Source organism: Amycolatopsis methanolica 239 (assembly GCF_000739085.1).
Taxonomy (GTDB): domain Bacteria; phylum Actinomycetota; class Actinomycetes; order Mycobacteriales; family Pseudonocardiaceae; genus Amycolatopsis_E; species Amycolatopsis_E methanolica.
The window spans coordinates 4,328,669-4,384,179 of sequence record NZ_CP009110.1 but is presented as its reverse complement, the minus strand read 5'-3'; the positions used below and the strand labels follow the sequence as shown (position 1 = coordinate 4,384,179).

General features: G+C 72.9%; 52 protein-coding genes and 4 pseudogenes (2 of these 56 running past the window's edge). 28 read left to right on the top strand and 28 right to left on the bottom strand.

The window, feature by feature from the left end; genetic code table 11:
• A protein-coding gene (locus AMETH_RS21240) for an ATP-binding protein (RefSeq protein WP_026153226.1) crosses the window boundary here: on the top strand, positions 1-5,213 show its 3' portion. It extends 274 nt beyond the left edge of the window; 5,213 of the gene's 5,487 nt are visible here — the last part of the coding sequence; its start codon lies beyond the left edge, outside the window; the stop codon is at positions 5,211-5,213.
• Positions 5,214-5,358: 145 nt separating this feature from the next.
• Here the strand turns inward: AMETH_RS21240 and AMETH_RS21235 are convergent, their stop codons facing one another.
• On the bottom strand, positions 5,359-6,702 hold the full coding sequence (locus AMETH_RS21235) for an alpha/beta fold hydrolase (RefSeq protein ID WP_223842894.1): 1,344 nt from the start codon (positions 6,700-6,702) through the stop codon (positions 5,359-5,361).
• A 347-nt stretch (positions 6,703-7,049) separates the two neighbouring features.
• On the opposite strand from AMETH_RS21235, the gene AMETH_RS21230 reads away from it, so the two are divergent.
• Positions 7,050-7,466: a hypothetical protein gene (locus tag AMETH_RS21230; protein ID WP_017983169.1), complete on the top strand. Its 417-nt coding sequence runs from the start codon at positions 7,050-7,052 to the stop codon at positions 7,464-7,466.
• 52 nt (positions 7,467-7,518) lie between these two features.
• Here AMETH_RS21230 and AMETH_RS21225 read toward each other — a convergent pair whose 3' ends face one another.
• Genes AMETH_RS21225 through AMETH_RS21220 form a run of 3 tightly spaced genes read right to left on the bottom strand, consistent with a single transcriptional unit; the run spans position 7,519 to position 9,274 of the window.
• Positions 7,519-8,166, bottom strand: coding sequence for a response regulator transcription factor (locus tag AMETH_RS21225; RefSeq protein WP_017983168.1), 648 nt, complete (start codon positions 8,164-8,166; stop codon positions 7,519-7,521).
• Positions 8,163-8,453: an ATP-binding protein gene (locus AMETH_RS35975; protein ID WP_017983167.1), complete on the bottom strand. Its 291-nt coding sequence runs from the start codon at positions 8,451-8,453 to the stop codon at positions 8,163-8,165. The genes AMETH_RS21225 and AMETH_RS35975 overlap by 4 nt, the downstream gene beginning before the upstream one ends.
• Positions 8,426-9,274, bottom strand: a complete 849-nt coding sequence (locus tag AMETH_RS21220; RefSeq protein WP_051079425.1) for a histidine kinase dimerization/phosphoacceptor domain-containing protein — start codon at positions 9,272-9,274, stop codon at positions 8,426-8,428. The genes AMETH_RS35975 and AMETH_RS21220 overlap by 28 nt, the downstream gene beginning before the upstream one ends.
• A 381-nt stretch (positions 9,275-9,655) precedes the next feature.
• On the opposite strand from AMETH_RS21220, the gene AMETH_RS21215 reads away from it, so the two are divergent.
• A complete protein-coding gene (locus tag AMETH_RS21215) occupies positions 9,656-10,657 on the top strand; it encodes an NAD-dependent epimerase/dehydratase family protein (protein ID WP_038533295.1) in 1,002 nt (333 codons plus the stop codon).
• Here AMETH_RS21215 and AMETH_RS21210 read toward each other — a convergent pair.
• The 4 genes from AMETH_RS21210 to AMETH_RS21195 form a co-directional block, all read right to left on the bottom strand.
• Positions 10,647-12,734, bottom strand: coding sequence for a bifunctional polysaccharide deacetylase/glycosyltransferase family 2 protein (locus AMETH_RS21210; protein ID WP_017983165.1), 2,088 nt, complete (start codon positions 12,732-12,734; stop codon positions 10,647-10,649). The two genes, AMETH_RS21215 and AMETH_RS21210, sit on opposite strands and share 11 nt — an antisense overlap.
• Positions 12,731-13,108, bottom strand: a complete 378-nt coding sequence (locus AMETH_RS21205) for a hypothetical protein (protein ID WP_017983164.1) — start codon at positions 13,106-13,108, stop codon at positions 12,731-12,733. Before AMETH_RS21205 ends, AMETH_RS21210 begins: the two co-directional genes overlap by 4 nt.
• A 211-nt stretch (positions 13,109-13,319) precedes the next feature.
• The gene (locus AMETH_RS21200) at positions 13,320-13,616 is read right to left on the bottom strand and encodes a MoaD/ThiS family protein (protein WP_017983163.1); all 297 of its coding nucleotides are present in this window, start codon (positions 13,614-13,616) and stop codon (positions 13,320-13,322) included.
• Positions 13,613-14,728 carry a WD40/YVTN/BNR-like repeat-containing protein gene (locus tag AMETH_RS21195; RefSeq protein WP_017983162.1) on the bottom strand — a complete coding sequence of 372 codons (1,116 nt, stop codon included), beginning with the start codon at positions 14,726-14,728 and terminating at the stop codon, positions 13,613-13,615. The genes AMETH_RS21200 and AMETH_RS21195 overlap by 4 nt, the downstream gene beginning before the upstream one ends.
• Between AMETH_RS21195 and AMETH_RS40565 the strand changes: the two genes are divergently transcribed.
• A complete protein-coding gene (locus AMETH_RS40565) occupies positions 14,700-15,137 on the top strand; it encodes a 4a-hydroxytetrahydrobiopterin dehydratase (protein WP_223842893.1) in 438 nt (145 codons plus the stop codon). The genes AMETH_RS21195 and AMETH_RS40565 overlap by 29 nt on opposite strands.
• Before the next feature lie 315 nt (positions 15,138-15,452).
• Here AMETH_RS40565 and AMETH_RS21185 read toward each other — a convergent pair whose 3' ends face one another.
• Positions 15,453-16,280: an SDR family oxidoreductase gene (locus tag AMETH_RS21185; RefSeq protein ID WP_017983160.1), complete on the bottom strand. Its 828-nt coding sequence runs from the start codon at positions 16,278-16,280 to the stop codon at positions 15,453-15,455.
• A gap of 29 nt (positions 16,281-16,309) precedes the next feature.
• Positions 16,310-17,473: a S1C family serine protease gene (locus AMETH_RS21180; RefSeq protein ID WP_026153225.1), complete on the bottom strand. Its 1,164-nt coding sequence runs from the start codon at positions 17,471-17,473 to the stop codon at positions 16,310-16,312.
• Between the two features lie 167 nt (positions 17,474-17,640).
• Here AMETH_RS21180 and AMETH_RS21175 point away from each other — a divergent pair, with 167 nt between their 5' ends.
• From AMETH_RS21175 to AMETH_RS21150, 7 genes and pseudogenes are all read left to right on the top strand, one after another.
• Positions 17,641-18,534: an IS982 family transposase gene (locus tag AMETH_RS21175; protein WP_017983093.1), complete on the top strand. Its 894-nt coding sequence runs from the start codon at positions 17,641-17,643 to the stop codon at positions 18,532-18,534.
• Between the two features lie 40 nt (positions 18,535-18,574).
• Positions 18,575-19,012, top strand: coding sequence for a hypothetical protein (locus AMETH_RS21170; protein WP_017983158.1), 438 nt, complete (start codon positions 18,575-18,577; stop codon positions 19,010-19,012).
• A 101-nt stretch (positions 19,013-19,113) separates the two neighbouring features.
• Positions 19,114-19,563, top strand: a pseudogene (locus AMETH_RS41630) (divalent metal cation transporter); the annotation flags it as partial.
• Positions 19,491-20,240 (top strand): divalent metal cation transporter, encoded by a 750-nt coding sequence (locus tag AMETH_RS41625; RefSeq protein ID WP_267283489.1) that lies wholly within the window; start codon positions 19,491-19,493, stop codon positions 20,238-20,240. The pseudogene AMETH_RS41630 and the gene AMETH_RS41625, both read left to right, overlap by 73 nt.
• Positions 20,237-20,632 (top strand): hypothetical protein, encoded by a 396-nt coding sequence (locus AMETH_RS21160; RefSeq protein WP_017983157.1) that lies wholly within the window; start codon positions 20,237-20,239, stop codon positions 20,630-20,632. Before AMETH_RS41625 ends, AMETH_RS21160 begins: the two co-directional genes overlap by 4 nt.
• Positions 20,619-20,897: a PRC-barrel domain-containing protein gene (locus tag AMETH_RS21155; RefSeq protein WP_017983156.1), complete on the top strand. Its 279-nt coding sequence runs from the start codon at positions 20,619-20,621 to the stop codon at positions 20,895-20,897. Before AMETH_RS21160 ends, AMETH_RS21155 begins: the two co-directional genes overlap by 14 nt.
• Positions 20,898-21,619: 722 nt before the next feature.
• Positions 21,620-22,108 carry an AMIN-like domain-containing (lipo)protein gene (locus tag AMETH_RS21150; protein WP_017983155.1) on the top strand — a complete coding sequence of 163 codons (489 nt, stop codon included), beginning with the start codon at positions 21,620-21,622 and terminating at the stop codon, positions 22,106-22,108.
• Between the two features lie 34 nt (positions 22,109-22,142).
• Here AMETH_RS21150 and AMETH_RS21145 read toward each other — a convergent pair whose 3' ends face one another.
• From AMETH_RS21145 to AMETH_RS21130, 5 genes and pseudogenes are all read right to left on the bottom strand, one after another.
• Positions 22,143-23,354 carry a styrene monooxygenase/indole monooxygenase family protein gene (locus tag AMETH_RS21145; RefSeq protein ID WP_026153955.1) on the bottom strand — a complete coding sequence of 404 codons (1,212 nt, stop codon included), beginning with the start codon at positions 23,352-23,354 and terminating at the stop codon, positions 22,143-22,145.
• A pseudogene (locus AMETH_RS42690) lies at positions 23,264-23,812 on the bottom strand (hypothetical protein); the annotation flags it as partial. The pseudogene AMETH_RS42690 and the gene AMETH_RS21145, both read right to left, overlap by 91 nt.
• 64 nt (positions 23,813-23,876) lie before the next feature.
• Positions 23,877-24,119, bottom strand: a pseudogene (locus AMETH_RS40555) (ATP-binding protein); the annotation flags it as partial.
• 441 nt (positions 24,120-24,560) lie between these two features.
• A complete protein-coding gene (locus AMETH_RS21135; protein WP_017983152.1) occupies positions 24,561-25,307 on the bottom strand; it encodes an MSCRAMM family protein in 747 nt (248 codons plus the stop codon).
• A complete protein-coding gene (locus tag AMETH_RS21130; protein ID WP_017983151.1) occupies positions 25,304-27,838 on the bottom strand; it encodes an MFS transporter in 2,535 nt (844 codons plus the stop codon). The genes AMETH_RS21135 and AMETH_RS21130 overlap by 4 nt, the downstream gene beginning before the upstream one ends.
• A gap of 197 nt (positions 27,839-28,035) precedes the next feature.
• Between AMETH_RS21130 and AMETH_RS21125 the strand changes: the two genes are divergently transcribed.
• Complete coding sequence (locus AMETH_RS21125; protein WP_017983150.1) at positions 28,036-28,911, top strand: 4-hydroxyphenyl-beta-ketoacyl-CoA hydrolase; 876 nt, start codon at positions 28,036-28,038, stop codon at positions 28,909-28,911.
• Positions 28,908-30,434 (top strand): AMP-binding protein, encoded by a 1,527-nt coding sequence (locus AMETH_RS21120; RefSeq protein WP_017983149.1) that lies wholly within the window; start codon positions 28,908-28,910, stop codon positions 30,432-30,434. The genes AMETH_RS21125 and AMETH_RS21120 overlap by 4 nt, the downstream gene beginning before the upstream one ends.
• Here AMETH_RS21120 and AMETH_RS21115 read toward each other — a convergent pair.
• Both AMETH_RS21115 and AMETH_RS21110 read right to left on the bottom strand, forming a co-directional pair.
• Positions 30,424-30,885 (bottom strand): mycothiol transferase, encoded by a 462-nt coding sequence (locus tag AMETH_RS21115; RefSeq protein ID WP_017983148.1) that lies wholly within the window; start codon positions 30,883-30,885, stop codon positions 30,424-30,426. The two genes, AMETH_RS21120 and AMETH_RS21115, sit on opposite strands and share 11 nt — an antisense overlap.
• Positions 30,875-31,393: a carboxymuconolactone decarboxylase family protein gene (locus tag AMETH_RS21110; protein ID WP_223842892.1), complete on the bottom strand. Its 519-nt coding sequence runs from the start codon at positions 31,391-31,393 to the stop codon at positions 30,875-30,877. Before AMETH_RS21110 ends, AMETH_RS21115 begins: the two co-directional genes overlap by 11 nt.
• 79 nt (positions 31,394-31,472) lie before the next feature.
• Here AMETH_RS21110 and AMETH_RS21105 point away from each other — a divergent pair, with 79 nt between their 5' ends.
• From AMETH_RS21105 to AMETH_RS21090, 4 genes are read left to right on the top strand one after another with little or no spacing between them, the layout of a single operon-like run.
• Positions 31,473-32,519, top strand: a complete 1,047-nt coding sequence (locus AMETH_RS21105) for an aromatic ring-hydroxylating dioxygenase subunit alpha (protein WP_017983146.1) — start codon at positions 31,473-31,475, stop codon at positions 32,517-32,519.
• Complete coding sequence (locus tag AMETH_RS21100; RefSeq protein WP_017983145.1) at positions 32,516-32,734, top strand: hypothetical protein; 219 nt, start codon at positions 32,516-32,518, stop codon at positions 32,732-32,734. Before AMETH_RS21105 ends, AMETH_RS21100 begins: the two co-directional genes overlap by 4 nt.
• On the top strand, positions 32,731-33,693 hold the full coding sequence (locus AMETH_RS21095; RefSeq protein ID WP_017983144.1) for a PDR/VanB family oxidoreductase: 963 nt from the start codon (positions 32,731-32,733) through the stop codon (positions 33,691-33,693). The genes AMETH_RS21100 and AMETH_RS21095 overlap by 4 nt, the downstream gene beginning before the upstream one ends.
• Before the next feature lie 24 nt (positions 33,694-33,717).
• Positions 33,718-34,503 (top strand): IclR family transcriptional regulator, encoded by a 786-nt coding sequence (locus tag AMETH_RS21090; protein WP_017983143.1) that lies wholly within the window; start codon positions 33,718-33,720, stop codon positions 34,501-34,503.
• 315 nt (positions 34,504-34,818) lie between these two features.
• Here the strand turns inward: AMETH_RS21090 and AMETH_RS21085 are convergent, their stop codons facing one another.
• A complete protein-coding gene (locus AMETH_RS21085; RefSeq protein WP_051079539.1) occupies positions 34,819-35,451 on the bottom strand; it encodes an alpha/beta hydrolase in 633 nt (210 codons plus the stop codon).
• Positions 35,452-35,494: 43 nt separating this feature from the next.
• Between AMETH_RS21085 and AMETH_RS21080 the strand changes: the two genes are divergently transcribed.
• Together AMETH_RS21080 and AMETH_RS21075 are read left to right on the top strand one after the other, a co-directional pair.
• Entirely contained in the window at positions 35,495-36,292 is a 798-nt protein-coding gene (locus AMETH_RS21080) for an isocitrate lyase/PEP mutase family protein (RefSeq protein WP_017983141.1), read from the top strand.
• 298 nt (positions 36,293-36,590) lie between these two features.
• Positions 36,591-37,484 (top strand): LysR family transcriptional regulator, encoded by an 894-nt coding sequence (locus AMETH_RS21075; RefSeq protein WP_017983140.1) that lies wholly within the window; start codon positions 36,591-36,593, stop codon positions 37,482-37,484.
• Here AMETH_RS21075 and AMETH_RS21070 read toward each other — a convergent pair.
• From AMETH_RS21070 to AMETH_RS21060, 3 genes are all read right to left on the bottom strand, one after another.
• A complete protein-coding gene (locus AMETH_RS21070) occupies positions 37,481-37,855 on the bottom strand; it encodes a hypothetical protein (protein ID WP_017983139.1) in 375 nt (124 codons plus the stop codon). The two genes, AMETH_RS21075 and AMETH_RS21070, sit on opposite strands and share 4 nt — an antisense overlap.
• Before the next feature lie 133 nt (positions 37,856-37,988).
• Positions 37,989-38,264, bottom strand: a complete 276-nt coding sequence (locus tag AMETH_RS21065; RefSeq protein ID WP_017983137.1) for a hypothetical protein — start codon at positions 38,262-38,264, stop codon at positions 37,989-37,991.
• A gap of 57 nt (positions 38,265-38,321) precedes the next feature.
• Positions 38,322-39,590 (bottom strand): amidohydrolase, encoded by a 1,269-nt coding sequence (locus AMETH_RS21060; RefSeq protein ID WP_017983136.1) that lies wholly within the window; start codon positions 39,588-39,590, stop codon positions 38,322-38,324.
• Between the two features lie 160 nt (positions 39,591-39,750).
• On the opposite strand from AMETH_RS21060, the gene AMETH_RS21055 reads away from it, so the two are divergent.
• Entirely contained in the window at positions 39,751-40,422 is a 672-nt protein-coding gene (locus AMETH_RS21055; protein WP_017983135.1) for an NIPSNAP family protein, read from the top strand.
• A gap of 490 nt (positions 40,423-40,912) precedes the next feature.
• Here AMETH_RS21055 and AMETH_RS21050 read toward each other — a convergent pair.
• From AMETH_RS21050 to AMETH_RS21035, 4 genes and pseudogenes are all read right to left on the bottom strand, one after another.
• Positions 40,913-42,748: pseudogene (locus AMETH_RS21050) on the bottom strand (aconitate hydratase); the annotation flags it as partial.
• 2 nt (positions 42,749-42,750) lie between these two features.
• A complete protein-coding gene (locus AMETH_RS21045; protein ID WP_017983133.1) occupies positions 42,751-44,055 on the bottom strand; it encodes an NAD(P)/FAD-dependent oxidoreductase in 1,305 nt (434 codons plus the stop codon).
• The gene (locus AMETH_RS21040; protein ID WP_017983132.1) at positions 44,048-44,278 is read right to left on the bottom strand and encodes a hypothetical protein; all 231 of its coding nucleotides are present in this window, start codon (positions 44,276-44,278) and stop codon (positions 44,048-44,050) included. Before AMETH_RS21040 ends, AMETH_RS21045 begins: the two co-directional genes overlap by 8 nt.
• 18 nt (positions 44,279-44,296) lie before the next feature.
• Entirely contained in the window at positions 44,297-44,857 is a 561-nt protein-coding gene (locus tag AMETH_RS21035) for a hypothetical protein (RefSeq protein ID WP_017983131.1), read from the bottom strand.
• A 73-nt stretch (positions 44,858-44,930) separates the two neighbouring features.
• Between AMETH_RS21035 and AMETH_RS21030 the strand changes: the two genes are divergently transcribed.
• Both AMETH_RS21030 and AMETH_RS21025 read left to right on the top strand, forming a co-directional pair.
• The gene (locus AMETH_RS21030) at positions 44,931-45,146 is read left to right on the top strand and encodes a hypothetical protein (protein ID WP_017983130.1); all 216 of its coding nucleotides are present in this window, start codon (positions 44,931-44,933) and stop codon (positions 45,144-45,146) included.
• 100 nt (positions 45,147-45,246) lie between these two features.
• Positions 45,247-45,738 carry a glutathione peroxidase gene (locus AMETH_RS21025; RefSeq protein WP_017983129.1) on the top strand — a complete coding sequence of 164 codons (492 nt, stop codon included), beginning with the start codon at positions 45,247-45,249 and terminating at the stop codon, positions 45,736-45,738.
• Between the two features lie 72 nt (positions 45,739-45,810).
• Here AMETH_RS21025 and AMETH_RS21020 read toward each other — a convergent pair whose 3' ends face one another.
• A complete protein-coding gene (locus AMETH_RS21020) occupies positions 45,811-46,350 on the bottom strand; it encodes a MarR family winged helix-turn-helix transcriptional regulator (RefSeq protein WP_017983128.1) in 540 nt (179 codons plus the stop codon).
• A 135-nt stretch (positions 46,351-46,485) separates the two neighbouring features.
• On the opposite strand from AMETH_RS21020, the gene AMETH_RS21015 reads away from it, so the two are divergent.
• The 5 genes from AMETH_RS21015 to AMETH_RS20995 all read left to right on the top strand — a co-directional run bounded on the left by AMETH_RS21015 (position 46,486) and on the right by AMETH_RS20995 (position 52,170).
• A complete protein-coding gene (locus AMETH_RS21015; protein ID WP_017983127.1) occupies positions 46,486-47,448 on the top strand; it encodes an MBL fold metallo-hydrolase in 963 nt (320 codons plus the stop codon).
• Positions 47,449-47,451: 3 nt separating this feature from the next.
• The gene (locus AMETH_RS21010) at positions 47,452-49,074 is read left to right on the top strand and encodes an FAD-dependent monooxygenase (RefSeq protein WP_051079424.1); all 1,623 of its coding nucleotides are present in this window, start codon (positions 47,452-47,454) and stop codon (positions 49,072-49,074) included.
• 11 nt (positions 49,075-49,085) lie between these two features.
• Positions 49,086-49,937 carry an SDR family oxidoreductase gene (locus AMETH_RS21005; protein ID WP_017983125.1) on the top strand — a complete coding sequence of 284 codons (852 nt, stop codon included), beginning with the start codon at positions 49,086-49,088 and terminating at the stop codon, positions 49,935-49,937.
• A gap of 110 nt (positions 49,938-50,047) precedes the next feature.
• Positions 50,048-50,323: a helix-turn-helix domain-containing protein gene (locus tag AMETH_RS21000; RefSeq protein ID WP_017983124.1), complete on the top strand. Its 276-nt coding sequence runs from the start codon at positions 50,048-50,050 to the stop codon at positions 50,321-50,323.
• Positions 50,320-52,170 (top strand): Na+/H+ antiporter, encoded by a 1,851-nt coding sequence (locus tag AMETH_RS20995; protein WP_017983123.1) that lies wholly within the window; start codon positions 50,320-50,322, stop codon positions 52,168-52,170. The genes AMETH_RS21000 and AMETH_RS20995 overlap by 4 nt, the downstream gene beginning before the upstream one ends.
• Before the next feature lie 31 nt (positions 52,171-52,201).
• Here the strand turns inward: AMETH_RS20995 and AMETH_RS20990 are convergent, their stop codons facing one another.
• Positions 52,202-53,662, bottom strand: a complete 1,461-nt coding sequence (locus tag AMETH_RS20990; RefSeq protein ID WP_017983122.1) for a benzaldehyde dehydrogenase — start codon at positions 53,660-53,662, stop codon at positions 52,202-52,204.
• 108 nt (positions 53,663-53,770) lie between these two features.
• Between AMETH_RS20990 and AMETH_RS20985 the strand changes: the two genes are divergently transcribed.
• The gene (locus AMETH_RS20985; protein WP_038532260.1) at positions 53,771-54,841 is read left to right on the top strand and encodes a threonine aldolase family protein; all 1,071 of its coding nucleotides are present in this window, start codon (positions 53,771-53,773) and stop codon (positions 54,839-54,841) included.
• 330 nt (positions 54,842-55,171) lie between these two features.
• Here AMETH_RS20985 and AMETH_RS20980 read toward each other — a convergent pair whose 3' ends face one another.
• Positions 55,172-55,511: the 3' portion of a winged helix-turn-helix transcriptional regulator gene (locus tag AMETH_RS20980; protein ID WP_017983119.1), read on the bottom strand. 254 nt of this gene lie beyond the right edge of the window; only the last 340 of its 594 coding nucleotides appear in the window; its start codon lies beyond the right edge, outside the window; the stop codon is at positions 55,172-55,174.

Below are 55,511 nucleotides of genomic sequence, written 5' to 3'. Positions count from 1 at the left end.
AGGACCCGGCCTTCGCCGAGCTGTGCGAAAAGCTCGGGGTCACCTTCATCGGCCCGAACCCGGAGGCGATGCGCAAACTGGGGGACAAGATCGGCGCCAAGCTGATCGCCGAAGAGGTGGGCGTGCCCGTCGCGCCGTGGAGCCGCGGGCCGGTCGAGGACCTCGACGCCGCGTTGCGCTCCGCCGAGCAGATCGGCTACCCCCTCATGCTCAAGGCCACCGCGGGCGGCGGCGGCCGCGGCATCCGGGTCGTCAACGACGCCGACGAGCTGCGGGACGCCTACGAGCGCACCAGCCAGGAGGCCGCGCGCGCCTTCGGCAGCGGTGTCGTGTTCCTGGAGCGCCTGGTCACCGGCGCCCGGCACGTCGAGGTCCAGGTCATCGCCGACGGCCAGGGCACCGCGTGGGCGCTGGGCGTGCGGGACTGCTCCGTGCAGCGCCGCAACCAGAAGATCATCGAGGAGTCCGCCTCGCCGGTGCTCGCGCCGGAGCAGGTGGCCGAGCTGAAAGCCTCCGCCGAGCGGCTCGCCGTCGCGGTCGGCTACCGCGGCGCCGCCACCGTGGAGTTCCTCTACCACCCCGGCGAGAAGCTGTTCGCCTTCCTCGAGGTGAACACCCGGCTGCAGGTCGAGCACCCGATCACCGAGGCCACCACCGGCATGGACCTGGTCAAAGCCCAGCTGCACGTCGCGTCCGGCGGCAAGCTGGAGGGCGCCCCGCCCGCCGAGCTGGGCCACGCCATCGAGGCCCGGCTCAACGCCGAGGACCCGGACCGCGACTTCGCGCCCGCCCCCGGTCGCATCGCGCTGCTCGACCTCCCGGCAGGCCCGGGCATCCGCGTCGACACCGGCGTCAGCGAGGGCGACACGATCCCCGCCGACTTCGACTCGATGATCGCCAAGATCATCGCCTACGGCCGCGACCGCGACGAGGCGCTCTCCCGCCTGCGCCGCGCCATGCGCGAGACCACCGTGCTCATCGAGGGCGGCACCACCAACAAGAGCTTCGTCCTGGACCTGCTCGGTCAGCCCGAGGTGATCGACGCGAGCGCCGACACCGGCTGGATCGACCGGGTCCGCGCGCAGGGCCGCCTGGTGTCGCACGCGCACTCCGGCATCGCGCTGGCCACCGCCGCGATCGAGGCCTACCAGGACGAGAAGCAGGTCGAGCTGCAGCGCCTGCTGTCCACCGCGCACGGCGGGCGCCCCCAGGTCCAGCACGAGGTCGGCCGCCCGATCGACCTGAAGCTGCGCGGCGCGAGCTACCGCCTCACCGTCGCCCAGACCGGGCCGGGCCGCTACCGGATCGGCTTCGTGACGGGCGACGACGTGCAGACCGTCGACGCCGAGCTGGAGCGCTACGACTCGCACACCGGCCAGATCCACGTCAACGGCCACCGCTTCCGGCTGGTGACCGGCACGCACGGGCCGATCCACCTGGTCGAGGTCGACGGCGTGACCCACCGGATCAGCCGCGACGAGGGCGGCGTCGTCCGCTCGCCCGCCCCGGCGCTGGTGGTCGCCACGCCGCTCGCCGCCGGCGACGAGGTCGAGGCCGGCGCCCCCGTGCTGGTGCTCGAGTCGATGAAGATGGAGACCGTCCTGCGCGCGCCGTTCCGGGCGCTGCTCAAGGAGTCCCTGGTCTCCGTCGGCAGCCAGGTGGAGACCGGCGCCGCGCTGCTGCGGCTGGAACCTCTCGCCGACGACGACGCCGACGCCGCCCCGGAGACCGCCGGGGTTGACCTGGACCTGCCGTCCGAGCCGGACGGGCTGTCCGCCGCGCACCGCGTCGAGCGCGGCCTGGCCGACCTGCGCAGCATGCTGCTCGGGTTCGACGTCGACCCGCGCGACGGCGGCCGCACGCTGGCCGGGTACCTGGCCGCGCGCGCCGAGCTGCCGCAGCGGCCGCTGGACGCCGAGACCGCGCTGCTGGAGGTCTTCGCCGACCTGTCCGAGCTGTCCCGCAACAAGCCGGAAGGCGAGGAGACCAAGGCCGAGACGCGGGTGCACAGCCCGCGCGAGCACTTCCACACCTACCTGCAGAGCCTCGACGCCGAGCGAGCCGGGCTGTCCGAGACCTTCCAGGGCCGCCTGACCCGCGTGCTGGGCCACTACGGCGTCGAGGGGCTGGACCGCACGCCGGAGCTGGAGGAGGCGGTCTTCCGCATCTTCCTCGCCCAGCAGCGCGCGGCCTCCGACGTCGCCGTGATCACCGCGCTGCTGCAGCAGTGGCTCACCGAGGCCCCGCCGCACAACGGGCTCCGGCAGACCGTCGGCCAGGCGCTGGAGCACCTGATCCGCGCCACCCAGCTGCGCTTCCCGGTGGTGGGCGACCTCGCCCGCAGCCTGGTGTTCCGCTGGTTCGCGCAGCCGCTGTTGCGCCGCACCCGCGCCGAGGTCTACACCAAGGTGCGCCGCCACCTCAGCTACCTCGACGCGAACCCGGAGGCGCCGGACCGCGAGCGGCGCATCGCCGAGATGGTCGCCAGCCCCGAACCGCTGGTGCGGCTGCTCGGCCAGCGCATCGGACGGCCCGGCCTCGACCCCGGCCCGCTGCTGGAGGTGCTCAGCCGCCGCTACTACCGAGAGCACGGCCTGGAGGGCGTGGAGACCGGCACCGCGGGCGGGCACGCGTTCGTCACCGCCGGGTACGACCTGGACGGCCAGCGGCAGCGGCTCATCGCGACCGTCGCCAACTTCGACGGACTGGCCGACGCGGTGCGCACGGTCGGCGAGGTCGCCGCGAAGGCCGAGCCGGGCGCGCTGGTCGCCGACATCTACCTGACCTGGACCGGCCAGCCGGCCGAGGCCGACCTGATGGCCGCCGAGCTGCGCGAGGTGCTGTCCCGCGTCGCGCTGCCGAGCAACCTGCGCCGCCTCACCACCACGGTCGCCGGGCGCAGCGGATCGGCGATGCACCACCACTTCACGTTCCGGCCGTCGTCGGCGGGCCTGGCCGAGGAGCGGCTGATCCGCGGCCTGCACCCGCTGATCGGGCAGCGGCTGCAGCTGCGGCGCCTGCAGAACTTCGACCTCACCCGCCTGCCGTCGGCCGACGAGGACGTCTACCTGGTGCGCTGCGTCGCGCCGAAGAACCCGTCCGACGAACGCCTCGTGGCGATGGCCCAGGTCCGCGACCTGACCCCGCTGCGCGACGACGAGGGCCGCATCCTCGCCCTGCCCGCCGTCGAGGGCGCGCTCGGCGCGTGCCTGGACGCGATCCGCAAGGTGCAGGCCCAGCGCCCGGCGAAGAAGCGGCTCGACACCAACCGGATCTTCCTCTACGTGTGGCCGCCCAGCGACCTCACCGCCGAAGACCTGAACACGGTCGCGCAGCGGGTGGTGCCGACGACCGCGGGCGCGGGCGTCGAGGAGGTGCTGTTCCTCGGCCGCCAGCGCGACAAGGAGACCGGCGAGCTGCGGCCGATCGCGGTGCGGGTGACCTACGACGTCGCCACCGGTGTCCGGCTGACCATCACCGACCCGCCGACCGAGCTGATCCAGCCGCTGGACGACTACGGCCAGAAGGTGCTGCGTGCGCGGCGCCGCGGCACGGTCTACCCGTACGAGCTGACCGGGATGCTCGCCGGCGAGGGCGGCTCGTTCACCGAGTACGACCTCGACGACGCCGGCGCGCTCGTGCCGGTCGAGCGCGAGCGGGGCCTGAACAAGGCCGGGATCGTCGCGGGGGTGGCGACCACGCCGACCGAGCGGTACCCGGAAGGCGTGACCCGCGTGGTGCTGCTCGGCGACCCGACGAAGGCGCTGGGCGCGCTGTCCGAACCGGAGTGTGCCCGCGTGATCGCCGCGCTGGACCTCGCGGAGCGGCTGCGGGTCCCGGTCGAGTGGTACGCGTTGTCGGCAGGCGCGCGGATCGCGATGGACTCGGGCACCGAGAACATGGACTGGATCGCCGCGGCCCTGCGCCGCATCGTCCAGTTCACCCAGGACGGCGGCGAGATCAACATCGTGGTCGCCGGCATCAACGTGGGCGCGCAGCCGTACTGGAACGCCGAAGCCACGATGCTCATGCACACCAAGGGCATCCTGGTGATGACGCCGGACTCGGCGATGGTGCTGACGGGCAAGCAGTCGCTGGACTTCTCCGGTGGCGTGTCCGCCGAGGACAACTTCGGCATCGGCGGCTACGACCGCGTGATGGGGCCGAACGGGCAGGCGCAGTACTGGGCGCCCAACCTCGGCGCCGCGCACGGCGTGCTGATGACGCACTACGACCACACGTACGTGCTGCCGGGCGAGACCGGCCCGCGCCGGGCGACGACGACGGACCCGGTGGACCGGGACGTGTGCGACTACCCGCACGCCATCGTCGGGTCCGACTTCACCACGGTGGGCCAGATCTTCTCGCGGGAGACCAACCCGGACCGCAAGAAGCCGTTCGACATCCGCACCGTGATGCGCGCGCTGGCCGACCAGGACCACGCGATCCTGGAACGCTGGGCGGGCATGGCGGACGCGGAGACCGCGGTCGTGCAGGACGTCCACCTCGGCGGGATCCCGGTGTGCCTGCTGGGCATCGAGTCGCGGTCGGTGCCGCGGCGCGGTTTCCCGCCCACCGACGGCCCGGACACCTACACCGCGGGCACGTTGTTCCCGCGCTCGTCGAAGAAGGCGGCGCGCGCGATCAACGCGGCGAGTGGCAACCGGCCGCTGGTGGTGCTGGCGAACCTGTCCGGTTTCGACGGCTCCCCGGAGTCGATGCGCAAGCTCCAGCTGGAGTACGGCGCGGAGATCGGGCGGGCGATCGTGAACTTCCGCGGGCCCATCGTGTTCTGCGTCATCTCGCGCTACCACGGCGGGGCGTTCGTGGTGTTCTCGAAGACGCTGAACCCGAACATGACCGTGCTCGCCGTGGACGGCTCGTACGCGTCCGTGCTGGGCGGCGCCCCCGCGGCGGCCGTGGTGTTCGCGCAGGAGGTCAACTCCCGCACGGCGAACGACCCGCGGGTGTCGGAGCTGGAGGCGCGGATCGCGGCGGCGGACAGCGCTTCGCGGGCCGCGCTGGTGACGCAGCTGGCGGACGTCCGGGCTTCCGTGCGGGCCGAGAAGCTGGGCGAGGTGGCCGCCGAGTTCGACGGGGTGCACTCGATCCAGCGGGCGCAACGGGTCGGCTCGGTGGACGCGATCATCCGCCCGGAGGAGCTGCGGCCGCAGATCATCGCCGCGGTGGAGCGGGGTTTGGCGCGCGCTTGATACCGGAGGGGCGCCCGGCGTTGACCGGGCGCCCCTTCGACCTCGGGCGAGGTCGCTGGCGGGGGCGCTGCCTCCAGCCTCTCGCTGTCGGTGGGGGATTCCTCTCGCAGGTGCCGCAGCAGCGGCACGAGCCGCTGGGGCGCCGTCAGGCTCCTGCGTGGCGGTTGCGGGCCACTGCGCGCAGTACTCGCCTTGCCGCGCGGTCCGGGGAGCCGTCCCCGGCCACGATCACGTTCAGGCCGGGGAACTCTCGTCGCAGGCGGGCGGCTTCCGCGGGGTCGTGCAGCACCAGCTGCCCGCCCTCGCCGCGGTCGGCCATCCGGGCCGCGAACTCCCGCGCCTTGCCCTGGCTGTCCACCACCACGTCCGGCACCCCCGGCCCGTCGCCGCGCACCTCCGCTCCGGCGCCCGCGAACGCCGCGGCCACCGCCCGCGCGAACCGGCTCTCCCCGGTGATCACCACCAGGTACCCGTCGAACCCGGCCACCCGCGCCCGCCGCACTGCCCGGCTTTCCGGCGCCCGCCCGGCGAAATCGACCAGCCCGGCCCAGGCCGACCGCGCCCGGCCTTCCGGCGCGCCCTCGGCGGAATCCACCGACGCGGCCGCCCGAGCCCGCCGCAGTCCCCGGCTCTCCGGCGCCCCCTCGGCGAAATCCACCAGCTCGGCCGTGCACCGCGCGATGACATCCGGCCGCTCGCGCGGAATCCAGTGCCCGCCCGGCAACCGCCGCACCCACAGCCGCGGCGCCCACCGCGCCACGTCCGTCTGCAGCGCGGGCGTCACGTACGGATCGTCCAGGGGCGCGAGCACCTGCACCGGCACCTCCGCGGGCCGCGGCCGCGGACGGGACAGGCGGGCGCCGATGTTCGCCCGGTACAGCTCCAGCCCGTGCACGGCGTCCGACACCGCCGGACGGCCCGCCGCGCTGCCCGAAAGCCGCCGCAGTACCCGGCGACCCACCCCGGACCGCCAGCTCAGCTCGGGAACCAGCGGGATCTGGAAGAACACGATGTAGGTCGAGTGCACCAGCTGCCGCAGCGCCGGCCCCCATCCCGACGGCCGCCGCAACCGCGTGCGGAACCAGTGCCCGGCGTGGTCGAGCGAAGGTCCTGAGATCGAGGTGAACGACGCGATCCGCCCGCGCAGCAGGTCCCCGGTCACCGCGTGCCAGCTCTGGATCGAACCCCAGTCGTGCGCGACGAGGTGCGCCGGCCGGCCCGGGCTGACCTCGTCGAGCACGGCGGCCAGGTCCTCGGCCAGCCGGTCGAGCGCGTACCCGTCGCGCCGCGCGGGCCGGTCCGACTCGCCCGCGCCGCGGACGTCGTAGGTGACCACGTGGAACCGTTCCGCGAGCCGGGCCGCCACACCGTCCCAAACGGACCGGTCGTCGGGATAGCCGTGCACGCACACCACGGTCGGCGCGGCCGGATCACCGGCTTCCGCGACCGCGATCCGCGTGCCGTCCCGGGACACCACTCGCCGGACCACGCAGCCTCCTCGCTGAATCTATTACCCGAAGTAACAGTTACTGCGATGAGCATCGGCGGCCGGGCGAGCCTTGTCAAGCGCAGGGGCCTGGTCCGGTCCACACGCGTGAGTGACGCACCAAGGGTGGATGCCCTGTGTGGCAACGGAATTCGCGGCATCCGCCGTGACGGATCGGTTTTGCGGGGCCGACCAGCGAGAGTTCGCCTGTCACGTGGACACTCCGTGATCGCAACGTGTCCTGCGTCACATCTGCGTGCCGGATTTGCCCCTGCCGTCCCGGGCACCCGGTCCGCGGAGCCGCTCAGGTTCCGGCCCGGAATCCGTTGATACGAAGGGAATTCAGAACCATGAACGTTCGTCGCTTCGCGATCGCCAGCCTGCTGGCCATCCCGCTGTCGTTCGGTGCCGCGGGCATCGCGTCGGCTGACAGCTACGGGGACTCCGCCGCGTCCGCCGGCCCGGACGGCGCCGCGATCTCCAGCACCGGCTCGGTCGCGGGCCACGACTACGGCTACGACGACGACGGCTACGGTCACGGCTACGCCGGCTACTACGACGCCAACCTGTCGGCAGGCCCGGAGGGGGCGGGCGGCGACTACACCGTCTCCGGAACCAACGGCCACACCTCCTTCTATGGTGAAGGCTGCCAGTGGGCGGGCCCGGAGGGCGCGCACTCGAGTGACACCTGGTCGGTCGCGGGTCACCACCACCACGACCACGACAACGACTGGCACGACGAAGGGGACGAGGGCGACGACGACTGACGTCACCCGCCCTGCCTCTCTCCCTGACGGTGACCCCCGGTGAGGCCGGGGGTCACCGTTTCCCGTTGTCCGGGGTCAGGTCGTGGCGCACCGCGAGGATCGCCAGGTGCACGCGGCTGGGGCTGCCGGTCTTGTCCATCAGGTTCGCCACGTGCGTCTCGACCGTCGTGACCCCGACCTGCATCCGCGCCGCGATGTCCGCATTGGACAGTCCCATTCCGACCAGTCCGAGCACCTCGCGCTCGCGCGGCGTCAGCGGCAGATCCGGCCGCTCCGCCCTGGACCGCACCGCCTGCCCGACCAGCCGCCGCAGGACGTCGTCGCTGAACGGGCTGCCGCCCGCGGCCGCCCGGCGGATCCCGTCGAGCAGCTCGGCGGGCGTGGCGTCCTTGGCGAGGAACACGCACGCGCCCGCCGCCAGCGCCGGGTACAGGTGCTCGTCGTCGTCGAAGGTCGTCAGCACGACGATCCGCGTCGCGGGCCGTTCACCCAGGATCGTCCTCGTCGCGGTGACCCCGTCCGTGCCGGGCATCCGCAGGTCCATCAGCACCACGTCGGGCTGGACCCGGCCGGCCAGCCGGATCCCCTCACCGCCGTGCGGCGCCTCGCCGACGACCTCGATGTCCGACGTGGACTCGCACAGCATGCGCAGGCCGGCGCGGACCAGCTCCTGGTCGTCGACGAGCAGGGTGCGGATCACGGGATCTCCGAATCGACCGGGGCGGACGTCTCCACCGGGATCAGCGCACGCACCCGCCAGCCGTCGCCGTGCGGGCCGGCCTCGAGGGTGCCGCCGACCAGGTCGACGCGGTCCCGCAGGCCCACCAGTCCGTAGCCCGGTTCACTGCCGCCGTCCCGCACGACACCGGTGTCGGTGACCTCGACCAGCACCTGCCCGCCGCCGGTGTCCACCCGGACGCTCGCCCGCGCGCCGGGGCCGGTGTGCTTGGCGACGTTGGTCAGGCTCTCCTGCACCAGCCGCAGCACCGCCAGGCCGCGCAGCGAATCGAGCGCCGCGATGGCTGGGTCGACGTGGCAGTCGATCGCCGGCCCGGCCTGCCGCGCCCGATCACCGACTCCACCGCGGCGGGCAGCGACGCGGTCCCGATGAGCACGCCGTGGTCGCGCACGCCCGCCGGGTCGCGCAGCGCGGACACCAGCTCCCGCAGGTCCGCGAGGGTCCGGGTGGCCGAGGCGTGGACGTCGTCGAGCACCTCGCCGACACGCGGATCCAGGTCCGGCACCACGGCCCGCGCCACGCCCACCCGCAGCGCCATCGACGCGACGTGGTGGGCCACCAGGTCGTGCAGCTCGCGGGCGATATCGGTGCGCTCGCTCAGGCGGGCGCCGCGCGCGGCGAGTTCCCGGCGCGCCTCGGCCTCCTCGGCCCGCGCGCTCGCCTGCACCACCGCCCGCATCCCGGCCCGCGGGTAGGCGCCCAGCAGCAGCGGGCCGCCCACGACCGTGAGGACCCGGTAGCCGACGGCGAGCACGCCGGTCAGCACGTGGTCGTAGGTGCCGAGCACGAAGTACACCGCGGTGAGCACGCCGGCGCCGAGCAGGGCGACGCGCATCGGGCGGCGGATCGCCGGCTCGAACACCGCGACGCCGGCCAGCACCTTCACCGCCACCGGCGTGGCGTCGGCCCATTGGTGCGCGGCCAGGATGAGCAGGGATTCCACGCCCGCGACCGCCAGCGGCCACACCCCGCCCGCGAGGAAGACCCCGGCCGCGGCGAACACGACCACCCAGTCCGCCGGCGTCGGCTCCGGCCGCTGCACCAGCAGCAGATAGCCAGGGCCGAGCACGAGGGGCAGCGGGCGCGCGGGCCCGAACCGGTCGCCGACCGCCCGCCCAACTCACCCCAGAAGCACAGAACCGACACTAACGGGCGGACGCGCCGGGCGGTTCCTCCCTGGGAAGGAGGTCCGGCTGGTTCCGGCTGGCAGTCGTGCCGGACCTGGTGCGCGGTAGTGGATGACCGGCGGTCGGACCGCGCGGTTCCGCTGGGGAGGGCGGTTCCGCTGGTTCCGGGTGGCGCTTGTGCCGAGGTAGGCGCGCGCGGGCGGCTGTCCGGTGATCGCGCCGAGCGCCTCCTCCCTCGGAACGAGTCCCCATCAGCCGCGACGCCACCGCGACCGGCCCGCGGGGACGAGGCCGCGACCCGTTCGCGCACGCAGCCTGGAGTGGTGACCGACGAAACCCTCCTCGTGACCGGCGGCACCGGCTACCTCGCCGGCTGGTGCATCGACCTCCTCCTCGCCCGCGGCTACCACGTGCGGGCCACCGTCCGCGACCGCTCCCGCCGTCCGGTGGTGGCCGTCCAGCTGCCGCCGGGAGACCCCACGGCCCGCCTCACCGTCGTCGAGGCCGATCTCGGCTCCGACGCCGGCTGGGCGGAGGCCGCGGCGGGCTGGGACTTCGTCCTGCACGTCGCGTCGCCGTTCCCGGCCGTGTCGCCGCGGGACCCCGCCGCCCTGGTCGGCCCCGCCCGGGACGGCACGCTCCGCGTCCTCGCCGCAGCCAGGGCCGCGGGCGCGTGGCGGATCGTGGTGACCTCGTCGTCGTCCGCGGCCGCCTACCCGGCCGGCCCCCGGCCCGACCCGATCACCGAGGACCACTGGACCGACCCCGGCCACCCGCTGGCCCGCGCCTACGTGCGGTCCAAGATCCTCGCCGAGCGCGCCGCCTGGGCGTACGCGCACGAGCACGGGATGACGGACCGGCTGACCGTGATCGCGCCCGGCACGCTGCTGGGACCCGTGCGCGGCCGCCCGTCCTACTCGCTGTCGGTGGTCGAGCGGCTCGTGGCGGGCCGGATGCCCGGGCTGCCGCGCCTGGGTTTCCCATTCACCGACGTGCGGGACGTCGCCGGCCTGCACGTCGCCGCGATGCTCAGCCCGGACGCGGCGGGGGAGCGGTTCCTCGCCGCCGGGCCGTTCCACTGGATCGAGGACGTCGCGGCCATCCTGCGCGGGCAGCACGGTGCGCGTGTGCCGTCCCGGCGGCTGCCCGGCCCGCTCGTCCGCGCGGCCCCCCCCCCGTTCGACCGCGCGCTGCGCCAGGTCGTGCCCGGGCTCGGCGAGGAGTTCCGCTTCGCCACCGGCAAGGCGCGCGACGTGCTGGCCTGGAACCCGCGGCCGCTCGCGGACACCGTGCTCGACCGCGCCCGCTCGCTCGTCACGGCTTGAGCAGGCCGCGGCGCGGTAGTTTGTGCCACGGCAGCCGCGCCCCGGCCAGCGCGGTGCTCAGCGACTGCAGCACCACCAGGTACATCAGCTGCCGGTAGACGAACTGCTGCAGCGGCAGCGCGAGCAGCGGCCGCAGCGGTTCCCGGTCCAGCCGGAACGCCACCACCGCCGGGATCGCCTGCAGAGTCAGGAACGCCAGCCACGCCCCGAGCACCAGCCACCGGTCGCCGGTGAACAGCCCGAACACGGCGGCGACGTCGACGAGCGGCGCGACGATCGGCAGCAGCACCTGGAACAGCAGCAGGTACGGCAGCCCCCGCCGCCCCAGCCGTCCCGCGCTGCCGCGCTCGGCGACCGCGTGCCGGTGCTTCCACACCGACTGCAGCGTCCCGTAGCACCAGCGGTACCGCTGCGTCCACAGCTCTGCCAGCGTCGCCGGGGCCTCGGTCAGCGCCCGCGCCTCCTCCTCGTACACCACGCGCCAGCCGCCGCGCTCCAGCGCCATCGTCAGGTCGGTGTCCTCGGCGAGCGTGTCCGTGGGCACCCCGCCGACGCGCAGCACCGCCGACCGCCGGAACGCGCCGACCGCGCCCGGCACCGTGGGCATGCATTCGAGCACGTCGTAGAGCCGCCGGTCCAGGTTGAAGCCGCACACGTACTCGATGTGCTGCCACCGGCCGAGCAGCCGGCCGCGGTTGCCGACCTTGGCGTTGCCGGACACGGCCGCCACGGCCGGATCGGCGAAGTTGCGCACGAGCGCGGGCACCGAACCCGGCTCCAGCACGGTGTCGCCGTCCATAAGCACGACCAGTTCGGTGCGCGCGGCGGCGAGTCCGGTGTTCAGCGCGGCCGCCTTGCCCGCGTTGGCCTGCCGGATCAGGCGCACGTTCGGGCGGCGGCGGGCGATCCGCTCCACCAGTGCGTCGGTGCCGTCGGTGGATCCGTCGTCGACCACGATCACCTGCACGCGCGGGCCCGCGGCCAGTGCCGAGCGGACCGCCCACTCGATACCTTCGCGCTCGTTGTAGGCGGGGATGATCACGGTCACCGGCTGGTCCGGCGCCTCCCGCGGGCGGCGCCGCCGCGCGTGCAGACTTGTCGTCACGCCGAGCAGAACCGTACGCAGCAGCGCCAGCACGGTCGCCACCACCGTCAGCACGAACAGCGCCCCGGCGGTGAATTCCGCGGCGCCCACGGCGAACACGAGCAGCCAGCCGCCCACCCGTGCGCGGACTGGGGCCGCCGCCTGGGTGCCGGACAGCCCGACGGATTCGCTGACCGTGCCGAAGGTCCAGCCGTGCGACCGCAGTTCCGGGATCAGCCGGTCGAGGGCCTCGACGGTCTGCGCGCGGTCCCCGCCGCCGTCGTGCATCAGGACCACCGCGCCATTGTTCCCGGCCGGGGTCGCGTTGGCGATGATCGCGTCCGCGCCGGGGCGGCGCCAGTCCTGGGAGTCCACATCGGACAGCACCACCAGCTTGCCGTCCGCGCCCAGCCGCTGTGCCGCGGCCCAGTCCCGGTCGTCCAGGCCGTCCGGAGTGGACGAATAGGGCGGCCGCACCAGCGCCGGGATGACACCCGCGGTGCCGGCGAGGACGAGGTCCGTCGTGCGGATCTCCAGATCGGCCCGGAAGCCGCTCGCCGTGCTCAGGTCGGTGTGGGTTGCGGTGTGGTTGCCGATTTCGTGGCCGCGGGCCAGGATCTCGCGGACCAGGTCCGGGTATTGCGCGGCGCGCGCGCCGGTCACGAAGAACGTCGCCTTCGCGCCGTTGCGGTCCAGCGCGTCGAGGATCCGCGGCGTCCACACCGGGTCCGGCCCGTCGTCGAAGGTCAGGGCGATGGTGTGGTCCCGCGCCCGCGCGATGGCGGGGGAGGCCGGCCGCGGGTCGATCACCGCGCCGCCGCCGCGCACCTGCGCGGGCACGGTCGTCGCGGGACCGGGCGGCGACGTGTCCTCGCCGCCGTCCGCGCCCGTGACGACGGCGTCGAGCGCGAGCAGGCCGGCGACGACCGCGAGGATCGCCGACAGCAGCAGCCAGTGGGCCTTCGGCGGGCTTGGCCGCCGGTGCCGGGTCACCGGCCGGGTTCCGGCTCGCCGTTCTGCCCGCGCCCGGGGGGATCGGGGCGGGCGCGTGGGTTGCGCGGTTCGCCGGGAGACGACGGCGGTTGCGGCGCGGCCGTCGTGGTCACGGCTGGGGCCTGCGGCACCGGCGCGGTCGTGCCCTGGTCCGTGGCCTGAGTTTGGGTCTGGGCCTGGGACGACGGGTCGGTGCCGCGCGGCGCGGTGGTGTCGTCGGCCACCGACGGGCCACCCTGCGGCGGCGGTGCCGGGGACGCGGCGGGCGCGTCGGGCACCGGCAGGAGCACGGAGGCGGGGATTGGCGCGCCCAGCAGCGAAGCCATCAACAGCACGGCATAACCGCTGACCAGAGCGCACGCCGAGATGCTCACGCGGCGCACGATGCGGCGTCTTCGCCCGGACGGATCGACGAAAACGGGTTTCTCCCGCGGAATTTCGACAGTGTCGTCGCTAATTGTCTTCATCACCAGGGCATCGCGTCGGGGGACCGGTCGGGGCCTTCACCCTAAACACATCCGGTGCGCCGACCAAGCGCCGCGCCGTGGTGAATCTTCCGCGATTCCCGGCCGTACCGGGAAAAGATCAACCGCCCGCCATCGCGCCCATCACGAGGAACGGTTCGGCTCCCGCGACCACCGGCGCGGGCAGCGGGGCGTCCGGCTCCTCGTGTGACAGGTCCTCTTCGCAGGCGAAGAAGCGGACGAACGCCCGGCGTCTGCCGGTGCCGTGCTCGCGGATCGTGCCGCGCAGCATCGGATAGCGCTCCTCCAGCGCGTCCAGCAGGGCACGCTGGGTCGCGGTGCCGTTCAGTTCCAGTTCGACCTCGCCGTCGATGTGGGCGATGGTGCGCAGGTGCGCGGGCAGGTGGACGCGGATCATGGCAGCGTCTGGACCTCCACCGACAGGACCGCGGGCAGGTCGCGCACGATGGGCGCCCAGGTGTCCCCGGAGTCGGCCGACGCGTACACCTGGCCGCCGGTCGTGCCGAAGTAGACGCCGCACGACTCCAGCGAGTCCACCGCCATCGCGTCGCGCAGCACGTTGACGTAGCAGTTCTCCTGCGGCAGCCCGGCGGTCAGCGGCTCCCACTCGTGACCGCCGCCGCGGCTGCGGTACACGCGCAGCCGCCCGTCCGGCGGAAAGTGGTGCTCGTCGCTCTTGATCGGGACCACGTAGACGGTGTCCAGCTCGTGGGCGTGCACGTCGATGACGAACCCGAAGTCGGTCGGCAGGTTCCCGCTGATCTCGTACCAGTTGTCGCCGCCGTCGTCGCTGCGCATCACGTCCCAGTGCTTCTGCATGAACAGCACGTCCGGGCGCTGCGGGTGGCGCGCGATGTGGTGCACGCAGTGGCCCACCTCGGCGTCCGGATCCGGGATCTGGCCGGACTTCAGCCCGTGGTTGATGGCCTGCCAGGTCTTGCCGCCGTCCTCGGTGCGGAACGCGCCCGCCGCGGAGATGGCGATGATCAGGCGGTTCGCGTCGCGCGGGTCCTGGATGATCGTGTGCAGGCACATCCCGCCCGCGCCCGGCTGCCACTTCGGGCCGGAGCCGTGCCCGCGCAGGCCCGGCAGCTCCTGCCAGGTCGCGCCCGCGTCGTTCGAGCGGAACAGCGCCGCGTCCTCGACACCGGCGTAGATCAGGTCCGGATCGGTCAGCGACGGCTCGAGGTGCCACACGCGCGCGAACTCCCACGGGTGCGGCGTGCCGTCGTACCACTGGTGGGTGCCGGGCACGCCCTCGTAGGCGAACTCGTTGCCCACCGGCTGCCACGTCTTCCCGCCGTCGTCCGAACGCTGGATCAGCTGGCCGAACCAGCTGGTCGACTGGGCGGCGAAGATCCGGTCCGGGTCGGCGGGGGAGCCCTTGAGGTGGTAGATCTCCCAGCCCGGGAAGTGCGGGCCGCTGACCTCCCAGTCGGCTCGCCGTTCGTCGGACGTCAGGACGAAGGCACCCTTGCGTGTGCCGACCAGCACGCGAACCCCGCTCATCGCCGCTCCTTCCCGTGTCAGGTGGTTAGACCGTAAGGAGCACGGGGGCCGCGCGTCTTCTCCAATCTTGCGCGGTTCGTCCTGCGGGGCCACGGGTACCCGCCCGGGAAACGGAAGGAGGACGTCGTGCCGGAGACGCTGTCGGACACCGAAATCGCCCGGGCGCTGGGCGGGATGGCGCGGGGACGCCGGCCACCTCTCGCGCACGGTGCGCGTGCCGGAGCAGGCACACGGCGCGCTGATCGGCCGCGTGCAGCGGGACGCGGCGACACGGAGCGACCACGCGCAGTTCGAACGCCGCCGGGGCGAGCTGACCTTCACCGTCACCACGGGCTTCCCCGGCCGGGTCACCGAGCCGGACCTGTGGCTGGCGTCCCGCATCGAAGCGTTGCTGGCGGAACTGACCTGACCCCGCGAGGCCCGCGTTCGCGCGCGAGTCCCACGTTCGCGGGCGCGAGTTCTCCGTTTCGCCAACTCGCCCTCGTGAGGGGCGAACTCGGCGTCGGGAGCGGCGAACATGGCGCTGGGAGTGGCAAACACCCCGCCGGGGGCGGCCAAACTCGCCGCCCGAGGTAGCCAACACGGCGCCCGGAGCGGCCAATAACGGGGCCGCCGTGTGTTTGCCCGTCAGGGCGGCGTGTGTGCCGGATCGGGCGCCGTGTCGGCCGCCGGCCCAGATCCAGCGCGGGCCCAGATCGAGCGCGGGTTCAGATCCAGCGCCGCCTCAGAGCTTGCGCCAGCTGTTGTCGCCGAGGCCGGAGGCTCCCTGGGGGCCCATGAGGAGCATCCCGCCGTCCACCACGTACGACGAGCCGGTCACGTAGCCTGCCGCGGGCGTTGTCAGGAAAGCCACCACGGCGGCGACCTCCTCCGCGTGCCCGGTCCGGCCCAGTGGCACGCCGGGGCGCTCCTGGTCGCGCGGGTTCACGTCGGTCTGGCCGGTCATCGGCGTGGAGATCTCGCCGGGCGCCACCGAGTTCACCGTGATGCCGTGCTCGGCCAGCTCCAGCGCCAGCACCTTGGTCAGCATGCCCATCCCGGCCTTCGCCGCGCAGTAGGGCGCCGCGCCGACCTTCGGGGCGTGCTCGTGCACGCTGGTGATGTTGACGATCCGCCCGCCGCCACCGGCGTCGATCATGTGCCGCGCCGCCCGCTGCGCGCACAGGAACGCGCCGTCCAGGTCGATGCTCAGCACGTGCCGCCAGGTGTCGAAGTCCATGTCCATCACCCGCTGGCCGGTGCCCGTGCCGGCGCAGTTGACCAGCACGTCGACCCCGCCGAGCGCCTCGGCGAGCTCGTCGATCGCGGCCGCCGCCATGGGCAGGTCGCCGACGTCGAGCTGCCGTACCTCGGCGCGCGCGCCGGCTTCGCGCACCTGCGCGGCGGTCGCGTTGGCGCCCTCTTCGTCCCGGCGCCACGTGATGCCGACGTCCACGCCGCCACCACCGAGCGCGACGGCGATCGCCCGCCCGATGCCGGAGTCGGAACCGGTCACGATCGCCGTCCGGGGCCGTCCGCCCTGCTCCGCGGGCAGGGGAGCTGTGTTCGTCATACCTCCCAGCTACCCTCGCCCCGGGACGGCTAACCCACCGGCCCCTCGACCAGGGTGGCGGTCGCGCTGCGCTGCTGCCCGGACTGGTCCAGCCACGTCACCGCGACCTGGTCACCGGGGTGCAGGGTGTCCATCACCGCGGTCAGGTCGGTCGCCGAGCCGACCGCGCGGCCGTCCAGTGCGACGATGACGTCGCCGGCGACGAGCCCCGCGTCGTCAGCCGGTCCGCCGGGCACCACCTGCTGCACCAGCGCACCCGAGCCGCCCGCGTCGCTCACCGACACGCCGACGAACGCTGACGGTCCGATGTGGACGGTGTCGGAGCCCTGGCCCGCCTCGATCTTCCGGGCCAGGCTCAGCGCATCGTCGATCGGGATGGCGAAGCCGCTCGCCCCGGCGGCGCGCTCGTTCTGCCCGAATTGGTAACCGGTCGAGGCCGCGGTGTTCATCCCGATCACCCGGCCCTCGGCGTCGGCCAGCGCGCCGCCGGAATCGCCGGACTGGATGTTCGCGTCCACCTGGATGAGCCCGGTCAGCTGCTCGGAACTGCCCGTGGACTCGTCCGTCGCGGTGATGGACTGGTTCAGCGCGGTGACCTTCCCCGGTGACACGCTGGGTTCGCCGCCGTCGCCGCCCGCGTTGCCGAGCCCCACGACCGGATCGCCGACGGACACCTCCGACGAGTCGCCCGTGGTGACGGTGCCCATCCCGGAGGCGTTCCGCACCTGCAGCAGCGCCACGTCCCGCGACCGGCTGTACCCGAGGACCTCGGCGCGGTAGGTGCGGCCGGTGTCCACGTCGGTCACCTTGATGCTGGTCGCGCCCGCGACCACGTGGTTGTTCGTCAGGACCTTGCCGTCCTGGGTGAGCACCATGCCGGTGCCCGCGGCCTGCTGCCCGGAGTACCCGAGCGTCGAGTACACGTCGACCAGGCCGGGCTCGACCTTCTCCGCGACCTCGGCCACGTCGAGCGTCGAGTTTCCGCTCTGCTCGTTGCGCAGGCTCCGCTCCAGCGGCGACGAAGTGCTGCCCGGCGGCAGGGACCCGCGGCCCAGGTCCCACGCGACGAAACCCAGCACGACCAGCACCACCAGGCCCAGCGCGGCGAGCGCCGTGGCCAGCCCGCGCTTCCGGCGTGGCGGCGGCGGGGGTGGCGGCGCCCAGGGGTCGTACTGCGGTGGGTAATAGCTCATGAGTGCCCCTCCTCCGCCCTCCAGTGAACCCCGCTTCTCTGAGAATCGCCTGCCGCTCGGCCGTGAAACCCCTGAGAACCGGTCGCGTTTGCCAAGTTGACCTAGACGAGTAATGCGTAAGTCGGGGTGATGCCCGGAGTGAGGTGAAGGGTGTCCAAGATCAGTTTGTGACGACCGACCTGAACACCCTTCTCACCGCACTCTACGTCAAGATCGACGACCATCTCGCGGGCAGGCGGCGGATGGGCAGACCGCCGAAGCTGACCGACGCTGAGCTGGTCACGCTGGCCGTCGCCCAGGCGTTGCTGGGGTTCACCTCCGAGGCCCGCTGGCTGCGGTTCCTGCCCGCCCGGATGCCCGGCGCGTTCCGCTACCTGCCCGGCCAGTCCGGCTACAACCGTCGCCTGCGCGCTGCGCTGCCACTGATCAAGCACGTGATGCGCTGGCTGGCGGCCGATACCGACCTGTGGACCGACACCACCTGGATCGTCGACTCCACCCCGGTGGAGTGCGGCCGGTCCCGACCGACGGTCAAGCGCTCAGAGCTGGCCGGCTGGGCCAAGTACGGCTTCTGCCGCTCACACTCCCGCTGGTTCTGGGGACTGCGGCTGCATCTGGTCTGCACCCCTGCCGGACTCCCGGTGGCCTGGGCGCTGGCGGACCCGAAGATCGACGAGCGGCAGGTACTCATGGCGATCTGCGACCACGAACCCCACCTGCTCACCGACCGCCCCGGCCTGCTGATCATCGCCGACAAGGGCTACGTCTCCCGCGAACTCGACCACTACCTCACCGAGCGCGGGGTCCGGCTGATCCGACCGTCCTACCGCAACCGCCGGCCCCATCCCGGCGAGCCGCTGCTCAAGTCCATCCGCCAGCTCATCGAGTCAGTCAACGACACCCTCAAAGGCCAACTCGACCTCGAACAGCACGGCGGACGCACCATCGAAGGCGTCGGAACCCGCGTCGCCCAACGCCTCCTGGCCCTCACCGCCGCCATCTGGCACAACCGCGCCACCGGCCAACCCATCACCCGATCACTGACCGCCTACGACCACTAACCGAGATACGCATTACTCGTCTAGGGGTACACCAGGCCTGATGCGGAGGAGGACGGCTTTCGCGGGCGCCGCGCTCGCGGTCACGCTCACCGCCTGTTCCGGCAGCTCAGCAGCGAGCTACGAGGACAGTGCGGTCGTCAGCGCGCAGGAGGGCCTCTCCGCCGTCGGCACCCTGCACCAGGTCATCCGGGCCCACACCGAGGGCCGCCTGTTTCCCACGTTCGCCACCGCGGCGACCGACGACGTGCTCGCCACCGCCACCAAGGCGCTCGACGAACTGGACAGCGAGCCGCCCACCAGCCCGGAGACCCAGCAGCTCTACGACGAGCTGCACCCGCACCTGCAGGACGCGGTCGCGCGCGTCACCGAGGCCCGCGAGGCGCTGGACTCGGGCGACACCGGCCGGATCGCCGCGGCGGACACCCAGCTGGTGCGGGTCGGCGACGAGCTGACCGCGTTCGTGGCGGGCCACCAGTGAAGAAGCTCATCGCCGTCACACTCGGCATCCTCACCGCCATCGGGGGGTTCGTCGACATCGGCGACCTGGTCGCCAACGCCCAGTCCGGCGCCCGCTTCGGCATGCGGCAGGCGTGGGTCGTGGTCGTCGGCGTCGTCGGAATCTGCGTGTTCGCCGAGATGGCGGGCCGGGTCGCCGCGGTCAGCGGCCGCCCCGTGTTCGACCTGGTGCGGGAGCGCCTCGGGCCGCGCATCGCGATGACCAATCTCGTCGGGTCCTACCTCGTCACGTTGCTGACCCTGACCGCGGAGATCGGCGGCATCGCGCTCACCATCCAGCTCGCCAGCGGCCTGCCGCACGTGCTGTGGGTGCCGCTGGCCGCGTTCGCCGTGTGGATCGTGCTGTGGCGCGTGAAGTTCCAGGTGATGGAACAGGTGTTCGGCGTGTTGGGGCTGGCGCTGGTGGTGTTCGTGGTCGCCCTGATCGCGCTCGACCCGCCGTGGGGCACCTTCGCCGAGCAGCTCACGCACGCGGGCCCGCCGCAGGGGGAGAACTGGGGCACCTGGGGTTACCTCGCCGTGTCGCTGTTCGCCTCCGCCCTCACGCCGTACGAGGTGTTCTTCTTCTCCTCCGGCGGGGGGAGGAGAAGTGGACGACGAAGGACCTGGCGACCGAGCGCAGCAACACCTTCGTCGGCTTCCCCCTCGGCGGGCTGCTCGGACTGGCGATCATGGGCTGCGCCGCGACGATGTTCTTCCCCGCCGGCATCCAGGTCGACCAGCTCAGCCAGACCGCGCTGCCGGTCGCGCTGGCGCTGGGGAAGCTGGGCCTGGTCGTGGTGATGATCGGGTTCTTCGCGGCCACGTTCGGCGCCGCGCTGGAGACCGGGCTGTCCACCGGGTACTCGATCGCGCAGTACTTCGGCTGGCAGTGGGGCAAGCTGGTGAAACCCCGTGAGGCGGCGCGGTTCCACACTGTGGTGCTGGTCAGCGTGCTGCTGGGCACGGCGGCGTTGCTGACGACGATCGACCCGGTGCAGATCACCGAACTGTCGCTGCTGTTCAGCGCCGTGGTGCTGCCGCTGACCTACCTGCCGATCCTGGTCGTCGCCAACGACCGGGACTACCTCGGCGACCACGCGAACGGGCGGGTGCCGAACTTCCTCGGCGTGACGTTCCTGATCGTCGTCGTCGTCGGCGCGGTCGCGGCCATCCCGCTCATGATCATCACCGGGATGGGGCAGACATGACCCACGGCCGCCCGGACCCGCTGCGGGTCGAATTCCACCTGCTGGACCGGCAGATCGTCGACGTCGACGGGCACCCGGTCGGCAAGGTCGACGACGTCGAACTGGCCCGCGACGCGGACGGCACCTACCACGTCGTCGCGTTGCTGGTCGGGCAGCACGCGCTCGGGCAGCGGATCGGCGGCCTGCTGGGGAAGGTGCTGTGCGGGCTGGCCGAGCGACTGGGCGGCGGGCGGACCGAGCCGCTGCGGATCACCTACGACCACGTGAAGCAGGTGAGCAGCGAGGTGAGGCTGTCGCTGCGCGCGGAGGTGCTGGAGGTGCCGTCGCCGGAGAAGTGGTTGCGGGGCAAGCTGATCGCGCGGATCCCGGGGAGCGGACATGCCGGGGGATGAGGTGCGGGCGAGCGACCTGCTGGGATGCCGGGTGTACGACGGGCGCGGCCGTCCGCTCGGGAAGGTGACCGACCTGATCACGCGGCCGGACGAGCTCGGCCGGGAACGGACCGTCGCGGTGCTGGTGACCCCTCGCCGCCGGGGGCGGTTGCTGGGGTACGAGCGGACCAGCCAGCGCGGGCCGATGCTGCTGGCGTGGCTGGCGAAGGTGCTGCACCGGGGGATGCGGGAGGTGCCCTGGGCGGAGGTGCGCTGGGAACGTTAGGCGGTGCGCTGCCGGAGGGGGCGGGGCGAGGCGGTGGGCGCTGAGGTGTGGGCGGTGTCGCGGTGCCTGGGCCGGAGGGGAGGCGCGGGGCTCGCCCTGGGCGGTTCGCCCGGGCGGGGTGGGGTGTGCGCGATGCCTCGCCGCGAGGCGTGCGATCTGGGGTGCGGTTGGCGGTGAGCCCCGTTGGCAGGGCGGTGCGCGGCGCGCGACCGAGCGCGCGCAGGTGGTGGTTCGCGGCCGGCGGGCTGGGGCGTGACCCGAGGCGCGGTGGCGGCCGGAGGCGCACAGCTGGGCGGGGGACCCGTGGCGGGGGCGGAGGGAGTGCGGCCAGGTGGTGCCCGGCGGCTGTTGGGTGCCTGGGCGTGCGCCGGGGCGCGGTGGCTGCCCGTTGGGGCCGCGCGATGGCGGCCGCCGATGGGCAAGGTGGCCGGCCGGAACCGCTCGGGCCGTGCGGTGGCGGCCGCCGGGGCCGAGGTTGGCGCGGTCAGTCGGCGGCTGGGTGGGAACCTCGGCAGGGCCGCCGTTCCACGGGCCTCCGGCGCATCCGGTGGGGCCGTGCGGAGTCATCGGTGCCGTTGCCCACGCGACTCCGGCCCGGCCGGCGGGCGCGGCGGGTGCGGTGTCCGTTCCGAGACCGAACCCGGACAACCTCCACCCCACCGGGCACGTCTCTTCAGGCACCAGCGCTGGGAACCCCATCCCCTCCCGGCAGGAGGTCACCGATGACCCTCACCCCACGGCGGCTCTTCGCGGTCTGCGCCGCCGCCTTGCTCGCGCTCTCCGGCGCCGTCGTCGCGGCGGTGCCGGCCGGTGCGCAACCGGGTGTCGCCACCATGACGAACATCCGCACCGGCCTCAACACCGGCTTCGACCGGATCGTGCTGGACATGACGGGCCCCGCGCCCCAGACGTCCTACCAGTGGGTCGACGAGCTGATCGCCGACGGCTCCGGCGACATCGTGTGGCTCACCGGCGAGCACTTCGTCGCCGTCACCACCACACCGGCCCGCGCCCACGACGACAACGGCAACCGCACTTACCCGGGGCCAGACAAGTTCCGCACCCGCAACCTCCGCAACGTCATGGCCGTCGCGGTGACCGGGGACTTCGAAGGCTACGTGTCGATCGGCCTCGGCACCCGGTACCAGTCCTGGGTCCGGGTATTCACGCTCACCGCACCGACCCGCGTCGTCATCGACGTGGGCCACTGAAACGAGCGCCGGGCGGCCGCGGACGGCCGCCCGGTCACACCGAAGCCAGGTACTCCTCCGTCTTGGCGGGGTCCAGCAGCCAGTGCTGGAAATCCGTGGGGTTGTTGAAGCCGTTCACGAACCGCTTCGCCGCGGCCGGGTTCGTCTGCGCCGCCCCGAGGATCTGTTGCACGTGCGGCGGTGGCGGCTGCAGCATCGCGTTGGTGAACATCGTGCCCCACCGGGCGTGCTCCCAGTACCGGTCGAATGCCCCCTGCATCCACGTCCGGTCGAACGGCCGGTCCCCGTTCTCCAGGATGCTGCCCAGGTACGACTCGGCGCACTTGGCCGCGTTGTTCGCGCCCTGACCGGTGATCGGGTCGTTCGCCACCACCACGTCCGCCATGCCGAGCACGAACCCGCCGGAGGGCGGCTCGCCCACCGGGCGCCGCACGACCGGCGGGTAGCCGCCGACCAGCACCGCCTTGCCGTCGGTCAGCCCGGCGTTCTTCGCCCGCTCGTACTCCCACGGGATGTACTGCCGGAACAGCTCCAGGTGCCGCCGCAACTGCTCCTCCGCCGGCGGCCGGCCGGCGAACGCGTCGAACGGCCCGCCCGGAATGCCGGACACGTAGAAGATGTCGCACGGCCCGGACAACGTGTAGCCCGGGATGTTGATCAGCTCGCCGACGCCCGGGATGATGTTCATCCACACGTCGGTGGTGCCCAGCCACTCCGGACGCGACTCCTGACCGTGCACATAGGACACCGAAAGCTGGCGCTGCGGCTTGGTGTAGGGGGATCGCGACGGGCCGCGGTCGAACAGCTGCACCAGCTCGCCCTTGCCCGCCGCGACGATCACCAGCTCGTAGAGCCGCGCCGGGCCGTTCAGGTCGGCCGTGGTGACGCCGTGGATCACGACGTTGCCGCCGCGCTCCTCGAACAGCTTCAGCCACGCCGCCATCTTCACCCGCTGGTCGATGGACTGCGCCGGGCCGCCGTCCCACGAGGCGATCCAGTTCAGCGCGCGCTGCCCGTCCGGCCCGGCCATCGAAAACCCTTGCCCAGCAACGCGGGGAGCGACGTCGTCCCACAGGTTGAGCCCGTGCTTGCGCTCGATGGCGAGCGCGTCGGCGAACATGCACTGGGTCGAGGTGACCCACGCGGCGCGGATCCGCCCCCCTCCGAGACTTCGGCCAGTGACAGCGTGTAGGACACCAGTTCCTGCAGGGTCTCCAGCACCGACGTCTTGTCCCGGGCGTCGCAGGTGACCAGCGGGACGTCCGGGTTGAGCGCGAACGCCTCGGCGAGCGGTTTCTCGTGCCCGGCGGCGCGGTCCTCGGCGGGGGTCGGCTCCGCCGCGGACTGCGCCGAGGCCGCCTGCCCCTGGGGGTTCTTCAGGCTGTGCGAGACGCGGCGCGGCAGGCCGCTGGCGGTGGTGCCGCCGACCATCGACCCAGGCTGGGGGCGGCGCGCCGGCGCCGGCTTCGGTGGCGCGGGCTCGCGTGTGGGCAGTCCGGCGCGGTGGCGGGGCTGCGCGGGCGCCTCGGCCACCGCCGTGCTGCGCGGGGCCTGCGGGAACACCACTGTCTGGGTGCCGGACCAGTTGGCCTCCGGCAGGTCGGCGACCAGACCCGCGGGCAGCAGCACCGAGGCGGTGGTGCCGTGCGGGACGCGGCGGTCGAGCCGGGTGCGCATGTCGTGCCGGGCGGACAGCCGCCGCACGACCGCCCCGGCCCATGTGCCGCACCGAGGAGTCGTCGAGCACCGGCTCGCCGGAGAGCCGGTCGTTGAGTTCCTGCAGCCGGTCCGGCGGCAGGCCGATGCCCTCGTCCTCGATCCGCACCAGCACGCTGCCCGCCTCGGTGAGGTGGGCGCTGACCCGCACCGGGGTGTTCGGCGGCGAGGATTTCGTCGCGTTGTCCAGCAGTTCGGCGATCAGCCGGCTGAGGTCCTCGCTCGCGAAGCCGACCACGTCCAGCGACACGATCCGCCCGATGTTGACGCGGGCGTACTGGTCGATCGACGACATCGTGCCGCACACCAGGTCGACCAGCGAGGTCGTCTCGGTCGCGGTGTCGGTAGCGTCGCGGCCCGCCAGCACGCGCAGGTTCTCCGCGTTGCGGCGCAGCCGGGTCGCGAGGTGGTCCAGCCGGCACAGCTCGCCGAGCCGCTCGGTGTCCTCCTCCCTGGCCTCCATCTCCTCCAGCTGGGAGAGCAGGTCCAGCAGCGCGCGTGAGCGGTTGAGCAGTTCTCGAGCCCGCGTCGCCATGTCGTCCCAACTGCCTGGGTTCGTCACGTGCGGCGGCCTCAACGTCGCCGGGACCCCTTCCCCCGCGTGTGGCCGAACCCGCGCCGGTGAACGCTATGCAACCACTCCGACCCCGCGTGTCCACCACTCTCCGCGACCTTGACGCACCGTGCCCCGGTGATCGACGGAAGGTGGTTCGGCTTGTCCCGCCACGGGAAACGCTCAGGTGAGCCGCACGTCCAGCCGGGTGTCGCCGCCGCCGACGCGGGCCGCTTTCCTTACCGGTGCGTAACTCGTAGCGACGACGGTGTAGGTGCCGGGTTCGAGGTCGTGGAAGGCGTAGTGCCCGTCCTCGCCCGCGAGGGTGCGCCGGGCGACGTCGCCCGATTCGTCCAGCAGGCTCACCGTGATCCGCGGCCACGGCCGCGGCAGGTCGCGCACGTTCACGGTCCCGTGGATGACCGCGGCCTCGGCCAGTTCCAGGTCCCGCCGCACGGTCGCGTCGGTCATGTTCACCGCCACCGCGGACGGCCGGTAGCCAGACGCGTTCACGGCGAGCGTGTACGTCCCGGCGGGCAGGGCGCCGAACGAGTATTCGCCGCCCTGGCCGGAGATGTAGGACCCGACGACCTCGCCGCGGGCGTCGGCCAGCGTCACCGTCGCGTCCGCGACCGGCGCCCCGGTGACCGCCGAGCGGACCACGCCGCCGAGCCCGGTCGCGCTGTCCAGCACGAGGTCCAGGACGGCCGCGGTGTCGCCGACGGTCAGAGTGACCGCCTCCGGCCGGTACGCCGGCGCCGAGGCGATCAGGACGTGGACGCCCCGGCCGGGCGCGGGCAGCCGGTAGCCGCCGTCCGGGCCGGTGGCGCCGCGGGCGATCTGCTGCCCGGCGGAGTCGACGAGCGTGACCGCGGCGCCGGGCACGGGAGCGTCCCGGGTGTCGCGCACCCGTCCGGTCACCTCGGTCATGAGCGGGCCTGCTCGGGACGGCCCGCGTGCAGGTCGACGTCGACGGTGGCCGATTCGCCGCCGCTCAGGTCCACCTGCCGCACGACGGGCTCGAACAGGCTGGTCACCACGGTGTAGTCGCCGGGTGCGAGGTCGTCCACCGAGTAGCCGCCGTGCTCGTCGGTCACCGCGGCCGCGGCGAACTCGCCCGCGGCGGTGCTGACGGCGACGCGCGCGCCGGGCACCGGGCGGCCGTCCGCCCCGGTGACGGTGCCGCGCAGCGTCCCGGCGGCCTGGACCAGCAGGTCGGCCACGGCCGGTTCGGTGCCGGACACCACGACGGTGGCGGCCTCCGGGCGGTGGCCGTCCAGGTGCGCGGTCACCGTGATCTCCCCGGCGGGCAGGCCGGTCAGCTGGAACGTGCCGTCGTCGAGGGTGCGCGTCTGCCCGACCACCTGGCCGCCGCCGTCGGTGGCGACCACCGCCGTGTCGCCGGCTCCGGCGCCGCCGGGGGCGCGGCGCACTATCCCGGTCACGATCCCGCAGCCCGACACGACGAAGTCGCGCACGGCCCCGGACCCGTTGAGGGTGACCGCGGCGGCCTCCGGCTGGAACCCGGGCGCGGTGACGATCAGCGTGTAGGTGCCGGGGCGCAGGCCGGAGACCGCGTAACCGCCGTCCGCGCCGGCCCGGGTGCGGCCGGCCTGCCTGCCGTCCGCGCCGGTCACCGTCACCACGCCGCCGGCGAGCGCGTTGCCGCCCGAGGTGCGCAGGCGGCCGGCGATCCGGCCGGGCGCGGTGGCGACGGTGTCGTGCTCGCTCACGTCGACCAGGTCGCCCACCGCGGCGGCGAGTTCGGAGCCCACGGTCTCGTGCGGCTGCCCCGGCGCGGGCTTGCGAGCGTGGCCGGTGAACCAGGACGCGAGCGCGGCGACCACGGAGGCGATGATCGCGAACCAGAACGCGGCGGTCAGGCCGTCGGCGAACGGCCCGGAGATCAGCTGCGGGAAGAAGCTGCGGCCGGTCAGGTAGGCGGCCTGGTCCGGCGGCAGGGTGTGCAGGACGCCGCCGAGGAGCTGTTCGATCGGGTTGTAGCCGAGGAACGCGGCGAACAGCACGCCGACCGGCGGCAGCGACGCGATCTGGTTCGCGTCGGCGGCGGGCACGCCGTTCGCGGTCAGGCCCTGCGCCATCGCCGACGGCAGGTGGTCGGCGAGCCCGGCGATCATCAGGCTGAAGAAGAAGCCGATGGACAACACCATCGCGGAGTTCTGGAAGGTCGCGGTCATCCCGGCGCCCGCGCCGCGCGCGTTGTTCGGCAGGCTGTTCATCACCTCGGCCCGGTTGGGCGACGTGAACAGGCCCATGCCGAGCCCGTTGAGGAGCAGGATCGCGGCGAAGGCCCAGTAGTTGAAGTCGACCGGCAGGACTTCCAGCAGGACGAAGCTGACGGCCGTGATCAGCATGCCGCCGGTGGACAGCAGCCGCCCGCCGATGCGGTCGGAGATGATGCCCGACACCGGCGCGGAGACGAGGAAACCGATCGTCAGCGGCAGCATGTAGATCCCGGCCCACAGCGGGGTCTTCTCGAAGCTGTAGCCGTGCTGCGGCAGCCAGATGCCCTGCAGCCAGATGATCAGCACGAACTGCAGGCCGCCGCGGCCCAGCGAGGCGAGCAGGTTCGCCAGGTTGCCGAAGGTGAACGCGCGGATCTTGAACAGCCCGAGGTTGAACAGCGGGTTCGCGACCCTGGTCTCGATGACGCAGAACAGGACCAGGACGACGGCACCGCCGATGAGGCAGGACAGCACGAACGGGCTGGTCCAGCCCATGGTGTGCCCGCCGTAGGGCTGGATGCCGTAGGTGATGCCGACGAGCACGGCGATGAGGCCGACCGCGAAGGTCAGGTTGCCCCACCAGTCCATCTTCGCGTGGTGGCGTTCGCTGGTGTCCTTGAGCTTGAGGTAGGCCCAGATGGTGCCGAACACGCCGAACGGGACGGATACGAGGAAGACCAGCCGCCACTCGACCGGGCCGAGCAGACCGCCGATCACCAGGCCGAGGAAGGAGCCGGCGATCGCGGCGACGCCGTTGATGCCCAGCGCCATGCCGCGCTGGTGCTTGGGGAAGGCGTCGGTGAGGATCGCGCTGGAGTTGGCCATCAGGAACGCGCCGCCGATGCCCTGGACGATGCGCCAGGCGATCATCCAGATCGCCGCCGCGCCGCCGTTCATCCACGTGATCGCCAGGAAGACCGACGACACCGCGAAGACCGCGAAACCCAGGTTGTACATGCGCACGCGGCCGTACATGTCGCCCAGCCGGCCGAAACCGACCACCAGCACCGCTGTGACGACGAGGAAGCCCATCATCATCCACAGCAGGTAGCTGGTGTTCGACGGCTCCAGCGGGTTGATGTCGATGCCGCGGAAGATGTCCGGCAGCGCGATGAGCACGATCGAGGAGTTGATCGTGGCCATGAGCATGCCCAGTGTCGTGTTGGACAGCGCGATCCACTTGTAGCGGGGACCGAGCGCAGGCTGCACTTCCATCACTCCAACCAGCGAAAATTAGTTGACCTATGCTAACTGATTTTCGCCGGATCGGATGACCAAGCTCGCACTGTGTGAGCGGTGATCCGGATCGCATTCTGCGGCGCATTTCCGGAGAATGTGCAATGAAGCGGACACTTCCGGCGAGCAGAAGCGGCGTTGACAGCGGCGGATACATATCAGTACACCTGATAACCATGGATCCCAGCCAGCTCGAGGCGATCGACGTGCACGTCCACGTCGAGACCGACGACCACGGGCACCTGTCCCTGCCCGACGACTTCGTCGAGGCGTCCTCGGCCTACTTCGGTGCCGACGCCCGGCGCCCGACCATCGACGAGATCGCGGCCTACTACCGCGAGCGCCGCATCGGGGCGGTGCTGTTCACCGTCGACATCGAGGCGTTCACCGGGCACCCCGCGCTGTCCAACGAGGAGATCGCGGTGGCGGCGGCCAAGCACCCCGACGTGCTCATCCCGTTCGCCAGCATCGACCCGGCCAAGGGCAGGGCGGGCGCCCGGCAGCTGGAGCGGCTCATCGCCGACCACGGCGTGCGCGGCCTGAAGTTCCACCCGAGCCTGCAGGATTTCGCGCCGAACGACCGCAGCGCGTACCCGCTGCTGGAGATCGCGCAAGAGCACGGCCTGCCCGCGTTGTTCCACACCGGCCAGACCGGTATCGGCGCGAACATGCGCGGCGGCGGGGGAGTCCGGCTCGGCCTGTCCAACCCGATGCTGCTCGACGACGTGGCCATCGACTTCCCGGATCTGACGATCATCATGGCCCACCCGTCGTTCCCGTGGCAGGACGAGGCGCTCGCCGTCGCCACGCACAAGCCGAACGTCTACATCGACCTCTCCGGCTGGTCGCCCAAGTACTTCCCGCCGCAGCTGGTCCGCTACGCCAACAGCCTCCTGCAGGACAAGGTGCTGTTCGGCTCGGACTACCCGCTGATCACACCGGACCGGTGGATGGCCGACTTCGCGCGGCTGGACATCAAGGACCACGTGCGCCCGAAGATCCTCAAGGACAACGCCGTCCGCGTGCTCGGCCTGGCCCAGGAGCGGGGATGATCCACCGCAGCCCGCTGCCGGACGTCGAGATCCCCGACGTCACGCTCACCGAGTTCGTGATCGGCGGCGCGGCCCGGTTCGGCGACGCGACCGCGCTCGTCGACGGCCGCACCGGCGAAAGCCTGACCTACGCCGAATTGCGCGCGGCGGTCACGGCCGGGGCTGCGGGCCTCGCGGCGCACGGCGTCGGGCCTGGTGACGTCGTCGCGCTGATGAGCCACAACCAGCCGTCGTTCGTGGTCGCCCTGCACGCGGCGATCGCGGCCGGGGCCGCGGTCACCCCGGTCAACCCGGCGCTGACGCCAGGGGAGATCTCCAAGCAGCTGCGGCTGTCCGGGGCGCGGCTGCTGATCGCCGCGGAACCCGTCGTGGACAAGGCGCTGGAGGTCGCCGGCGAGGTGCTCGTGCTGGGCGAGCACCCGCGTGCCCGCTCGTTCACGTCGCTGTTCACCGACGGGCCGGCGCCGGAGCTGGACCTGGACCCGGCCACGACGGTCGCGGTCCTGCCGTTCTCCAGCGGCACCACCGGGATCCCGAAGGGTGTGCGGCTGACGCACCGCAACCTCGTGGCGAACCTGGCGCAGACGCGGGCCGGGTGGCGGATCGGCCCGGACGACGTGCAGGCCGCGGTGCTGCCGTTCTTCCACATCTACGGCTTCACGATCATCCTCAACTCCGGGCTGCTCGGCGGCGCGAAGGTGGTGACGCTGCCGCGGTTCGAGCTGGACGAGTACCTGCGGACGCTGGCCGCGCACCGGGTGACGCGCGCCTACTTCGCGCCGCCGATGGTGCTGGCGCTGGCCACCGCGCCGCACGTGGAGGACCACGACCTGTCCAGCCTGCGGTTCGCGCTGTGCGGGGCGGCGCCGCTGGACGTGGAGGTGACCGAGCGCGCGGAACGGCGGCTGGGCTGCCTGATCCGGCAGGGCTACGGCATGACCGAGGCCAGCCCTGGCACGCACCAGGTGTTCGACGACGACTTCGCGGTGACCCCGCCGGGCAGCGTGGGACGGCTGTCGCCGAACACCGAGGCACGTATCGTGGCCCCCGGCACGGACACCGACGTCGCCCCCGGCGAGACCGGCGAGCTGCTGATCCGCGGCCCGCAGGTGATGGACGGCTACCTGGATGACCCGGACGCCACCGCCGCGACCATCACCGGCGGCTGGCTGCACACCGGCGACCTGGTCCGCGTCGACGACGACGGCGTGTTCTGGGTCGTCGACCGGCTCAAGGAGCTGATCAAGTACAAGGGCTACCAGGTGGCGCCCGCCGAGCTGGAGGCCGTGCTGCTGACCCACCCGGCCGTGCTGGACGCCGCGGTGGTCGGCGTGCCGCACACCGAGGGCGGCGAGGCGCCGAAGGCGTTCGTGGTCGCCGAGGGCGCCGTCGAAGCGGACGAACTGATGGCGTTCGTGGCCGAGCGCGTCGCGCCGTACAAGAAGGTGCGCGAGGTCGAGTTCGTGGAGCAGATCCCGAAGTCCCCGACGGGCAAGATCCTGCGGCGGCTGCTCAGGACCTGACGGAGGCCAGCAGGATGTCGCGGGTCAGCTCGAGCTGACCGTGATGCTGGGCCAGTTCCTCGTAGACGTGCACGAGTGCGGCGCCCTGTCGCCGTCCGGCCGGCGTGGTCGCGTACTTGTCCGGCACCTCGCCGCGCTGCGGGGCGTCGAAATCGGCGGCCGCGACATCCTCACGCAGTCGCTCCCGCGCCCGCGCGACGCGGTCGAGCAGCGGTGCGATCGGCCCGGCAGCCGTGAACTCGGCCTCACGGTCGCGGTGCACGGTGCGGCCCGCGACGACCTGCCCGGCCCAGGCCGCGATCACACCGAGGCAGTGGTTCACGATGGCGTAGGGCGTGTTCGCGCCCGGCAGCCGGGTGCTGGCCAGCTCGTCACCCAGGCCGGCGAGGATCGCCGTCATCCCGTCGAGCGCGCGATCGGTGAAGAACAGGAAGCTCTCCTCATCCAGCATGATCAGCATTGTCCCCGAAGCGCGCCGCCCAGGGTTCGGGTGGCAGGGCGAGGGCGTTGGCGAGCCCGGTGATCGTCCGGTACCAGCCGGCCGGCACCAGGAACTCCAGCAGCTGGGGGGCGGGCAGGTGCGCGGCCAGCTCGTCCGCCGTGTGCTCGGGAAACACCACCGCGTGCACGCCCCATTCGTACTCGCACCCGGAGCGCGCGCAGGTTCGGGCGATGACCAGCTCGCGGTCGGCGACGGGGAGTTCTCCGTGGGCGGGCAGGCCGGCGCCGAGCGCCCCCATCCGCGACGCGAGCTCCGGGTGCCGGTGCAGCACGCGGAAGAGCACCAGCGGATCGTGCGCGACGTGCGGCGCCATCCAGCGCCGCAGGGCGTCCTCGATGGCAGGCGGATAGGGCGGGGTCAGGGGCGCGATCCGGGGCAGCGGACCTCCTCCAGGTGGTGCTTCGAGACCCGGCTCGGCCGCGAACTCGTCGAATCCGCTCCGCCGGTGAGCTTTCACCTGCTGAAAACACGGCTGGTCCCGGCCCGCGTCCGGCAGCGAAAGTGTGGTCGTCGCATCTACACCGAAGGAGCTGCAGATGACTGCGTTCGTGCGCGACCAGTGGTACGTCGCCGCCTACGGGAGCGAGGTCGGACGGGACCTGCTGGCGAGGACGATCCTGGGCGAGCCCATCGTCTTCTACCGTACCGAAGCCGGGGAAGTCGTCGCGCTGGCCGACCGCTGCGTGCACCGCCGCTACCCGCTGTCGGAAAGCCGCCTGGACGGTGACCGCATCGTCTGCGGCTACCACGGCTTCACCTACGAACCCTCCGGCAGCTGCGTGTTCGTGCCCGGCCAGTCGCGGATCCCGCGTACCGCGCGGGTGCCGTCCTACCCGGTCGTCGAGCAGGACTCGTTCGTGTGGGTGTGGATCGGCGACCCCGCCCGCGCCGACACCACGCTCATCCCGCGCGCGCCGTGGCTCGCCGACCCCGCCTACACCACCGTGTGCGGCATGGAACCGCTGGCCGCACGCTACGACCTGCTCGTGGACAACCTGATGGACCTGTCCCACGAGACCTACCTGCACGGCGGCTACATCGGCACGCCGGAGGTCGCCAACACCCCGATCACCACCGAGGTCGACGAGGACCGGCGGATCATCTACGTCAGCCGCCACATGGACGACGCCGCCTGCCCGCCGTTCTACGCGAAGTCGACCGGCATCCAGGGCCGCATCACGCGCTGGCAGGACATCGAGTACCACCCGCCGTGCCTGTACCTGCTGCACAGCCGCATCGCGCCGGTCGGCGTGCTGCCCAACGCCGACGGCACCGATCCGGACGGGTTCCACGTCGAGGTCGTCTACGCGATCACCCCCGAGACCGAGCACTCGACCCACGACTTCTGGGCCGTGGCACGGGACTTCGCGCTCGGCGACCAGGAGGTGTCCGACTTCCTCGCGCAGAGCAACCGCACCGTGGTGCTGCAGGACGTGGAGGCGCTCGACATCCTGGAGCGGGTCATCCAGGCCGAGCCGCAGGGCTACCAGGAGCTGTCGGTCAACATCGACACCGGCGGCCTGGCAGCGCGGCGCATCCTGAAGAAGATGGCCGGCGAACCGGAGAAGGCCGCCACGCGATGACCGAACGGACCGCGATGCTGCACGGCGACACCGTGTACCGCATCCACTGGAAACTGGGCGCCGACGTCCTCGTCGGCGTCTGCCACTGCGGCGCTGAGCACGAGTCGGAGGATCCGGTCGAGCTGTGGGAGTGGCTGCTGGCCCATCCCGACGGCCACGACGACCCGGCGCCCGCCGGTGACCCGGTGCTCGCCGGAGCGGGGAGCGCGCGATGACGGCGGTGCTGACCGAAGTGGAACTCGACGTTCTCCTGGAGCGCAAGGAAGAACTCGCCGCGGGCGTGGTGCGGCTGACCCTGCGGCACCCCGCGGGCGACCCGCTGCCGGAGTGGGAGCCGGGGGCGCACCTGGACCTCGTGCTCGGCGAGGGGATGGTGCGGCAGTACTCGTTGTGCGGGGATCCCGCGGACCGCGGCGTGCTGCAGGTCGCGGTGCTGCGCGAGCCGGACGGGCGCGGCGGATCGGCCTGGGTGCACGACCGTCTGTCCACAGGGGACACCGTGCGGGTCCGCGGGCCGCGCAACCACTTCCGGCTCGTGGACTCGCCGCGGTACCTGTTCGTCGCGGGCGGGATCGGGATCACGCCCATCGTGCCGATGATCGTGCGGGCCGAGGCGTCCGGCGCCGACTGGCGGCTGGTGTACGGCGGGCGGTCGCGGGCGTCGATGGCGTTCCGCGAGGAGCTGGTGGCGCGCTACGGCGACCGCGTCGATATCCGGCCGCAGGACGAGACCGGGCTGCTGGACCTGGGCGAGTTGCTGGGCGCACCGCGCGACGGCGTGGCGGTGTACTGCTGCGGGCCGGAGCCGTTGCTGGCGGCGGTCGAGCAGCGCTGCGCCGTGTGGCCGCCGGGCTCGCTGCACGTGGAACGGTTCTCGCCCAAGGCAGGCGCGGACGCGGGGGAGCGGACGACGTTCGAGGTGGAGCTCGCCGCGTCCGGCCGGACCGTGACCGTGCCCCCCGACAAGTCGATCCTGGCCGCGGTCGAGGAAGCCGGGGTGAGCGTGCTGTCGTCGTGCCAGGAGGGCACCTGCGGGACGTGCGAGACGCCGGTGCTCGACGGGGTGCCGGACCACCGCGACTCGCTGCTCACCGACGAGGAGCGCGCGGCGAACGACACGATGATGATCTGCGTGTCGCGCTCGTGCGGGCCGCGGCTCGTGCTGGACCTGTAGGCCGGCGCGGGGCAGGATGATCGGATGGACGGCGAAGTCCGGACCGTGACCGGCAAGGTGCTCGCGCTGCTCGGCGCGTTCACCCCGGAATGCCCCGAGCTGACCCTGTCCGAGCTGGCGCGCCGGGCAGGGCTGTCGCTGGCGACCGCGCACCGGCGGGTCGCGGAACTGGTCGCGTGGGGCGCGCTGGAGCGCGGCGCGGACGGCCGGTATCGCGTCGGATTGCGGTTGTGGGAGGTCGCTTCGCTGGCGCCGCGCGGCTTGGCTCTGCGCGAGGCGGCGATGCCGTTCCTGGAGGACCTGTACGAGGTCACCCACGAGAACGTGCAGCTCGCCGTGCGGGAGGGTCTGGAACTCGTGTTCGTGGAACGGATTTCCGGCCGCAAGGCGGTTCCGGTGTGGACGCGGGTGGGCGGCCGGTTCGCCCTGCACGCGACGGGCGTCGGGCTGGCGCTGCTCGCGCACGCGCCGGCGGAGGTGCAGGAGGAGGTGCTGGCCGCGCCGTTGCAGGCCTACACGCCGAAGACGGTGACGAGCCCGGCCCGGCTGCGCGAGATGCTCGCCGCGGTGCGCCGCAACGGCTACGCCGTCAGCGACGGACAGGTCACCACGGACGCGGTCTCGGTGGCGGCGCCCGTGCGGGACGGTTCGGGCGCGGTGATCGCGGCGGTGTCGCTGGTGGTGCATGCCGATGGTGCGCAGCCGGCCGCGCTGGCGCCGCTGGTGCAGGCGGCGGCGCGGGGTATCGGTCGGGCGTGTGGTTCTCCTGGTGGGGCGCGGGTGTTTCCGCGGGAGCCGATTGCCCGGTGAGCTATCGCCGCGCTTGTGTTGCCCAGGGAGGTATCGCTGTGCGCGTGTGGGATGGTTCGGGCGCGGTGATCGCGGCGGTGTCGCTGGTGGTGCATGCCGATGGTGCGCAGCCGGCCGCGCTGGCGCCGCTGGTGCAGGCGGCGGCGCGGGGTATCGGCCGGGTGTGTGGTTCCCCGGCAGATGCGGGTGTTCCCCAACGGCCGCTCGCCCGGGGAGTCGTCGCCACCCGATGGACCGATCGTGGCCAGGAACCGCGATCGTCCCGTGGGTGCCGCCCACCTGGCCGCAAATGACCGATCCCCGTGGCAGACGACCTCAGCTCGTCAGCAGCTTGCGCACCTCCGCGATCTCGTCGTCGTTCACCAGGTGCTCGCGGTCCTCGTACACGCGCAGCGTCACCGCGGCTCCCATCCGCTCCAGCAGCCTCGCTGTGGCCTCCGCTCGCTCGAGCGGCACCCACTCGTCGTAGCGGCTCGTGCCCGCGAACACCGGCGTGCCCGCCAGCGACCCCGACGGCGCGCGCTCCTCCGGCCCCAGGTACCCGCCGGTCAGCAGCGCCGCCCCGGCGTACCGGCGCGGCGAGCGCACCAGCAGTTCCGACAACAGGCACGCCCCCTGCGAGAACCCGACCAGGAACACGTTCTCCGCCCCGATCCCGGCCTCGGCGATGCGCGCCAGGAACGCCGCCATCGCGTCCAGCGCGTGGTCCGCCCACGGCTGGTTCGCCGCGAGCGGCTGCATGAACCCCGCCGGGTACCACGTCTGCCCCGCCGCCCCTGGCAGCACGTACGCGATGTCCGGCACCGCGACCCGGTCGAGGATCGCGAGCATGTAGTCCGGCGTCTGACCCCGCCCGTGCACGACGAGCGCGGCGCGCCGGGCCCGGGCCAGGGGCGCGCCCGCGAAGACCGGGTCCGGTTCCAGGTGCGGGTTGCTCACGGAACGCATCGTATCGGCCACCACCGACAATTCCCGGCGCTAGCGTTCCGGCATGAGCTTCGCCGCGCTGCACCGGACCGGGAAACCCCTGCTGCTGCCCAACGCCTGGGACTACGCCTCCGCGGCCGTCCTCGTCGCCGAAGGCTTCCCGGCCATCGGCACCACCAGCCTGGGAGTCGCCGCCGCGGCCGGCCTGCCCGACGGCGCCGGCGCGACCCGGGACGAGACCGTCGCCCTCGCCCGCAGGCTGACCCGGCTGCCCTGCTACGTCACCGTCGACATCGAGGGCGGCTTCTCGGACGACCCCGGCGAGGTCGCCGCCCTTGGCGCGGAACTCGCCGAACTCGGCGTGGCCGGGGTGAACATCGAGGACGGCCGCGACGGCGGGCGCCTCGCCGAACCCGCGCACCAGCAGCGGCTGATCACCGCGCTCAAGGACGCCGCGCCCGGCCTGTTCGTCAACGCCCGCACCGACACGCACTGGCTCGGCACCGGCGACGACCCCGTGGCCCGTGTCCGCGCCTACCGGGACGCCGGGGCCGACGGGGTGTTCGTGCCCGGACTGACGGACGAGACGACGATCGCCGCGGTGGTCGCGGCGGTCGACGTCGGTGTGAACGTCCTGGCGGGCCCGCCCCTGCGGCGGCTCGCCGAACTCGGCGTCCGGCGCGTCAGCTGCGGCTCGCTGCTGTTCCGGGCCGCGCTGGAGGCCGTGGTCCGCACGGTCGGCGCGGTCGCGGCGGGCGGCGCCATCCCGCCTGTCCCGTCCTATGCGGACGTGCAGGCGCTCAGCTCGCCCGGAACAGCCGCCGCACCACGGCCGCCAGGATCGCCAGCAGGGCCACGGTGAACCCGGCCAGCGCGATCCGCACGTCCACCACCTGGGGGGCCACCCCGAGCGCGAGCACCGGCAGCGCAGCCCGGCGTAGGCGGCCAGGAACAGCCCGGACAGCGCCTCGCCACGGCTTTCCGCCGGGGCCAGGCCGAGCACGATCCCGACGCTGGCCTTGAACCCGGCGCCCGCTCCGGCGCCGTGCTGGCGGGACGTGGTGTGCGGGGGATGGGTCTCGATGATCACGACCCCAGAGTGCGCCCGTACGCTCATCTCGTCCAACGAATGTTTTCGCTGGCAGCTATCGCGGTGTTAGATGGGTGGCGTGGAACTGCGTCAGCTGTCGTATTTCGTGGCGGTCGCCGAGGAACTGAGTTTCACGCGCGCGTCCCAGCGGTTGCGGGTCGTGCAGTCGGCGGTGTCGACGGCGATCCGGGCGCTGGAACGGGAGGTCGGGGCCGAGCTGTTCGACCGGGACAGCCGCCGGGTCGCGCTGACCGCGGCCGGCGCCGCGATGCTGCCCGAGGCGCGGACCGCACTGGCCGCGGCGCGCGCGGCGGCGCAGGCCGCGGCGGGAGCCAGCGGGGAGGTCCGCGGTGCGGTCACGATGGGCGCCCTCCTGTCGACCGGGCGAGTCAACGTGCCGCGGCTGCTCGGCCGGTTCTCGCGACGGCATCCGCACGCGGCCGTGCGGATGCAGTACTCGCCGTCGGGCTCGGCGGGAGACGTGCGGGCGGTGCTCGACGGGCGGATGGACCTCGCCCTGGCGTCCCTGGCCGGCAAGGTACCTGCCGGGCTGGCGCACGAGATCGTCACGGAGGAGGACCTGAGCCTCCTGGTCGCGCCGGACCACCCGCTGGCGAGCCGGAGCGGGGTGACGCTCGCCGACCTGGCGGAGGAGTCCTTCGTGGACTTCCCGGTGGGGTGGGGGAACCGGACGCTCGTGGACCGCGCCTTCGCCGGGGCCGGGCTGAGCAGGCAGGTGCCGCTGGAGGTGTCGGACTACGGCAACGCGCGGGCCCTGATCTGCCAAGGGCTCGGGATCGGTTTCCTGCCCTCGGGCGCGGCGGGGGACATGCCGGGCGTGGTGCCGGTGCCACTGGCCGACCCGCTGCGCTGGCCGGTGTCGCTGATCCACTCGACGGCGCGGCCGCTGTCCCCCGCGGCGGCGGCCTTGCTGCGGGAGGTGCACGCGGAGCTGGAGAGCTAGCGCGCGGTCTCCAGGTTGCCTGCCATCGTCGCGAGTGCCCGGACGCTGTCGGCGTACTGGTCATTCGTCAGTCCGGCGACGGACAGGTCGCGGAAGCGCCGCACCCGCTCGGCGATCTCCGTGCGCGCTGTGCGGCCCTCGTCGGTGAGGGTGCCGTCCGCGGTGATCCAGCCGCGGGCGACCAGATCGGCGCGTGCCTCGGCGGCGCCGTCGAACACCTTGAGCGTGTCCGCGCCGTGGCGCGAGGTGTTGAGCGCCTGCCAGTGCCGCCGCGTCAGGCCGCGGTCGGCGAGCACGCGCGTGAGGCCGTCCTCCAGCAGGTTGTGCAGGTGCTTGAGCCAGAAACCGATCGGCTTGTCGAGCGGATCCACGACAACTCCTATGTAAGCCAGGGTGGTGGCCGAGGTGACGGCCGGGTGGGATCCGGACGACCGGGCGGCGCTCGCGAAGCTGCTGGCCCGGTTCACGGCGGACTTCAGCGCGCTGGTGCGCTGACCGCGGTCTTCAGGCGGCGTGCGCCCGCTGCGCCCGCAGCGCAGCGAGCCCGGCCTCGGTGGGCACGACGGGCACGTCCTCGACTCCCGCGCCGGATGGTGCGGAGATCAGCTTGCGCCAGCGGAGCCGGTCGAGCGCTTCGCACTCCCACGGCGGGACGCGGCCTGCCGCGGAGCCGTCGGGGCCGGCCCACATGTAGCACGTGGGCGCTCCCCACAAGCCGTTGTGGAACAGGATGAGCCCGGCGGCCGTGTCGGCCAGAGCTTGCATGTCTTGCGCGGTCATACCACAAAGGGTGCCCCTCGGCGAGACGAGCACACATCAGCCGAACCACCGAGTCGGCTACGTATTGTCATCCGTACGTGTGGTCTGGCGCACAAGAGCTTCCAGCATGCCGACCGCGACGGGCAACGCCGCCTCGTCCACGTCGAAGTACGGGTTGTGGTGCGGCGCGGGGTTGCCGCCGCCGATCACCGTGTAGGTGGCGAGACCGCCCGCGCGCTGCACGGCCTCGGCGAAGAGGCTGGCGTCGTCGCTGCCGCCCATTTCGTGCGTCCGCAGCGCCCGCTCGCCGTGACCGGTCGCGGAGGCCGCCGCGAGCACCGCGTCCAGCAGTTCGTCGTCGCAGTCCAGCGACGTGGAGCCGCCGGTCTCCTCGATCTCCACCGCCACGCCCTGCGCCTGCGCGGCGCCGCACAGGACCTGCTTGATCCGCTCGGTGAGGTCCGCGTTCACCGCGCCGTCCTTCGATCGCGCCTCGCAGGTCAGCTCGGCCGCCGCGGGCACGATGTTGACGTTGCCCCCGGCGTGCAGGGTGCCGACGTTGACGCGCGTGTCGGCGGCGGAGAACCGGGGCAGGCCATGGATGCCGAGCACGGCCGTCGCGGCGGCGAGCAGCGCGTTGCGGCCGTCCTCGGGTGCCGCCGCCGCGTGCGAGGCGACCCCGGTGAACCGCGCGCGCATCTTCGTCGTCGCGAAGATGCCGGTGATCCCGGCCGCGACGGTCGTCGCGGGCAGGTCGAGGCCCAGGTGCACGGCCAGGAAGCGGTCGACACCGGCGACGGCGTCCGCGGCGAGCATCGCGCGGGCTCCCCGGCCGCCCTCCTCGGCGGGCTGGAACAGGAACCGCACCGTGCCGGGAAAGTCGCGGTCGGCCAGCCGGCGCGCCAGCGCCAGCCCGATCGCCACGTGCCCGTCGTGCCCGCAGGCGTGCATGAACCCCTCGTAGCGCGAGCGGAACCCGTCGGCCGCGGGAGTGTGCGCGGGGTCGTCGGCCTCGGTGACCGGCAGCGCGTCCATGTCGAACCGCAGCGCCCAGACCGGGCCGGGGCGGCGGCCGGCGAGGTCGGCGACGATCGCCGTGCCCTCGGTGGCGAACCGCCGCACGTCCGCGGCGTCCGCGCCCGTCGCGACGGCCCGGTCGGCGAAGTCCCGGAGCGTGGCCTCGTCCGGGTAGGCGGGCACGCCCTCGCGGCGCATCGCGGCGACGCCGGTGCGCACCTCCACCGGGAGTTCCCGCAGGTGCGCGAGGACCGTCGCCGCCGTCCGCACCTCGCAGAAGGCGGGTTCGGGGTGCGCGTGCACGTCCCGGCGCAGGGCGACCAGATCCATCAGGCTCCTCTCCTCGCCGCGGGTGCACGTGCACTCCCGGCCCGAACGGGATGTCCCCGAAGTAGAACACGACCGGCGACGCCGCTGACACCGCCCAGAACGGGGAGCAACCTGAGCGGCCCGGAATTGTCGGTGGTGCTCGTTAGCCTCGGCGTGCTGGATGGATCACGACGAGGGGGACCAGATGACCGAGCTGTTCGAGCTCCGGCAGTACACGCTGCACCCGGGACGGCGCGACGAGCTGGTCGCGTTGTTCGACAACGAGTTCGTGGAGTCGCAGGCCGAGGCGGGCATGCGGGTGTACGGCCAGTTCCGCGACCTGGACGATCAGGACCGTTTCGTGTGGATCCGGGGATTCCCGGACGCATCCCGGAGAGCCGGGTCGCTGGCCGCCTTCTACGAGCGACATCCCGCGTGGCTGGAGCACCGGGAGGCCGCCAATGCGACGATGGTGGATTCGGACGATGTGCTGCTGCTGACCGCGGTGACCGGCGACCTCGACGCGGCTCGCGCCTCGCCCCCGGCCCTCGCGGGTGGGGACGGTGCGGCGGGGCTCGAGATCGTGATCTGCCACCCGGAGGATCCGGATGCGTTCCCCGAGTTTTTCCGCCGCGACCTGCTGCCCGCGCTCGCCGAAGCGGGTGCGCCACCGCTGGCGTCCTTCCGGAGTTCGGGGCACCGCAACGACTATCCCCGCCTGCCGGTCCGTGAGGGCGAGCAGGTTTTCGTCTGGCTGAGCAGATCCCCGGCCCCGGCCGGGCTGCTCCCGGCCGGAGTGCGGCCACCCCAGCGGCTCCGCCTGGCGCCGACGCCGCGTTCCTGGCTGCGATGAGCCGGCTGTCCACAAGGGAGGTACGGAACCTGGATCCTGACAACTGAGAAAGCTTGGACGCGCGAAGGAGTCGCGGTTCTGGGCTGCGGCGGTAGCCGCCGCGCGGCGCCAAGCCGCGAGACCGGCATCGCGGGACGCACGCGGGGCCTCACGGCTGGGCGCCCTGCGGGTGGGTGGTGTGCACCGTCGCGGGAGGGGATCGGCGCGGCTGCTCGATCCCTGGGCGCCCCAGAGCTGGGCCGGGTGTCCGCGGCGCGAATGGATCTCTTGCGGCGCTTGGGGGTTGGGTGGCCTGCGGGGGGGGGGGGGGGGGGGGGGGGGGGGGGGGGGGCGATGTCGTCTCGCGCGGCTTGGTGCGTGTCGCGGGAGGGGATTCCCGCGACTGCTTGGTGGCTCGGCGGCCTGCGTGTGGACGGGATCCAGCGTGTGGGAGGGAATCTCGCCCGGCGTCGGCGGCTGAGCGGCCCGCGGGGTCAGCGTCGCGCGAGGAGGGGATTCGGCCGCCCTCCAGGACGGCTTCCACCTGCCTCGGGGAGAGCCGGTGCCGCAGCGCGATGTCCACTCCCGCGGTCCTGTCGGTCGCGGTGAGCTCCTCGCCCTCGGCCAACTGCGAGCGCAACTCCCGCAGCGCCAGCACGTGTCCCTGCTCGACGCGGTCGTAGTCCGCCGGATCGGTGAACTCCAGCGCGAGGATCCCGAAGTTGGCGAGGTTCTGCCAGTGGATCCGCGCGAACGACTTCGCGATCACCGCGTGCAGACCGAGGTGCAGCGGCGTGATGGCGGCGTGCTCCCGCGACGAGCCCTGCCCGTAGTTGTCCCCGCCGACGACGAAGTGCCCGACCTCGGTCTCGCGCGCCCGCGACGGGTACGTCTCGTCGACCCGGGTGAACGTGAAGTCCGCCAGCTCGGGATGTTCGAACGGAACGGCAGGGCCGCCGCGCCGGCCGGGAGATCTCGTCGGTCGAGATGTTGTCGCCCACCTTCAGCAACACGACGGCCTAGATGTCGTCCGGCAGGGGCGGGAAGTCCGGCAGCGACGAGATGTTCGGTCCCTTGACCAACTCCTCGCGCGCGGCCCGCTCCGGCGGCAGCGGCGGCACCAGCATGGCCGTGTTGACCGTGGCCCGCCCGGGCAGCGCCACCGACGGGTAACCCATGCTCAGCTCACGCGGATCGGTGATCACCCCGGTCAGCGCGGCCGCCGTCGCGGTCGCCGGCGAGCACAGCCACACCCTGTCCTCCCTGGTGCCGGACCGGCCGGGGAAGTTCCGCGGGAACGTGCGCAGCGAATTGTGCCCGGCCGCCGGCGCCTGCCCCATCCCGATGCACCCCAGGCACCCCGCCTGGTGCAGCCGCGCGCCCGCGGACACCAGGTCGAGCGTCGCGCCCATCTTGGTCAGGTCCGCGAGGATCTCCCGCGACGTCGGGTTCACGTCGAAGCTCACCGCGTCGTGCGTCTGCCGCCCGCGCACCATCGCCGCCGCCACCGCGAAGTCCCGCAAACCCGGGTTGGCCGACGAGCCGATCACCACCTGCCGCACCTCGGTGCCCGCCACCTCCCGCACCGGCACCACGTTGTCCGGCGTCGACGGGCACGCGATCAGCGGCTCCAGCGCGGACAGATCGATCTCCTCCGCCACGTCGTACACCGAGTCCGGATCGGCGACGAGCTCCTTGAAATCCGAAGCCCGGTCCTGCGCCCGCAAAAACTCAAGCACCGCCTCGTCCGTCGGGAAGACCGTCGTCGTGGCGCCGAGTTCCGCGCCCATGTTCGCGATCACGTGCCGGTCCATCACCGCCAGCGATGCCAGCCCCGGACCGTGGTACTCCACGATCCGGTTCAGCCCCCCTTGACGCCGTGCCGGCGCAGCATCTCCAGGGTCACGTCCTTGGCCGACACCCACTCCGGCAGCGCGCTGGTCAGGCGCACGCCCCAGATCTCCGGCATCCGCAGGTACAGCGGCTCCCCGGCGATCGCCATCGCGACCTCCAGCCCGCCGACCGATCGCGAGCATGCCGGGCGACCCCGCGGCGCACGTGTGCGAGTCGGACCCGACCATCGTCTGCCCCGGCACCCCGAAGCGCGCCATGTGCGTCGGGTGCGATTCTTCTCGTCCGCCTGCAGCAGGTTGTGGTCGACGTACCGGATGCTCACCCCGGTGCGCGCGCGGTCCAGCCCCAGCGCCTCCAGTTCCGGCATCACCAGCGTGCCGGTGGCGTCCTGGGTGAGGGTCTGGTCGACCCGCAGGCCGATCTCGCGACCCGGCACCGGCGCACCCGACACCAGGTGGCTGTCGATCAGCTTGCGGGCGACCGGGAATCCCACAGCTACTTCTGGCTGGCCCGCACGAACTGCTCCCGCGGGTGGTGCTGCTCGCCGGTCGCGACGACCTGGCGCCGGAACGGCAGCGAGATCAGCCAGTCCGCGGCGATCCGCGTCTTGCGGTGCGCGGTCGGCATCGTCATCAGGTGGTACGCGCGGTGCAGCGCCCACGCCGGCCAGCCGCGCAGCTTCACGCCGTAGATCTGCGCGACCCCCTGGTACAGGCCGAGGCTCGCGACCGACCCGGCGTAGGAGTGCCGGTAGCCCTCCAGCGGCCCGCCGCGCAGCGTCGCGACGATGTTCTTCGCCAGCACGACCGCCTGCCGCGAGGCGTGCTGCGCCGACGGCGCGCACACCGCGCCCGGTTCCTTGCTGGTCACGTCCGGCACCGCGGCGGCGTCACCGGCCGAGAACACGCCCGGCGCGCCGTCCACCTCCAGCGTCGTCGCGCAGCACACCCGGCCGCGCGGGTTCAGCGGCAGGTCGGTGTCGGCGAGCATGGGGCTCGGCTTGACGCCCGCAGTCCAGACGATCGTGTCGGCGTCGAACTCGGTGTCGTCGCCCAGCACGACGTGGCAGTCCTCGCACGACTTGAGCGTCGTGCCCAGGTGCACCTCGAAGCCGCGCTTGGTCAGCACGTCGAGGGTGTAGCTCGCCAGCGACGAGCTGACCTCCGGCATGATCCGGTCGGCCGCCTCGACCAGCACCCACCGCAGCTCGGAGCGGTCGATGCCGTAGTCCTTCAGCGCGTGGCGGGTCATGTCCTCCAGCTCCGCCATCGCCTCGATGCCCGCGTAGCCGCCGCCGACGAACACGAACGTCAGCAGCTTGCGCCGCAGCTCGCGGTCCATCGTGCTGGCCGCCAGGTCGAGCCGGGACAGCACGTGGTTGCGCAGGTAGACGGCCTCCTCCAGGGTCTTGAAGCCGATGCCGTGCTCGGCCAGGCCGGGAATCGGCAGCGTCTTGGACACCGAGCCGGGCGCCACCACGAGGATGTCGTAGCCGAGCTGCTCGACGTGCCCGGCGGCGACGCGCAGGGTGACCGACTTGGACGTGGTGTCCACGCCGGTCGCCTCGGCGGCCATCACCTTGCAGCCGGGCAGCACCTCGCGCAGCGGCACGACCACGTGCCGCGGCTCGACGGACCCGGCCGCGGCCTCGGCGAGGAACGGCTGGTAGGTCATGTAGGACCGCGGGTCGACCACGGCCAGCTGGGCTTCCTCGGCGGTGAGCCGCTTGCGCAGCTGCCGGGCCGTGGTGGCGCCGACGTAGCCCCCGCCGATGATCACGATGCGGGCGGGGTCAGCCACGCAGCGCCTCCTCGTCCGTCTCGAACTCCACTTCCTGCTGCTGCTCGGCGACGTCGCCGGGGTCCGCCTCGGGCGGGAGCCCCGGCTCCAGGCCGGTCTGCCGCGGAGCGTGCACGTTCTGCCGTTGCGCCAGCGCGTCGGCCTCCGGCGCTTCGGGGTCGGGCGGCAGCGGCGATTCCCGTTCCAGCGCCTCGCGCACGGACTCCTCGTCGGGCTCGGTCACGCGGATTCCCTCCTCGTGTCAGTGGGTGTTCTCGAGTTCGGCGATCGCGCGCTCGACACCCGCGACCACGTCCGGGTGGCCCAGCGGCAGCGGCGCGGGGATCCGGTCCGCGGCGCCGCCGGTGCTGTGCGCGACGACCCGCACCGGCACACCGGACTTCGCGAGCGCGTCGATCCGCTCCCGGTGGTCGTCCTCCCAGTGCCGGTCGGCGATCTCGCCGTCGCCCAGCGGCACGAACTGGTCCGCGGCCGGGTCGATCAGCAGGAGCGAGCGCAGCACGCCGGTGTGCTTCTCCGCCAGCCGCAGCGCCCCGTCGGCGAACGGCCCGCTCGCGACCACGTGCACCGCTTCGGCGGGCGGATCGCACAGGAGGTCGTCCGCCTGGGTCAGCCCGCCGTCGGAGGGCAGGCGGCACCACACGACCTGCCACTGGCCCGTCTTGTCCCGCCAGGTCGCCGGCAGTCCCTCGTGCTTGGCCAGGCCGGTCGGATCGAGCACCAGCACGGTCGGCCCGTCCAGGGTACCTTCGGTAACGGCGGCCGGGCCCTCGGCACGCACCGGGTCCGGGGAGTAGTTCATCAACCGCTCCTTTCTCCGGTCTCTTGACTACCCGGGGCGCCGCCGCCCTACACGGATCACGTGCGGACAGGGGATGGACATGCGAGAGCACCTGCAGGAGGTCGCCGACTTCAACGGCCCGGTCACGTCGGCCGAGGACACCGAGATGATCGCGGCGCAGCGCCGGCGCGCGGTGCGCGCGGTCGCGTCCGCGGCGGACAACGCCGAGGACTGCGCGTTGCTGCTGGACGCGCTCGGGCTGAAGCCGGCGGAGGGGCTCGCGCCGGTTCCGGCGCAACGGCTCGGCTGATCGGGTGTAACGCTCGTCACGGTCGCGGCCGGATGGGGAACGGCGCGGCCGGGTCGGCGTTGCCACAGGTGGTAGCTGCCGACCACCGCGGAGGATCGTCATGGCCCTGGCTGATATCGAGCTGCGCACGCTCGCCGGTGAGACTGCGACGCTGGGCGGGCTGGGCCGCAAGGTCCTGCTCGTCGTGAACGTCGCGTCCAAGTGCGGCCTGACGCCGCAGTACGCCGCGCTGGAGCGGCTGCAGGAACGCTACGGGGACAAGGGTTTCTCCGTCGTCGGGTTCCCGTGCAACCAGTTCGCGGGCCAGGAGCCGGGCAGCGCCGAGGAGATCGCCACGTTCTGCTCGGCGACCTACGGCGTCACGTTCCCCATGTTCGAAAAGATCGAGGTCAACGGCCCCGGCAGGCACCCGGTGTACGCCGAGCTGGTGGAGACGCCGGACGCCGACGGCGTGAGCGGGGACGTGCAGTGGAACTTCGAGAAGTTCCTGGTGGACCCGGACGGCAAGGTCGTGGCGCGCTTCCGGCCGCGGACCGACCCGGAGGCCCCGGAGGTCGTCGAGGCCATCGAAGCGGTCCTCCCGGCCGCCTGAATCGATCAAAGCTTTGACAAAGCGGGCGAGCTATCGCAGTGACCTGCGCCACGGGCGCCAAGGGGCCAGTTCCTAGAACCGGCGCTTGGCGTCCATCGCCGCGGGGCTCGTCGTCAGCTTCTCCAGCAGGCCGATCAGGATGGTCTGCTCCGGCTTGGTCAGCGCGTTGGCCCACGCCTGTTCGCGGGCGTTGTGGGCCTCGTACGCACTGGTGATCGCCTCGTGGCCGGCCTCGGTGAGGTTCAGCAGCACCGCGCGCCGATCGTGCTCGGCCTGTGTGCGGGACACGAGCCCGTCTCGCTCCAGCGTGTTGACCAGCGCGGACACCGCCGCGCGGCTCATCCCGGACAGCTGTGCGACCCGCTTCGCCTCCATCGGGCCTGCCAGCCACAGTGCGAACAGGACCCGGAACCCGCCCCAGCTCCACCCGCGCGGCCGGTGCACGGTCGACTCCCAGTCGTACACGAGTGCGCTGGTCAGGCGGTGCAGCGTCAGACCGAGGCGCATCGCGGTGGCGTCGACCGCCGGTAGCTCGGCGGTCGTCCGCGCGATCGCGTAGTCCACGAACGTCAGGTAGTCCAGCTCGTCGGGGGCAGCCGGTTCTGCGGTCATGCGCCCCAGGCTAGGCGCTGCCCGCCCGCTCATCCGAACAGCGTCCTGGTTCGGAAGTAGTCTTCCCTTGCGGAGTGGTCCGCGTTACCCTGACGTCCATTAAATAGTCAAAGCTTTGATCAAAGGAGGTGCGGGGTGGCTCAGAAGTCGTTCGCCTCGTCCGGCGACCTGACGGAGAAGGAGCAGACCCTGGAGGTGCTCGAGGACGGGGTCTACGCGCTCACCGCGGAGGGCGACCCGAACGTCGGCGCCATCGAGGGGGAGGACTTCCTCGTCTGCTTCGAGGCGCTGGCCACCCCGGTCGCCGCCCAGGACTGGCTCGCGAAGCTGCGCGAGCACACCGACAAGCCCGTCCGGTACCTCGTGCTGTCGCACTACCACGCGGTGCGCGTGCTCGGCGCCTCCGCGTTCGACGCCGAGGTGATCGTCGCGCACGAGAACACCCGCGCCCTGGTCGCCGAGCGCGGCAAGGAGGACTGGGAGAGCGAGTTCGGCCGCATGCCACGGCTGGCCAAGGGCGCCGAGTCGGTGCCCGGCCTGACCTGGCCCACCCTGACCTTCTCCGACCGGCTCACCATCGACCTCGGCGGCGACCGCGGCGACCTCGTGCTGCAGTACTGCGGCCGCGGGCACACCGAAGGCGACATCGTGGCGTGGCTGCCGCGCCAGAAGATCCTGTTCGCGGGCGACCTGGTGGAGGCCGAGGCCGCGCTCTACACCGGTGACGCCTTCCACCGCGACTGGGCCTCGGGCACGCTGGACCGGGTCAAGGCGTTCGGCGCGGAGGCGCTGGTCGGCGGCCGCGGCGCGGTCAGCAGGGGCCGGGACGCCGTCGACGCCGCGATCGAGCAGACCCGCGGCTTCCTGGACGTGATGATCCGCGAGGTCGGCGCCGTCCAGCGCGCGGGCGGCACGCTCAAGGAGGCCTTCGAGCGCACCCACGCCGCGCTGGCCCCGCAGTACGGCCACTGGCCGATCTTCGAGCACTGCCTGCCCTTCGACGTCTCCCGGCTGTGGGACGAGCTGTCCGGCATCGAACGCCCGGTCATCTGGACCGCGCAGCGGGACCGCGAGGTCTGGGACCAGCTGCAGGGCTGAGCGATGACGACTACAGACCCCTCGACCAGACACCACCGTGTCGCGGTGATCGGCAACGGCCCGGTCGGCCAGACGACCGCGCTGCTGCTGGCCAGGTGGGGCGTTCCGGTGCTGCTGCTGGACGGCCGGCCGGAGCGCGACCTGGTCGGCTCCAAGGCGATCTGCCAGCAGCGCGACGTGCTCGACGTGTGGGAGGCCGTGGGCGCCGGGCGGCGGATCGCCGCTGAGGGCGTCACCTGGACCACCGCGCGCACCTTCCACCGCGATCGTGAGCTGTTCGCCTACTCGATGGCCGACCCCGGCCGTTCGGCGTTCCCGCCGTTCGTCAACATCTCCCAGGCCCGCACCGAGGAGATCCTGGACGAGCGGATCGCCGCCGAGACGCTGATCGACGTGCGCTGGGGCCACCGGGTCACCGGCATCGCCCAGGACGACGACGGCGTCACGCTCACCGTCGAAGGCCGGGACGACGTGCGCGCCGACTACGCGGTGGCGTGCGCCGGGGCGCGCGGCGACGACATCCGCCGGATGCTCGGCGTCGGCTTCGGCGGGCACTCCTTCGACGACCGGTTCCTCATCTGCGACATCCGCGCCGACATGCCCGGCTGGGCGCAGGAACGGCGGTTCTACTTCGACCCGGAGTGGAACCCCGGCCGCCAGGTGCTGATCCACCCGTGCCCCGGCTCGACGTTCCGCATCGACTGGCAGGTCCCCGGCGACTACGACCTCGCCGCCGAGGAGTCCAGCGGCGCGCTGGACGCCCGCATCCGCGCGATCATCGGCGACCAGCCCTACGAGATCGTGTGGAAGTCGGTGTACCGCTTCCACTCGCGGGTGGCCGACCGGATGCGCGTCGGCCGGGTCCTGCTCGCCGGGGACTGCGCGCACCTGGTGTCGCCGTTCGGCGCGCGTGGCCTCAACTCCGGGGTCGGCGACGCCGAGAACGCGGCCTGGAAGCTCGCGTTCGTCCTGCACGGCTGGGCAGGGGAGGAGCTGCTGGAGTCCTACCACGACGAGCGGCACGCGGCGGCACTGGAGAACATCGCCGTCACCACCGCCACGATGGACTTCCTGGTGCCGCAGACCGACGAGCAGCACCACCGGCGCCGCTCGGTGCTGCAGGCGGCGGCGACCGATCCGGCGGTGCGAGCGCAGGTGGACTCGGGACGCCTCGCCGAGCCGTTCTGGTACGTGGACTCGCCGCTGACCACCCCGGCGGCGACGCGGCCGTTCACCGGGCGCCCGCCGCGCGGCGACGTGCCGCCGGCCGGTCCGGGGATCCTCGCGCCGGACGTGCCGGTGTCGGTGACCGGTTCCTCGTGCGGCCGGTTCCGCGAACTGGCCCGCGACGGCGTCCTGCTGCTCACCACCGACGGGGTGGACCTGGACCCGTCCGGGGACGCAGTGGACACCGGGGCGCCGGTGCGGATCCTGCGCCTGGCCGAGATCGACGTGACCGGGGTGCTCGCCGAAGCGCTGGACGCGCGGCCCGGCGAGGTGTGGGTGATCCGCCCGGACGCCTACGTGGCGGCCGTCCTCACCGACGTGGCGGAGGTGCCCGCGGCGGTGAACCGGGCCCTCGGACAGCCCGCCGCCGAACGTATCCTGCCCGGTGCCGTCACGTGAGAGGGAGGACCATGGGCAGGATCGCCGTCACCGGGGCCACCGGGCAACTGGGTTCGCGGGTGGCCGCGCTCCTCGCCGAGCGGGGTGTGCCGCAGCGGTTGTGCGTGCGTGACCCGGCGCGGGCGCCCAAGACCGAGGGCGCCGAGGTCGTCGCCGCGGACTACGCCGACACCGCCGGATTCCGCGACGCGCTGGCTGGGGTCTCGACGCTGTTCCTGGTGTCCGGCCACGAAGGTCCGGAGCGGATGGACCTGCACCGCAGCGCGGTGCGGGCCGCCGCAGAGGCCGGGGTCGACCGCGTCGTCTACACCTCCTTCCTCGGCGCGGCCCCGCTGGCGACGTTCACCTTCGCCCGCGAGCACGCCGAGACCGAGCGGCTGATCCGGGAGTCCGGGCTGCGGCTGACGGCGCTGCGCAACACGCTCTACGCGGACGTCGCGCCGCACTTCGTCGGGTCCGACGGGGTGCTGCGCGGCCCGTCCGCCGACGGGCGGCTGGCGTGGGTGGCGCGGCAGGACGTGGCACGGCTGGCCGTCGAGTGCCTGCTCGACGACGGGCACGCCGACCAGGTCTACGACGTCACCGGCCCCGAAGCCATCGACCTGCACGAGACCGCGGCGCTGCTGAGCGAGGTCACCGGGCGGAAGATCACCTACCACGCCGAGACACTGGACGAGGCGCGCGCGTCGCGGGCGGGCGCGCAGGACTGGGAGATCGACGGCTGGGTCGGCTCGTACGCGGCCATCGCGACGGGCGAGGTGTCGGTCACCAGCCACACCGTCGAGCACGTCACCGGGCGGCGCCCGTGGACCTTCGCCGAGTTCCTCGCCGCGGAACCGGAGGCGTGGGCGCACCTGAAGTGAGGCGGGTGGCCACCGCCGGAACGTTCAGCGTGCTGACGGTGGCCTTCACGCTCCCTGACCGGGGTGACTATCATCGAGACCCGAGAAGATCACCCCGAGAGGCACCGCGCATGGCGTCGGACAGACCGGCATCCCCCTCGGTCGACCGCGCGCTGACCGTGCTGGAGACCCTCGTCGAGGCCGGTGAGGGCCTCACCCTCACCGCGCTCGCGCGGGCGACGGCCATCCCGCTCGCCACGTGCGCCTCGATCGTCTACACCCTGGAAAGCCGCGGGTACGCCCGCCGCCGGATCGTCGGCCGCAGCCACTTCTGGCGCGCCACCCCCCGCCTCTACGAGGTCGCCGCCCCGCTGGCGGCCGAGGCGACGGCGGCGCGGTCCCGATGATCGTCGCCGTCGAGCTGGCCGTGCTGGTGGCCGTCGTCCTCGTCGTCACCGGCATCGCGCAGCGCCTCAACTGGTCGCCGCCGCTGTGCCTGGTGCTGATCGGCGTCGCGGCGTCGTTCTTCCCCGGCGTGCCGGACTACCACCTCGACCCCGAGGTCGTCCTGATCGGCCTGCTGCCGCCGCTGCTGTACGCCACCGCGATCCGCACACCGCTGTTCGACTTCCGAGCCAACCGCGTGCCGATCGCGGCCCTGTCCGTCGGCCTGGTCGTGTTCACCACGCTCGTCGTCGGCCTGGTCGTGTGGCTCATCGTGCCCGGCATTCCGCTGGCGGCCGGGTTCGCGCTCGGCGCGGTCGTCGCGCCGCCGGACGCGGTCGCCGCCACCGCGGTCGCCCGCCGGGTCGGCATGCCGCGTCGCATCGTGCGGATCCTGGAGGGCGAAAGCCTGCTCAACGACGCGGCCGCACTCGTGTCGCTGCGCACGGCCATCGCCGCGATCGCCGGGGCGGTCAGCATCTGGGAGGTCGGCGGCGACTTCCTGCTCGCCGCGGGCGGGGGCGTCGCGGTCGGCGCGCTGATCGGGTGGGCGGCGAGCCTGCTGCGCCGCCGCCTGACCGACCCGGTGATGGACACCGCGTGGTCGCTCGTCATCCCGTTCCTGGCCTACCTGCCCGCCGAGGCCATCCACGGCTCCGGGGTGGTGGCGGTCGTGGTAGCCGGGCTGATCATGGGGCACCAGACGCCGAAGCTGCTGTCCGGGCCGTCCCGGCTGGCCAGCAGACTGAACTGGCACACCGTCCAGTTCCTGCTGGAGAACGTCGTCTTCCTGCTCATCGGGCTGCAGGTGCGGCGCATCGTCGAGGAGGTCGGCGACTCCCGGCTCGCGTGGTGGGAGCTGACGCTGATCTGCGCCGGGGTGCTGGCCGCGACCATCCTCGCCCGGATCGTGTGGGTGTTCGGGTACGGGTTCGTGGCACGGATGGGGCCGGGCGAACGCACCCCGTGGTCGTACTTCGCGGTGATCTCGTGGGCCGGGATGCGCGGCGTGGTCACGCTCGCCGCCGCGTTCGTGCTCCCGGACGACACCCCGCAGCGTGCGGTCCTGGTGCTGGCGGCGTTCGTCGTCGTGGCCGGAACGCTGCTGCTGCACGGGATGACCCTGCCCGGCCTGGTGCGCCGCCTGCGCCTGCCGCCGCCCAACCCGGCGGAGGACGCGCTGCAGGAGGCCGCGCTGCTGCACGACATGACGTCCGCGGGCCTGGCCCGGCTGGAGGAGATCCGCCGCCCGGCCGACCCGCCCGAGGTCATCGACCGGTTGCGGGACAAGCAGTCCTACCGGTCGGACTCGGCGTGGGAGAACCTCGGCAGGCTCAGCTCGCTGGAGGAGACCCCCAGCGACGCGTACCGTCGGCTGCGTGCCGAGATGCTCGCGGCCGAGCGGGACGTCCTGCTCACCGCGCGGGACCGGGGCACCGCCGACGACGAGGTGCTCCGGCGGGTGATGGACGGACTGGACATCGAGGAGTCGCTGCTGGAGCGCCCCGAGGAGGAGCCGGGCATGGAACGTGAGCTGGAGACCCCCGAGGCCACGGCGGGCACCTGCGAGCACCTGGAGAAGGCACGCGTGCCGGAGACCGACGCCGAGGGCTGCGTCGACTGCCTCCGCGAGGGCTCGTCGTGGGTGCACCTGCGGCTGTGCCTGGAGTGCGGGCACGTCGGCTGCTGCGACTCGTCGCCGCGCAAGCACGCCACACAGCACTTCCACGACACGCGTCACCCGGTGATCCGCAGCTACGAGCCCGGCGAGAACTGGCGCTGGTGCTTCGTGGACGGGATCGTCGGATGAGCGGGGGCGCCGCCGGCGCCCCCGCCGCGCGTCAGAACGGGTAGCCGGCGACGTCGCCGCGCATCGTGATCCAGCGGGTCTCGGTGAACGCCTCGATGTTCGCCGCCGGTCCGCCGAAGCGGGAGCCGGTGCCGGAGTCGAACACGCCGCCGAACGGGGCCAGGGCCTCGTCGTTGACCGTCTGGTCGTTGATGTGCGCGATGCCGGTCGGGATCCGGTCGGCCAGCGCCAGTCCCTTCGCCACGTCCGCGGTGATGATGCCCAGCGACAGCCCGTACTCGCTCTCCGACGCGAGCTTCGCGGCCTCGTCCAGGCTGGTGAACTTCGCGACCGGGGCGACCGGGCCGAACACCTCCTGGTCGTAGGCGGGCACCGAGGGGCCGGCGCCGGCGAGCACGGTGGCGCGGTAGAAGAGGTCTTCGTAGGTGCCGCCCGCGGCGACCTTCGCCCCGGCGTCCACACTGGACGTCACCAGGCCGTGGATCTTGTCGCGCTGCTTGGCGTCGATGATCGGGCCGAGCGCGACCTGGTCGGTGAACGGGTTGCCCACCGGCAGGTGCTCGGCCTTCTCCGCGAGGCGGTCCACGTACTCGTCGTAGAGCGAGGCGTGCACCAGGTGCCGCCCGGTGGTCATGCAGATCTGGCCCTGGTGGAAGAACGAGCCCCACGCCGCGGCGCTCATCGCCTGCTCCAGGTCGGCGTCGTCGAGCACGATCAGCGCCGAGTTGCCGCCCAGCTCCAGGTGGGCGCGCTTGAGATGGCGGCCCGCGGACTCGCCGACCGCGCGGCCCGCGGCGGTCGAACCGGTGAACGAGATGACGCGGACGTGCTTGTCCTCGACCAGCGCGGCGCCGACGTCCGGGCCGCCCGGCAGGACGTGCAGCACCCCGGCGGGCAGCCCGGCCTCCTCGAAGACCCGGGCCAGCGCCACGCCACCGCAGACCGCGGTGCGGGGGTCCGGCTTGAGCACGACGCTGTTGCCCAGCGCCAGCGCCGGCGCGACCGAGCGGATCGACAGGATCAGCGGCGCGTTGAACGGCGCGATCACGCCCACCACACCGGCAGGCATGCGGCGGGCCATGCTCAGCCGCGGCGCCTCGCTCGGCAGGACCTCGCCCGTCGGGTGGGAGGGCAGCGCGGCGGCCTCGTAGCACTCCTGCGCGGCGACGTGCAGTTCGAAGTCGGCCTTGCCGGGAATGCTGCCGGACTCGCGGATCAGCCAGTCCTTCAGCTCGGCGGCGTGCTGCTGCCAGAGGTCGCCGGCGCGGCGCAGGACCGCGGCGCGTTCCTGGAAGGAGGTCGCCGCCCAGGCGCGCTGCGCCTCGGTCGCCTTGGCCGCGGAGGCCGCCAGGTCCTGGGGCGAGGCGATGCCGACGCGCCCCAGTTCGTCGCCGGTCGCGGGCTCGATGACGGCCGCGTCGCCGCCCGTCGCGCGCTCCCAACTGCCGGTGAAGACGCGTCCGGTCCACTTCTCGTCGTCGAGAAAGCTCACTGTCACTCCTGATGCGCGAGGTTTTCCGCCATCCTCCTGGGCTGTTCCGGGCACGCCAGTGGGTCTTTCACTGAGTGGAAGCCCGGAAAACTGTCGGTGGTGGCTGCGATGATCGCGCCCGTGGACGACTCGAAGATCCGGCGGACGCTCGCCTCGCACGGTCCGGTGCGGCGGCGGCCACGGGCGGTGCTCGAACGGATGCTGGTGCGGGCGGGGGAGGACCTTTCGCCCGCGGAGCCGGTGGCGGCCTTGGAGGCGCGGATCGCGTCGCTGCTGGGCAAGCCGGCGGCGTTGTTCTTCCCGAGCGGGACGATGGCGCAGCAGGCGGCGCTGCGGGTGCACGCGGACCGGTCCGGGCGGCGGACGTTCGCCGCGCACCCGTACACGCACCTGGACAACTGGGAGGACAGGGGTTACGCGGCGGTGCACGGGCTGCGGTTCCGGCCGGTGGGGGACCGCAACGAGCTGATGACGCTCGCGGACCTGGAGGCGGTGGGGGAGCCGCTCGCGGCCGTGGTGTGGGAGCTGCCGCAGCGGGACCTCGGCGGGTTGCTGCCGTTGTGGGACGAGCTGGTCGCGCAGGTGGGTCTCGCGCGCTCACGCGACGCGGCGGCGCACCTGGACGGCGCGCGGCTGTGGGAGTCGCAACCGTTCTACGGCAAGGAGTTCGCCGAGATCGCCGGGCTGTTCGACAGCGTGTACGTGTCGCTCTACAAAGGACTGCAAGGCGTGCGGGGAGCGGTGCTCGCCGGGGACGAGGCGCTGGTGTCGGAGGTGGCGGTCTGGCGCCGCCGACTTGGCGGCGCGATCCCCGACGCGTGGCCGCTGGCGCTCGCGGCGCTGGACGGGCTGGACTCGGTGCTGCCGCGGATGCCGGAGTTCCACGCCCACGCCCGGTCCCTGGCGGCGGCGATCAACCAGGACGGCGTGGCGTATGCGCACCCGGATCCGCCGCAGGCCGGGATGTTCCACGTCCACCTCCCGGCGCCGAAGGCCGCGGTGGAGCGCGCGGCGGACGAGCTGATCGGCGAGAAGGGCGTGCAGTTGTTCCTGCGGGTGCGCTCGGCCCCCGACCCCCGGCGATGCTCCTTCGAGGTCAGCGTCGGGGAGACCACAATGGACTTCACACCGCCGGAGGTGGTCGCCCTGCTGCACGAGCTGCTCGACCGCGCGCGCTGAGCCGCGCCGCCGGCGGTTGTCAGGTGCTGGGGCGCGGGTAGCGGAACCGCTCGGCCACGCCCCGGTCGCCGGTCAGTGTGGCATCGTTCAGGCGGGCGCCGAGGAATACCAGCGACCGCAACTTGCTCGCGTCGGTCTTCAGCGGCTCCTCGACCGCGCGCCGAGCGGCGCCGGTGACCGTCCCGCGCCCGGGCGCGGGAAGCAGCCGAGGAACCGCTCGGCCGCCACCCGGTCGCCGCGGCGTCGTTCAGGTGCCGCGGAGGAACACCAGCGCCCCCAACGTCTCCAGCGTCGCATCGCCCCGCGTTCTGGGCCGCGCCGCGGCAATCGTCAGGTGCTCGGGCGTGGGAAGCAGCCGAGGAACCGCTCGGCCACCGCCCGGTCGCCGGTCACCGCGGCGTCGTCGAGGCGGGCGCCGAGGAACACCAGCGATCGCAACGTGCTCGCGTCCGTCTCCAGTGTCGCGTCGGCCTCGCTGGAGCCTCGCCCGATCGAGAACTCGCCGGAATCGACCCTGGCCAGGAACGCGTCGTCGCCCAGTCGCAGCGCCACCCGGGCCGACAGGGCGCCTGCCCGCTCCGCCGAGAAGGTCGTCCGCAGCGCCAGGACCAGCGCGTCCACGCTCAGCTCCCCGGCCGGCGGCACCGGGCGGCGGCTGCCCCACCGTGCC

Excerpts from the sequence above, each read along its gene's own strand:
- AMETH_RS21230 (WP_017983169.1), top strand. The coding sequence starts at position 7,050 with ATGAACGTTCGTCGCTTCGCGATCGCCAGCCTGCTGGCCATCCCGCTG.
- AMETH_RS21200 (WP_017983163.1), bottom strand. The coding sequence starts at position 13,616 with ATGATCCGCGTCCACCTGCCCGCGCACCTGCGCACCATCGCCCACATC.
- AMETH_RS21195 (WP_017983162.1), bottom strand. The coding sequence starts at position 14,728 with ATGAGCGGGGTTCGCGTGCTGGTCGGCACACGCAAGGGTGCCTTCGTC.
- AMETH_RS21185 (WP_017983160.1), bottom strand. The coding sequence starts at position 16,280 with ATGACGAACACAGCTCCCCTGCCCGCGGAGCAGGGCGGACGGCCCCGG.
- AMETH_RS21180 (WP_026153225.1), bottom strand. The coding sequence starts at position 17,473 with ATGAGCTATTACCCACCGCAGTACGACCCCTGGGCGCCGCCACCCCCG.
- AMETH_RS21170 (WP_017983158.1), top strand. The coding sequence starts at position 18,575 with ATGCGGAGGAGGACGGCTTTCGCGGGCGCCGCGCTCGCGGTCACGCTC.
- AMETH_RS21160 (WP_017983157.1), top strand. The coding sequence starts at position 20,237 with ATGACCCACGGCCGCCCGGACCCGCTGCGGGTCGAATTCCACCTGCTG.
- AMETH_RS21155 (WP_017983156.1), top strand. The coding sequence starts at position 20,619 with ATGCCGGGGGATGAGGTGCGGGCGAGCGACCTGCTGGGATGCCGGGTG.
- AMETH_RS21150 (WP_017983155.1), top strand. The coding sequence starts at position 21,620 with ATGACCCTCACCCCACGGCGGCTCTTCGCGGTCTGCGCCGCCGCCTTG.
- AMETH_RS21135 (WP_017983152.1), bottom strand. The coding sequence starts at position 25,307 with ATGACCGAGGTGACCGGACGGGTGCGCGACACCCGGGACGCTCCCGTG.
- AMETH_RS21130 (WP_017983151.1), bottom strand. The coding sequence starts at position 27,838 with ATGGAAGTGCAGCCTGCGCTCGGTCCCCGCTACAAGTGGATCGCGCTG.
- AMETH_RS21125 (WP_017983150.1), top strand. The coding sequence starts at position 28,036 with ATGGATCCCAGCCAGCTCGAGGCGATCGACGTGCACGTCCACGTCGAG.
- AMETH_RS21120 (WP_017983149.1), top strand. The coding sequence starts at position 28,908 with ATGATCCACCGCAGCCCGCTGCCGGACGTCGAGATCCCCGACGTCACG.
- AMETH_RS21115 (WP_017983148.1), bottom strand. The coding sequence starts at position 30,885 with ATGCTGGATGAGGAGAGCTTCCTGTTCTTCACCGATCGCGCGCTCGAC.
- AMETH_RS21105 (WP_017983146.1), top strand. The coding sequence starts at position 31,473 with ATGACTGCGTTCGTGCGCGACCAGTGGTACGTCGCCGCCTACGGGAGC.
- AMETH_RS21100 (WP_017983145.1), top strand. The coding sequence starts at position 32,516 with ATGACCGAACGGACCGCGATGCTGCACGGCGACACCGTGTACCGCATC.
- AMETH_RS21095 (WP_017983144.1), top strand. The coding sequence starts at position 32,731 with ATGACGGCGGTGCTGACCGAAGTGGAACTCGACGTTCTCCTGGAGCGC.
- AMETH_RS21090 (WP_017983143.1), top strand. The coding sequence starts at position 33,718 with ATGGACGGCGAAGTCCGGACCGTGACCGGCAAGGTGCTCGCGCTGCTC.
- AMETH_RS21085 (WP_051079539.1), bottom strand. The coding sequence starts at position 35,451 with ATGCGTTCCGTGAGCAACCCGCACCTGGAACCGGACCCGGTCTTCGCG.
- AMETH_RS21080 (WP_017983141.1), top strand. The coding sequence starts at position 35,495 with ATGAGCTTCGCCGCGCTGCACCGGACCGGGAAACCCCTGCTGCTGCCC.
- AMETH_RS21075 (WP_017983140.1), top strand. The coding sequence starts at position 36,591 with ATGGGTGGCGTGGAACTGCGTCAGCTGTCGTATTTCGTGGCGGTCGCC.
- AMETH_RS21065 (WP_017983137.1), bottom strand. The coding sequence starts at position 38,264 with ATGACCGCGCAAGACATGCAAGCTCTGGCCGACACGGCCGCCGGGCTC.
- AMETH_RS21060 (WP_017983136.1), bottom strand. The coding sequence starts at position 39,590 with ATGGATCTGGTCGCCCTGCGCCGGGACGTGCACGCGCACCCCGAACCC.
- AMETH_RS21055 (WP_017983135.1), top strand. The coding sequence starts at position 39,751 with ATGGATCACGACGAGGGGGACCAGATGACCGAGCTGTTCGAGCTCCGG.
- AMETH_RS21035 (WP_017983131.1), bottom strand. The coding sequence starts at position 44,857 with ATGAACTACTCCCCGGACCCGGTGCGTGCCGAGGGCCCGGCCGCCGTT.
- AMETH_RS21030 (WP_017983130.1), top strand. The coding sequence starts at position 44,931 with ATGGACATGCGAGAGCACCTGCAGGAGGTCGCCGACTTCAACGGCCCG.
- AMETH_RS21025 (WP_017983129.1), top strand. The coding sequence starts at position 45,247 with ATGGCCCTGGCTGATATCGAGCTGCGCACGCTCGCCGGTGAGACTGCG.
- AMETH_RS21020 (WP_017983128.1), bottom strand. The coding sequence starts at position 46,350 with ATGACCGCAGAACCGGCTGCCCCCGACGAGCTGGACTACCTGACGTTC.
- AMETH_RS21010 (WP_051079424.1), top strand. The coding sequence starts at position 47,452 with ATGACGACTACAGACCCCTCGACCAGACACCACCGTGTCGCGGTGATC.
- AMETH_RS21005 (WP_017983125.1), top strand. The coding sequence starts at position 49,086 with ATGGGCAGGATCGCCGTCACCGGGGCCACCGGGCAACTGGGTTCGCGG.
- AMETH_RS21000 (WP_017983124.1), top strand. The coding sequence starts at position 50,048 with ATGGCGTCGGACAGACCGGCATCCCCCTCGGTCGACCGCGCGCTGACC.
- AMETH_RS20995 (WP_017983123.1), top strand. The coding sequence starts at position 50,320 with ATGATCGTCGCCGTCGAGCTGGCCGTGCTGGTGGCCGTCGTCCTCGTC.
- AMETH_RS20985 (WP_038532260.1), top strand. The coding sequence starts at position 53,771 with ATGATCGCGCCCGTGGACGACTCGAAGATCCGGCGGACGCTCGCCTCG.